Source organism: Vibrio tapetis subsp. quintayensis, assembly GCF_030409945.1.
GTDB lineage: Bacteria > Pseudomonadota > Gammaproteobacteria > Enterobacterales > Vibrionaceae > Vibrio > Vibrio quintayensis.
Genome location: NZ_JAUFQV010000012.1, coordinates 1 through 57671 on the forward strand (window position 1 = coordinate 1; position 57671 = coordinate 57671).

The 57671-nt window shown below is 44.3% G+C and carries 50 protein-coding genes and 1 riboswitch (1 of these 51 running past the window's edge); of the genes, 35 read left to right on the top strand and 15 right to left on the bottom strand.

From position 1 onward, the window contains the following. Window positions 1–252: 252 nt before the first annotated feature. The 3 genes from QWZ04_RS04900 to QWZ04_RS04910 all read right to left on the bottom strand — a co-directional run bounded on the left by QWZ04_RS04900 (window position 253) and on the right by QWZ04_RS04910 (window position 4905). Complete coding sequence (locus QWZ04_RS04900; RefSeq protein WP_290325536.1) at window positions 253–1227, bottom strand: hypothetical protein; 975 nt, start codon at window positions 1225–1227, stop codon at window positions 253–255. A gap of 649 nt (window positions 1228–1876) precedes the next feature. Further along, a complete protein-coding gene (locus QWZ04_RS04905) occupies window positions 1877–3187 on the bottom strand; it encodes a DUF1501 domain-containing protein (RefSeq protein ID WP_290325539.1) in 1311 nt (436 codons plus the stop codon). After that, window positions 3184–4905, bottom strand: coding sequence for a DUF1800 domain-containing protein (locus QWZ04_RS04910; protein WP_290325541.1), 1722 nt, complete (start codon window positions 4903–4905; stop codon window positions 3184–3186). The genes QWZ04_RS04905 and QWZ04_RS04910 overlap by 4 nt, the downstream gene beginning before the upstream one ends. 260 nt (window positions 4906–5165) lie before the next feature. Here QWZ04_RS04910 and glgC point away from each other — a divergent pair, with 260 nt between their 5' ends. The 8 genes from glgC (at window position 5166) to QWZ04_RS04950 (ending at window position 11832) form a co-directional block, all read left to right on the top strand. Further along, window positions 5166–6383 carry a glucose-1-phosphate adenylyltransferase gene (gene glgC, locus QWZ04_RS04915; protein WP_290325542.1) on the top strand — a complete coding sequence of 406 codons (1218 nt, stop codon included), beginning with the start codon at window positions 5166–5168 and terminating at the stop codon, window positions 6381–6383. Window positions 6384–6594: 211 nt separating this feature from the next. Further along, a complete protein-coding gene (locus QWZ04_RS04920; RefSeq protein WP_290325545.1) occupies window positions 6595–7167 on the top strand; it encodes a hypothetical protein in 573 nt (190 codons plus the stop codon). Window positions 7168–7187: 20 nt separating this feature from the next. Continuing rightward, on the top strand, window positions 7188–8075 hold the full coding sequence (locus tag QWZ04_RS04925; protein WP_290325547.1) for a sterol desaturase family protein: 888 nt from the start codon (window positions 7188–7190) through the stop codon (window positions 8073–8075). A gap of 6 nt (window positions 8076–8081) precedes the next feature. Then, window positions 8082–8756 carry a response regulator transcription factor gene (locus tag QWZ04_RS04930; RefSeq protein WP_290325549.1) on the top strand — a complete coding sequence of 225 codons (675 nt, stop codon included), beginning with the start codon at window positions 8082–8084 and terminating at the stop codon, window positions 8754–8756. Beyond that, the gene (locus QWZ04_RS04935) at window positions 8757–10094 is read left to right on the top strand and encodes a sensor histidine kinase (RefSeq protein ID WP_290325551.1); all 1338 of its coding nucleotides are present in this window, start codon (window positions 8757–8759) and stop codon (window positions 10092–10094) included. 80 nt (window positions 10095–10174) lie between these two features. Next, entirely contained in the window at window positions 10175–10327 is a 153-nt protein-coding gene (locus tag QWZ04_RS04940; protein WP_172443102.1) for a hypothetical protein, read from the top strand. A 4-nt stretch (window positions 10328–10331) separates the two neighbouring features. Next, a complete protein-coding gene (locus QWZ04_RS04945; protein ID WP_290325555.1) occupies window positions 10332–10607 on the top strand; it encodes a hypothetical protein in 276 nt (91 codons plus the stop codon). Window positions 10608–10620: 13 nt separating this feature from the next. Next, the gene (locus QWZ04_RS04950) at window positions 10621–11832 is read left to right on the top strand and encodes a B12-binding domain-containing radical SAM protein (protein ID WP_290325558.1); all 1212 of its coding nucleotides are present in this window, start codon (window positions 10621–10623) and stop codon (window positions 11830–11832) included. 111 nt (window positions 11833–11943) lie between these two features. Here QWZ04_RS04950 and QWZ04_RS04955 read toward each other — a convergent pair whose 3' ends face one another. Next, window positions 11944–13035 carry a threonine aldolase family protein gene (locus QWZ04_RS04955; protein ID WP_290325560.1) on the bottom strand — a complete coding sequence of 364 codons (1092 nt, stop codon included), beginning with the start codon at window positions 13033–13035 and terminating at the stop codon, window positions 11944–11946. A gap of 515 nt (window positions 13036–13550) precedes the next feature. Here QWZ04_RS04955 and QWZ04_RS04960 point away from each other — a divergent pair. Continuing rightward, entirely contained in the window at window positions 13551–14456 is a 906-nt protein-coding gene (locus tag QWZ04_RS04960) for a LysR substrate-binding domain-containing protein (RefSeq protein WP_290325562.1), read from the top strand. A gap of 30 nt (window positions 14457–14486) precedes the next feature. Here the strand turns inward: QWZ04_RS04960 and QWZ04_RS04965 are convergent, their stop codons facing one another. The 3 genes from QWZ04_RS04965 to QWZ04_RS04975 form a co-directional block, all read right to left on the bottom strand. Beyond that, a complete protein-coding gene (locus QWZ04_RS04965) occupies window positions 14487–15068 on the bottom strand; it encodes a flavodoxin family protein (RefSeq protein ID WP_290325565.1) in 582 nt (193 codons plus the stop codon). A 142-nt stretch (window positions 15069–15210) separates the two neighbouring features. Then, window positions 15211–16662: a catalase KatE2 gene (gene katE2 / locus QWZ04_RS04970; RefSeq protein WP_290325567.1), complete on the bottom strand. Its 1452-nt coding sequence runs from the start codon at window positions 16660–16662 to the stop codon at window positions 15211–15213. Window positions 16663–16869: 207 nt separating this feature from the next. Next, on the bottom strand, window positions 16870–17742 hold the full coding sequence (locus tag QWZ04_RS04975; protein ID WP_290325569.1) for a patatin-like phospholipase family protein: 873 nt from the start codon (window positions 17740–17742) through the stop codon (window positions 16870–16872). A gap of 490 nt (window positions 17743–18232) precedes the next feature. On the opposite strand from QWZ04_RS04975, the gene QWZ04_RS04980 reads away from it, so the two are divergent. The 11 genes from QWZ04_RS04980 to QWZ04_RS05030 all read left to right on the top strand — a co-directional run bounded on the left by QWZ04_RS04980 (window position 18233) and on the right by QWZ04_RS05030 (window position 29486). After that, window positions 18233–20485, top strand: coding sequence for a ribonucleoside-diphosphate reductase subunit alpha (locus tag QWZ04_RS04980; protein ID WP_290325572.1), 2253 nt, complete (start codon window positions 18233–18235; stop codon window positions 20483–20485). A gap of 27 nt (window positions 20486–20512) precedes the next feature. Next, window positions 20513–21445 carry a ribonucleotide-diphosphate reductase subunit beta gene (locus QWZ04_RS04985; RefSeq protein WP_102522425.1) on the top strand — a complete coding sequence of 311 codons (933 nt, stop codon included), beginning with the start codon at window positions 20513–20515 and terminating at the stop codon, window positions 21443–21445. Window positions 21446–21456: 11 nt separating this feature from the next. Continuing rightward, window positions 21457–21699, top strand: a complete 243-nt coding sequence (locus QWZ04_RS04990; RefSeq protein WP_290325576.1) for a glutaredoxin domain-containing protein — start codon at window positions 21457–21459, stop codon at window positions 21697–21699. Window positions 21700–21872: 173 nt separating this feature from the next. Beyond that, on the top strand, window positions 21873–22265 hold the full coding sequence (locus QWZ04_RS04995) for an iron-sulfur cluster assembly accessory protein (RefSeq protein ID WP_102522424.1): 393 nt from the start codon (window positions 21873–21875) through the stop codon (window positions 22263–22265). Window position 22266: 1 nt separating this feature from the next. Next, window positions 22267–23754 carry a Fe-S cluster assembly protein SufB gene (sufB, locus tag QWZ04_RS05000; RefSeq protein ID WP_290325579.1) on the top strand — a complete coding sequence of 496 codons (1488 nt, stop codon included), beginning with the start codon at window positions 22267–22269 and terminating at the stop codon, window positions 23752–23754. Between the two features lie 5 nt (window positions 23755–23759). Beyond that, on the top strand, window positions 23760–24506 hold the full coding sequence (gene sufC / locus QWZ04_RS05005) for a Fe-S cluster assembly ATPase SufC (RefSeq protein ID WP_290325581.1): 747 nt from the start codon (window positions 23760–23762) through the stop codon (window positions 24504–24506). Then, on the top strand, window positions 24481–25728 hold the full coding sequence (gene sufD, locus QWZ04_RS05010; RefSeq protein ID WP_290325583.1) for a Fe-S cluster assembly protein SufD: 1248 nt from the start codon (window positions 24481–24483) through the stop codon (window positions 25726–25728). The genes sufC and sufD overlap by 26 nt, the downstream gene beginning before the upstream one ends. After that, window positions 25725–26975: a SufS family cysteine desulfurase gene (locus tag QWZ04_RS05015; RefSeq protein ID WP_290325586.1), complete on the top strand. Its 1251-nt coding sequence runs from the start codon at window positions 25725–25727 to the stop codon at window positions 26973–26975. The genes sufD and QWZ04_RS05015 overlap by 4 nt, the downstream gene beginning before the upstream one ends. 3 nt (window positions 26976–26978) lie before the next feature. Beyond that, a complete protein-coding gene (gene sufE / locus QWZ04_RS05020; protein ID WP_290325588.1) occupies window positions 26979–27389 on the top strand; it encodes a cysteine desulfuration protein SufE in 411 nt (136 codons plus the stop codon). 135 nt (window positions 27390–27524) lie between these two features. Then, on the top strand, window positions 27525–28754 hold the full coding sequence (gene gltS / locus QWZ04_RS05025; protein ID WP_290325590.1) for a sodium/glutamate symporter: 1230 nt from the start codon (window positions 27525–27527) through the stop codon (window positions 28752–28754). A 174-nt stretch (window positions 28755–28928) separates the two neighbouring features. Beyond that, window positions 28929–29486 (top strand): GNAT family N-acetyltransferase, encoded by a 558-nt coding sequence (locus QWZ04_RS05030; protein WP_290325591.1) that lies wholly within the window; start codon window positions 28929–28931, stop codon window positions 29484–29486. A gap of 91 nt (window positions 29487–29577) precedes the next feature. On the opposite strand, the gene QWZ04_RS05035 is transcribed toward QWZ04_RS05030, so the two are convergent. Then, on the bottom strand, window positions 29578–31761 hold the full coding sequence (locus QWZ04_RS05035; RefSeq protein WP_290325593.1) for a TonB-dependent receptor domain-containing protein: 2184 nt from the start codon (window positions 31759–31761) through the stop codon (window positions 29578–29580). A 349-nt stretch (window positions 31762–32110) separates the two neighbouring features. Here QWZ04_RS05035 and QWZ04_RS05040 point away from each other — a divergent pair, with 349 nt between their 5' ends. The 3 genes from QWZ04_RS05040 (at window position 32111) to QWZ04_RS05050 (ending at window position 36338) form a co-directional block, all read left to right on the top strand. Beyond that, on the top strand, window positions 32111–34075 hold the full coding sequence (locus QWZ04_RS05040) for a TonB-dependent receptor (RefSeq protein WP_290325594.1): 1965 nt from the start codon (window positions 32111–32113) through the stop codon (window positions 34073–34075). 9 nt (window positions 34076–34084) lie between these two features. Further along, window positions 34085–35320 (top strand): MFS transporter, encoded by a 1236-nt coding sequence (locus QWZ04_RS05045; protein WP_290325595.1) that lies wholly within the window; start codon window positions 34085–34087, stop codon window positions 35318–35320. A 133-nt stretch (window positions 35321–35453) separates the two neighbouring features. Next, window positions 35454–36338 (top strand): helix-turn-helix domain-containing protein, encoded by an 885-nt coding sequence (locus tag QWZ04_RS05050; RefSeq protein WP_290325596.1) that lies wholly within the window; start codon window positions 35454–35456, stop codon window positions 36336–36338. Between the two features lie 34 nt (window positions 36339–36372). Here QWZ04_RS05050 and QWZ04_RS05055 read toward each other — a convergent pair whose 3' ends face one another. Next, window positions 36373–36612, bottom strand: coding sequence for an RNA recognition motif domain-containing protein (locus QWZ04_RS05055; protein ID WP_290325597.1), 240 nt, complete (start codon window positions 36610–36612; stop codon window positions 36373–36375). A gap of 186 nt (window positions 36613–36798) precedes the next feature. Further along, window positions 36799–38409: an ABC-F family ATPase gene (locus tag QWZ04_RS05060; protein WP_290325598.1), complete on the bottom strand. Its 1611-nt coding sequence runs from the start codon at window positions 38407–38409 to the stop codon at window positions 36799–36801. 409 nt (window positions 38410–38818) lie between these two features. Here QWZ04_RS05060 and QWZ04_RS05065 point away from each other — a divergent pair, with 409 nt between their 5' ends. Continuing rightward, window positions 38819–41572: a M16 family metallopeptidase gene (locus QWZ04_RS05065; RefSeq protein WP_290325599.1), complete on the top strand. Its 2754-nt coding sequence runs from the start codon at window positions 38819–38821 to the stop codon at window positions 41570–41572. An 80-nt stretch (window positions 41573–41652) separates the two neighbouring features. On the opposite strand, the gene QWZ04_RS05070 is transcribed toward QWZ04_RS05065, so the two are convergent. Continuing rightward, the gene (locus QWZ04_RS05070; RefSeq protein WP_290325600.1) at window positions 41653–42210 is read right to left on the bottom strand and encodes a TMEM165/GDT1 family protein; all 558 of its coding nucleotides are present in this window, start codon (window positions 42208–42210) and stop codon (window positions 41653–41655) included. A 94-nt stretch (window positions 42211–42304) separates the two neighbouring features. Next, window positions 42305–42422: riboswitch (yybP-ykoY riboswitch) on the bottom strand. Window positions 42423–42570: 148 nt separating this feature from the next. Here QWZ04_RS05070 and QWZ04_RS05075 point away from each other — a divergent pair. The 3 genes from QWZ04_RS05075 to QWZ04_RS05085 all read left to right on the top strand — a co-directional run bounded on the left by QWZ04_RS05075 (window position 42571) and on the right by QWZ04_RS05085 (window position 44813). After that, entirely contained in the window at window positions 42571–42726 is a 156-nt protein-coding gene (locus QWZ04_RS05075; RefSeq protein WP_290325602.1) for a DUF3012 domain-containing protein, read from the top strand. A gap of 123 nt (window positions 42727–42849) precedes the next feature. Further along, on the top strand, window positions 42850–43194 hold the full coding sequence (locus tag QWZ04_RS05080; protein WP_290325605.1) for a YajD family HNH nuclease: 345 nt from the start codon (window positions 42850–42852) through the stop codon (window positions 43192–43194). A gap of 266 nt (window positions 43195–43460) precedes the next feature. Continuing rightward, window positions 43461–44813 carry a sensor domain-containing diguanylate cyclase gene (locus tag QWZ04_RS05085; RefSeq protein WP_290325608.1) on the top strand — a complete coding sequence of 451 codons (1353 nt, stop codon included), beginning with the start codon at window positions 43461–43463 and terminating at the stop codon, window positions 44811–44813. A 50-nt stretch (window positions 44814–44863) separates the two neighbouring features. Here QWZ04_RS05085 and QWZ04_RS05090 read toward each other — a convergent pair whose 3' ends face one another. The 4 genes from QWZ04_RS05090 to QWZ04_RS05105 form a co-directional block, all read right to left on the bottom strand. Continuing rightward, window positions 44864–45742, bottom strand: a complete 879-nt coding sequence (locus tag QWZ04_RS05090; protein ID WP_435433587.1) for an amino acid ABC transporter permease — start codon at window positions 45740–45742, stop codon at window positions 44864–44866. A gap of 187 nt (window positions 45743–45929) precedes the next feature. Further along, window positions 45930–46754 carry a transporter substrate-binding domain-containing protein gene (locus QWZ04_RS05095; protein WP_290325610.1) on the bottom strand — a complete coding sequence of 275 codons (825 nt, stop codon included), beginning with the start codon at window positions 46752–46754 and terminating at the stop codon, window positions 45930–45932. Between the two features lie 14 nt (window positions 46755–46768). Further along, entirely contained in the window at window positions 46769–47566 is a 798-nt protein-coding gene (locus QWZ04_RS05100) for an amino acid ABC transporter permease (RefSeq protein ID WP_290325612.1), read from the bottom strand. Then, the gene (locus QWZ04_RS05105) at window positions 47566–48288 is read right to left on the bottom strand and encodes an amino acid ABC transporter ATP-binding protein (RefSeq protein WP_290325614.1); all 723 of its coding nucleotides are present in this window, start codon (window positions 48286–48288) and stop codon (window positions 47566–47568) included. The genes QWZ04_RS05100 and QWZ04_RS05105 overlap by 1 nt, the downstream gene beginning before the upstream one ends. Before the next feature lie 340 nt (window positions 48289–48628). On the opposite strand from QWZ04_RS05105, the gene glpT reads away from it, so the two are divergent. The 8 genes from glpT to QWZ04_RS05145 all read left to right on the top strand — a co-directional run. Then, window positions 48629–49996, top strand: a complete 1368-nt coding sequence (gene glpT, locus QWZ04_RS05110; protein ID WP_290325616.1) for a glycerol-3-phosphate transporter — start codon at window positions 48629–48631, stop codon at window positions 49994–49996. Window positions 49997–50177: 181 nt separating this feature from the next. Further along, window positions 50178–50855, top strand: a complete 678-nt coding sequence (locus QWZ04_RS05115) for a response regulator transcription factor (protein WP_290325618.1) — start codon at window positions 50178–50180, stop codon at window positions 50853–50855. A 109-nt stretch (window positions 50856–50964) separates the two neighbouring features. After that, the gene (locus tag QWZ04_RS05120) at window positions 50965–52209 is read left to right on the top strand and encodes a sensor histidine kinase (protein ID WP_290325620.1); all 1245 of its coding nucleotides are present in this window, start codon (window positions 50965–50967) and stop codon (window positions 52207–52209) included. Window positions 52210–52410: 201 nt separating this feature from the next. Further along, window positions 52411–54495 carry a TonB-dependent siderophore receptor gene (locus QWZ04_RS05125; protein WP_290325622.1) on the top strand — a complete coding sequence of 695 codons (2085 nt, stop codon included), beginning with the start codon at window positions 52411–52413 and terminating at the stop codon, window positions 54493–54495. A 164-nt stretch (window positions 54496–54659) separates the two neighbouring features. Continuing rightward, entirely contained in the window at window positions 54660–55424 is a 765-nt protein-coding gene (locus tag QWZ04_RS05130; protein WP_290325624.1) for a DUF3450 domain-containing protein, read from the top strand. A 1-nt stretch (window position 55425) separates the two neighbouring features. Continuing rightward, window positions 55426–56760 (top strand): MotA/TolQ/ExbB proton channel family protein, encoded by a 1335-nt coding sequence (locus QWZ04_RS05135; RefSeq protein ID WP_290325626.1) that lies wholly within the window; start codon window positions 55426–55428, stop codon window positions 56758–56760. Beyond that, entirely contained in the window at window positions 56760–57314 is a 555-nt protein-coding gene (locus tag QWZ04_RS05140; RefSeq protein ID WP_290325628.1) for a MotA/TolQ/ExbB proton channel family protein, read from the top strand. The genes QWZ04_RS05135 and QWZ04_RS05140 overlap by 1 nt, the downstream gene beginning before the upstream one ends. Then, window positions 57314–57671, top strand: the 5' portion of a protein-coding gene (locus QWZ04_RS05145) for an ExbD/TolR family protein (protein WP_102522385.1). The gene runs 47 nt beyond the window's last position; the window shows 358 of its 405 coding nt (coding positions 1–358); its start codon is at window positions 57314–57316; its stop codon lies off the right edge, out of view. Before QWZ04_RS05140 ends, QWZ04_RS05145 begins: the two co-directional genes overlap by 1 nt.

Sequence of the window (57671 nt, forward strand, 5' to 3'; positions counted from 1 at the left end):
TTGCAATGACAAAGTCGCTTGGTAATTAAGGTACGACAGAATCGCTCGGTGATCACAGGCGAGTTACGCACTCGCTGAGAAGTCTCTGGACATAAAAGAGTCAGCACTCTTGCTAAATTAGCAGTTGTCAATTTACCTCGGATATATCAAAGTTGCTTGCCTTGAGAAAAACCTCAATGCAGTGTGTCCTTCAAATCTATTTAATAAGGTGGCTTCGGGCGTATTTACATTCGGGATTCAACACCTTAATACTTAGCCCAGTTGAGGCTTAGTATTGAACTTACTGAATACCATTTTTGAAGTCTGAGCAACTGTTCTTTGATTGTAAGCAGATAAAAGTTCTTCATTGTCGACTTCGAGTCTTAAGTTTATTTTTTGAGGCATTGATTTAAACATTTCAATAATCCGCTCGTTATTATGCAGTGGATGCTCCGAGAGAGCAGTTGTCACATCGGTAAAAGCAAAAGCTATATGTGATTTATAGTCCAAATTGAACTCATAATTAATGCAACTTTCCGACGAGTCAAACTTGTTAAACCCTCTATCAGATAATAGAACTGGTTGGCCTCTAGAATATGTGCACACAAATACTTGTATATGATGAATAGGATTTTCATAGAAACTCTTCACTACAGACTCAAGTAAATTAACTCCTTCGTTATCTCGGACATATAGCAGTAAATACAGAATTTTCAACCATGTTAAATACTCGCTTTCTGCGATTTCATAACGTTCACATACAGCCCCCATATGTGGTTTAACTTCAGTATCGATCTTTGAATAGATTTCTTTCAGTTCAACATCGGTAGGGTAATAGTTTGAAAACTGGCTGAAAATTTGAAGGGTTTCTTTTATAGTGAACGGATTTCGTAATGTATTTAAAAATTTCAGCACAAAAATACGTTGAACCTCTTCAGCGATATCAGAGGAACCATTTTCTACTTTTGAAATCAGACTGGTAACCCAACTCTCAATCTCCGATTCATAGCGTCCAAATTCAGATTCAAAGTTAAGACGCGCTTTATCCTCCAAAATACTGAAGCTGTACAGATCAAGAGCGGATAAAGTCGACTCAATCTTCAACAGTTTAGGAAGTCCCAACTTGTCATCGCCATCTACTTCAAAACCATATATCTTTTGCTTCTTTTTTCCCGCAGAGGGATTCATAGCATTCAACCGCTGCTCTGCCTGCGATAAATAGTGTTGATTCTTAGTATAATTCTTCATATTTCCTCTGGTTTACAATAGCTAGTTAATAGGTGTAAGTCCTTGATTAAACATGGTTCCCCCCCCTCTTACCATGCTTTCTGTAGGTGGCACTAGCACCTTTATTAAAATAATCAGTCAGATAATGCGCATACTGCCAATAATACTGAAAGTAGGCCACAACTTGTAGAAAGAATGAATTATTCGTTTTTTTTTCTCTTTTTAATAGCGAATGGGACGAGTCTGTTTTTTAGCTAATTCATAAGATTATCTATAGCAAAAATAGGTCAAAACAAATATTAAAGAATGGGTTCTCAGATAATGGCTAACTCATCTCGGGGCAAAAATGAGTTATAAATTACTTCAAATCAGTGAATGTACCCACTTCGTATTACTTGACTGGCTCATGATCACAAGGAACCCCCTAATTTCTCTTGGCTCCCACTTAGGAAAGCCATCAACTGAAATTGACTGCAATGGTTTCGAACCGCTGTTGAAATTGCGCTGAATTACAATGCAACAAACACTGGAGGAGGGGGAGATTTAAAAGCGAATGAACCTTACGCATTTTATAGTATCAGATCTCCATACTATTTGGTGTGTGTCTGTTTAAAGCCAAAAGAAAAGTCTTGTAAGTAAGTTCGCGGTTCTGATGAACATTTAGTCTCAATTATTTTAAGAACCCTAAATCTTGAACCGAGAAATTAGCTAAGTTTGGAAAGATATAATTCATTGCACTTCCACTCTTTACTCCCATCCATTTTGCGACTGTCGCACCTATTTGCTCTACGGAAGTCGTCGGAATCATTCGCCCTTTATTAAAATCATTGTCGCCATCAAGGATTAACGATGGCCACTGTCCATATAACTGCCCACTGTTTAACGCACCGCCCATTATTAGGTGATTACTTGCCCAGCCATGATCAGTTCCGGTGCCATTGCTCGCTAAGCGTCTACCAAAGTCAGACATGGTCATGGTTGTAACGTTATCACCCAGGCCTGATGCTTCCATTGACTGATTGAACGCCGCAAGCGACTGACTCAACGCGCTCATTAATTCCGCATGCTTATCCAATTGATTGGCGTGTGTATCAAAACCGCCTAAGCCGACAAAATAAACTTGCCTTTGGTGGCCTAACTGATCGCTCGACTTAATCAATCGCGCGACTGTATGTAGCTGATGACTTAAAGATATATCAGGAAAATGACCTTCTTCCGGGATAGAATCAATTGCCGTTGCAAGTGTATCTCGTATGGAAATTGAATCACTCTTTACACGATCGAACTCTCGTCCAAACGCGGCCAAAGGGGATAAGTTTATCACCTGATCAAAGCTCTTTCGGCGCTGAGTGTTGTTGATGGCATTCATTTTAGGGAGTGATGATGCATTAATAAGATTAGCAGTATAGTCGCTACCATTTAGTAACTGGGCATATCCATTGAGGCTAAACGTTGGGCTAATGGCGTTAGCATCGCTACTCAGTACATCCATTAATCGCCCGGCCCAACCTAACGTTGTGCTACTGCCAGACCAACCGCGTTGCCATTCAGTTTGTTGTGAATTGTGAGAGAACAAGAATGGCGGCATCGCGTGCGTTCCATCCTGTAACCCTGCCTTCGTTGAAGGTTCAATTAATACACCGCTGTTTGCAATAGCGACCATTTTGCCGCTATTAAAAAGACTTTGAACTTCCACCATTGATGGGTGTAAACCCAATGTCAGATCTGCCCCTGAATTCAACGATAAAGGCAGTAATGACGCTTGGGGGATAGCGATGTCTGGACGCGCCGTAGCGTATTCATCATAGCGTGCATTATTGTTGGGTATCAACATGTTAAAGCCATCATTCCCGCCAAACAAAAACACACAAACCAGCGCTTTATAATCGTTATTTGGCAGGGCATGTGCAGAGCCGGTGCCCATCACTGATACCACCGGTGTTGAGGCCATAGCCGCTAATAGTTGACGACGTGAAATCATTGGGTCAATTCCTCAATATGAAACTCTTGGCTTGTTACGACAATATAAATTGCATTGCGGACCTTTAAACTTTGCTGAGTATCTCGATGACTTTCTAATGACTCCAATACGATCGCTCTCAGAGGATTACTCATCCTTTGAGAAAGCAAGCGTCTCTCAATTTCAATGATCAATGCGTCGTGATCATTGGCGATCGCTTCTAAAGGCGCTGTATTGATGACAATGCGATTTGGATTATCTTCTCCCTCGTAATTCGTTCTACTCGTTGCAGCCCAAAGCTGATTGTTGGTGAGAATGAAATTATTCCAGCTCAGTATCTCAAACTCGGGCGCAACATCATTTACGGCAGCTATCTCTCCATTTGGGGCGTAATCTGGAGAGAAAAAATTGAACACACTTGGCGAACCAAGTGGAGATTGCCCATAGGATCGAAACGTGTCGATGGAGTTATGAAAGCGGCCCGAAGGATCGGCGGATTTAGCCTCAAATGCGCGGAAAAAATTGGTCATCGCTATTAAAGGTTCTTTCATCTTAACAGGCGAACGATCACCGCCACTAAGTGCCTCGCTGTCTGTTAGAATTCCGCGGATTACTGCTTTAAGATCCCCTCTTACTCCTTCACCATTATCGGCGAATAGTGCACTAGTTCGGGAAACATAAGCTGGAGAAGGGTTCGACGTCACCAATCTTTGTATCAGGTGTTTACTGATCAGCGGAGCGGTATTCGGGTGATTAAGCAACATATCCATTGCCTGGGCCATATCTTGCTCGGCAGTTTGCCCTTGTGCAAATACTTTTCCCATCACCACCTTTTCTTTATCATCATGACGCTCAGGGTAAGCGACCATTGGCAAGAACCAATTCCCATCTTTAGAACCCCACGATGGTTTAGTTTTCTCAGCGATATGCCAACCGGTAAAGACACGAGCAAGGTTTTCTATGTCATCTTGCGAGTAAGTTGGGATCCGTTGATTTTGAGCATCGAGTTTCGCCGTACCATCGGAGTTTAATTCATAAAGCCCGATGCTAAACAACTGCATGACTTCACGTGCATAGTTTTCATCAGGGTAGCGATTATTCTTTGGGTCAGCCTTTTGATTAGCCATCATTGACAAGTAATCACCCATTGCGGCATGAAGCGTCACTGATTCAATTAGATCACGATAATTGCCAAAAGCATGGGTGATGAGCATGTCGTAGTAGTCGGTCATCTCTAGTGGGCGTCCTCCCAAGCTCGCGCCATACCGTGAAATCACGAAAATTTCACTCAATGCAAACGCGACACGCTGTCGTAATTGATCCGGCGCATTTAGGCTGACATCCCACCAAACGGCCACGCGATCCGCTTGGTTGTAGCTGTCTCTGCCTTCTGCCAGTGGGTACGTTTTCAGGCGTGTTGAGTGCAAACTTGGTGCGATAGAAAACTGTTTATCTAGCCAAGCGACGTAGCCTAAGCTTGCCAATTCTTGATAAGAGTCCGGCTTCGGACCAAATGTGGACCGATAGAGAAGGTCATAACGCTGAGCTTGTGTCAGGGAAGCTGGCTCAGGAATATCACCCTGTTCTGAACCACTATCATCTCCTCCGCCACATGCCATGAGCAGTGAGAGGCTAGCGAAGCAGATACTCAATTTGTAGCCATAACGCTTTAATATAGAAAACAACTCAGCAACCTTATACAGCAGGTGATTTTTCCGCACACTAACGAATATCATCATTTACAGCAATCTAACCCGATATAAATTGTGCGACGGGTTCATATTTGACAATGAGTCATCAGTATAACTCACGAAAATGCACTGTTTTGGTGCCCTGATGTAGGCATATGCTCCCAAATTTAGTGCAGGAATTAATTTAATTTGACTAAAAGATATAAAAATCAATGCATTACAAAATGGTCTAATTCTTGATACAGGTATAAGTAGCTACAGGTTTGAGTACCCCCTTAAACATATAATCAAAATCAAGGATGATGACCATGCAAGATGCACTCACGATAATACTTGCTGGAGGTATGGGTTCCCGCCTATCTCCGCTTACCGATAATCGAGCGAAGCCAGCCGTACCATTTGGCGGGAAGTACCGTATCCTTGATTTTACTTTGTCTAACTGCCTCCACTCGGGTTTGAGGCGTGTACTGGTGCTTACTCAGTATAAGTCCCATTCGCTACAAAAACATCTTAGGGATGGCTGGTCTATCTTCAATCCTGAGCTTGGCGAATACATTACCGCTGTGCCACCACAAATGCGTAAAGGTGAAAATTGGTATGAAGGCACGGCAGATGCTATCTACCAAAACTTATGGTTACTTGACCGAAGTGAAGCCGAATATGTCGTTGTGTTGTCCGGCGATCATATCTACCGGATGGACTATGAGCCGATGCTGGCTCAGCATAAAAAAACAGGGGCGGATCTCACCATCGCTTGTATGGAAGTGCCGATTCAAGAAGCGAGCGCTTTTGGCTGCGTTGGCATCGATAGCGAGCGAAAAATCGTAGCGTTCGAAGAAAAGCCAGAAAACCCGCCGGCAACACCGAACGACGAAACCCAAAGCTTAGCGTCAATGGGGATCTACATATTCTCGATGGACACGCTGGTTGAAAGTTTGGAACTCGATGCGAGTAATGACTTGTCTAGCCATGATTTCGGCAAAGACATCATTCCAAAGCTCATCGATAAACAGTCTGTCTACGCGTACCAATTTGGCGACACACAAGGCCGTGTTAGCCGGGATACCTATTGGCGAGATGTAGGGACTATCGATTCATTTTATCAAGCAAACATGGATCTGCTCGAACCTGTTCCGCCCATTGATCTTTATCAGCCAAATTGGCCAGTAAGAACCTATGAGCACCAATATCCACCTGCACGAACCGTGTCTTCAGATACCGGAAATGAGGGGATTTTTATTAACTCGATCATTGCTAATGGAGTCGTCAACTCCGGAGGGTCGGTTCACCATTCCATTCTATCTGCAAATGTGAGAATTAATGACGGGGTAACCATCGCCGATTCAATTCTATTTGACGGCGTTCAGGTAGGGGAGAACACCCAGCTTCAAAACTGCATCGTGGATAAACACGTGGTGATCCCACCCAATACGAGAATTGGCTTCAACCCAATGGTAGATGCACAGCGTTTTCATATTTCTGAAAGTGGGGTTGTGGTTATCCCTGAAAGCTACCATTTCGATTGATTTCAAAGGCCTTAAACGGTCAGTGAAATGAATGTTAAGTATGAACAATTCCGTTCAGCGGCTTGTAAGGCCTGAATTCGATGCACTATCGAAGTCAGGCCTTTTATTTGGTCTGAATTCGCTCTCCCACCATATTGATAACCTTTTAGTTACCCTTCTACTCTTACACTTCTCCTGATAACGACAATAATTAAGTGACATAGGAGAAGAGATGAAACTATTTACATCGCTACTAACCACCATGATCATCGCAGGCGCTATTTGGGGAGCGGTATTGATGCAACCCGTAATGGCCGAAAATTCATCAGATACAGAGGTGTCAAAAAATGCAGAGAAAACGTCGGCTAAACTTCAGGTTACGAAACAGGCACAGAATAAAAGCAAAACGTATATCCGCAGCGTCGTAAGCCAATCCATCTCTTTAGATGCGGTGGCAGGGCTTTGGCTAGAGTTTGAAGATAAGATCATTCAACAAAAAGACTTGCCTGACACTCTTGACCGCTTGATCGTTATCTATCAGAGCATCAATAAAGACTTTAGTCACGCAACGGTGACCATTGGTTTCCCTGTCGAGGCGAGCATTCAGAAAGATGGCTATATTGAACTTATCTCCAGCGAACAGGGGCAGCCGTTATTGGCTCGTGGCAAGCATGGTAAGGCAGAAATAGCCAGCGCATGGGAGGGCATTAATTTTCGAAAACCCGTGGAAGCGATAATAGAAACGCATTACCTCAACGCATTAGGGCAAGAAGAATCTAGCCAGCTAGTGGTTCACTATAAGTAATGATGCATAGGAGGTAAATTATGGATTTTATGTCTCAAACGCTATCTGAAATGTCTATCATCTTCACTGAAGCATGGGTAGATGAGTATTTTATGTTGGTAGCGGCGGCGATATTTTTGATTGAGCTAATTCGCTATGCGTTTAAGAAGCAGCTGAATTGGAACCTCATCGGCGACAGCCTTACAAACTTGGTCACGCTGTGCTTTTTGCTGGTCACGCTTTTTTTAGTTGGTCTGATGTATGTTGGGGTATTTACCTACTCCTATGAACATTTTAGCTTAACTCAGCTACCAATAACGGGCTGGACAGTACTCGGCTGCTTGATCTTAGCTGACCTCGCTTACTATTGGGAGCACCGGTTTCTTCACAGTAACGGCCTAGCGTGGGGGACCCACTCCGTTCACCACAGTTCGCCTTACTTTAACATCTCGGTCGCTTATCGTTTTGGCCCACTTGATTGGTTTTTCCCGTTCTTCTTTCACTTGCCTTTGATCTTGATGGGCTTTAACCCATTTGTTGTTTTGATGTGCGAGACATTGGTTCAACTGTACCAAACCCTATTGCATACCGAGATGGTAAAGAAGTTTCCACGGCCGATTGAGGCGGTGTTTAATACCCCGTCACATCACAGAGTGCATCATGCCACCAATAAGCGATATTTGGATAAGAACTACGCTGGCATACTGATCATTTGGGATAGGATGTTTGGCACCTTTGTGCGAGAAGACGAAAAGGTAAAATATGGTGTTTACCCACGGATTAATTCGGTCAATCCATTTAAAGTGTATTTCGATGGTTACGTGAAACTAGGGCAACAAATTTGGCATGCACCAAACTGGGCTTATCGACTGCGATTACTCGTTAAGCCTCCGATTTGGGCGTGGCAACAAAAACAGAAAAGGAAATAGCAACGAATGAGCATTAGCGTCCTACTTATCGAAGACGACAAAGATCTTGCGGAGGCCATCAGTGATTATATGGAGCTGGATGGCTTCGAATTTGACTTTGCTTACAACGGGCTCGCTGGCCGCGACCTAGCGTTGAGCAATCACTATGACATCATCTTGACCGATCTTAATATGCCGAAGATGGATGGCATTGATGTTTGTCAGTCGTTGCGAGATAAAGGGGTCACTACGCCTATCCTCATGCTGACTGCCAGAGATACCCTAAATGACAAGTTAACGGGTTTTGCGGCGGGTTCGGACGATTACTTGGTCAAACCGTTTGCGATGGAGGAGCTCAAAGTTCGCCTATTAGCCTTATCAAGGCGAGCGAAAGGCGTCGTGACGCGTTTGAGTATCGGCGACTTGACGCTAGATTTGGATAGGCACCAAGCCATGCGATCAGGGCAGTCACTCAAAATGCCGCCTGTATGTTGGAAAATGCTGGTGTGCCTAATGCAAAACAGCCCGAACGTTGTGAGTAAAACAAAGTTAGAAGATGAAGTGTGGGGTGACGCACTTCCTAGTGCTGATAGCTTAAAGGTCCACCTATTCAAGTTACGACAAGCGGTTGATGCCTCTTTTGACACTAAGCTCATTCACACCGTTCACGGAGTCGGCATTGTCATCAGAGAGGGGCAATAAATGAAGCGGGTTAGCATTAAGCGAGATATTTATATTTACCTGTTTGGCTTACTGCTTGGTCTGACGGCTGTTTATGCCTTAATGATTAATCAGAGTTATGAAGTAGGGCTTAATGAATCGGCCAAATACAGTTTTTTATATGAGATAAAGCTGGCCGAAAAGCACTACCTTGCCAATGGAGAACTCAAACCCTCTCATAGTGAGTCTTTCCAAGTGTTTGACGACTTAAAGAAAGTGCCGCAGGTTTATCTTACGCAATTTGATTGGAGTAGCTTTGAGCCAGGTGTGATCTACGATCAGTACGTTGCGGGCAAAGATGGGAGGTTCGGCAAGTATTATTACGCTGCCTATCAGTACGTTGCGAGTAAGCAAGGGTATCTGTACGTTGTCTCGCAATATGATGAGGCTCTGTATTACGAGTTATTTGAACAAAGCCCACCAGAATCCATCAGCCAAGCCAATTCTGCATTTTTGATGATTGGGTTGGTACTTCTACTTATCTTTACTCTCATTCGGTTGCTGATCCATCGACTGACCAAACCCATTCTTCAACTGTCAAAATGGTCTCAAACACTGGATCTTAATGAGGCGAACAAGTTGCAAAATTTTCGCTACACCGAGGTGCAACAACTTGCGAGCCAGCTGGTGGATAGCGTTCAGTCTCAACAACAATCCATTGAACGAGAAGAGTTTTTTCTACGCGCTGCGAGTCATGAATTAAGAACCCCAGTTTCGATCATCTCGGCCAGTAGTGAGATGCTCACTAGGCTATCGGATGCGATACCTAAGAGTGGCTTACGGGCTGTTAAAAGGATTAACCGCTCCGTAGTGACCATGCAAAACTTGATAACCTCCTTGCTTTGGATGAGCCGCAACCAACAGCTGAATGTTGAGATGAGTGACGTTGATATCAAGGAGGTTGTGGAAGAAGCGCTGGGTCAACATCGTTATCTGTCCGATGAAAAAGATCTTAATGTCGAGTTAATCGCTGAGGGAGAGAGTCTTTCAAACCCAATGCCTGCTGTGTTGGTTGAAATTATCATTACTAATTTGGTTCGTAATACGCTTCAACATGCTTCCCAAGGTGACGTTGAGATACGTGTTTCGCCACATAGCATAAGTATATCCAATGCGTTAGATGAATCCGGCCAAGATGGTTTAGATCAAGCTGCGTTAGGTCCGGATGCTATCGGCCAAAGTCGTTCTGAGGTTTCATTTGGTATCGGGTTAATTCTTATTGAACGTTTGTGCCAGCATCAGAATTGGCAATTTTCGCATCAATCTGAGCAAAACCAGTATTTTGCCAAGGTAGATTTTCTCACTCAATCTTCGCTTTAAATTCCTCGTAAACAAGGGTAACCAAAAGTTAACCATTGCCAATTTACAATGACTCCAAGTTAACAAAGAGGAGTCATTACATGGGCACTTGGATTCTAGAAACGTTACTTTGGAGTGTTGTCACCGTTGCTGTTTGCATCGCAATCTGGGGATTTTCGCTCGCCAATATTCTTATCGCACTGGGCGCTTCTGTCGCTATTTCTCTGCTACTTGGCAACAGTTGGAGAAGTTAGGGCTATGGACAAGCGCTACAACCCTCTCAAGTGGAAAACGCTGCTTGCCCTATTTCTGGCCTTTGTCGCTCTTAAATTCAATTGGTTTTTTATTTGGGGTGTTTTCTGCTGGTTCTGGGGCTGGGAGAATTTACGCAGTAAAGAAGCCTTTTTTGTGGAGCGAGTAGAGCGAAGCAAGAATCCCATTTTGTTCACTGTCATTATCATTAGCTGGTTTTTGATGGGGGCTTTGTATTTCTACGTGGACCATAGAATCTACGATTTTTTCTATTCTTTATAGTTAGGTGAAAGCAATGAAGATCTATTTAATTAAAGCATCCGCAGGTAGTGATTACTCTAAATACAAAGCCTCTACTGGTGGACCGCCACAAAATATATTTGCAGCGGCAGCCGCAACACCCAAATGGTATACGCTTGATATGGTTGACGAAACCATTGGCCATCAAGCTAACTTGAAGAGCGATGCTGACGTCATGGTGATTTTTATGTCGACCCCAGACGCGTACCGAGCCTATGAACTGGCATCAGCTTACAAGAAGCAAGGCAAAGCCGTGATATTGGGAGGCCTGCATACTCACTTCAACCCGAAAGAAGCCGCGCTGCATGCCGATAGTATTATCATTGGGGAAGTTGAAAACTACTGGGTGCAGCTGCTTGGGGATGCAGAGCTCGGTTCGTTAAAGCCAAAATACGAAAGTTCAGAGCCGGTGGATTTAAGCGTACTTAATCCATATCCAACAGACATCATTGAACCATCGGTTTACGATTATGTTTGGTCGGTGGTGGTGACAAGAGGTTGCCCGTTTAAGTGTAATTTTTGTTTGGTACCAAGGTTCTTTAATAAGTTTCAGCAACGGCCCATTGCTCATATCGTTAGCGAGTTAGAGCATTTAAAGACACTGGGTGTAGAGTGGGTAGAGCTGCATTCTGACAACCTCACTCATGAGCGAGAGTATGCGATTGCACTGTTTAAAGCGATCGAGCCGCTTAACATGAGCTTTTATGGTGAAACGACCGTTTTGATTGCCCGTGATAAAGAGTTACTGCAAGTGGCGGCCAAGGCTGGGTTTAAAGCTGTCCTTTTAGGCATAGAAACTCCATCAGTGGAAGCATTGAAGGCGCAGAAGAAAGGGTTTGTAAAACCATCTAAAATGAAGGAACACATTGCTGAAATAAAGCGCCATGGCATAGAAGTGTGGGGAGACTTTTTATTCGGTTTTGATGAGCATGACGCGTCAATATTTGAGCAAACCCAAGAGTTTGTTAAAGAGATTAAGGTAGATAAGGTGATCCCGCATTATATGATCCCTTTCCCTGGGTCAGAGACGTTTAATCAACTTGAGCAAGAGGGGCGTATTCTGACGACCGACTGGTCAAAATACGATGGCAGCCACCCTGTGTACCAGCCTAAAAATATGACGGTGAATGAGCTCGAAGACGGGATAGCTTGGATTTGGAGCAAAAACGCCAGTTTGAAAGAGCGAATAGCGGCGTGGCTTGGCTAAAAGGCCTTGATTGGTTGTACTCAGAAGCATGATGATTCAAGGGGGCGCATTCTAAATGTTTGCTCCCCACCTATTGGCTTGGGTTGAATATTGGGACTCGTTTTTTTGAAACTAAACCTGGCTGAGACGGACAGATTTTCTGTTTAACCAATCCAAGAGTTCTATCAAACGTGTATCGTCGAGATTAAGCAGGGTATCGCCAACATACCATTCAATGAGCGATTGATTCGGGTTCCCGGTTACTTGAGGGTTACCCAGCCAAATTTTCTGTTCTTGTGCGAGTTCGTCACGAATTTGAATGGCTGTTTCGTAATCGAATGGCAAAATAAGGTGCAGCATATTGGCTTGCGGCTGTACTGGATTCAAACTGAACCGTGGGTACTGAGCAATTAAAGAATATAGCTGTTTTGTGCGTTCGAAAAGGCTCGGCATTTGCTCCAAGCGTTGGTCAAATTGCATTGCTGCGGAGACGATATATGGCGTTCTATGATAGACATTGCCTCCTTGTCGCTTCATCCATTTACTCGCCAATTCAATAAAAGATTTATCGCCTAGTAAAAGTGAGCCGCCAAGGCCACCTAGCCCTTTATAAAGGGACACATAAGCAGTATCAAAACCCGCCGCAATCTCATCATACGTCTTGTTATAAAATGCCGCCGTTTCCCAAAGCCTAGCCCCATCCATATGCAGATGTATGTTGTTTTGATTACAGTGAGACTTTATTTCTTGGAGTTCTTGCCAGCTCAATAGTTGGCCGCCAATTTCTCGCATAGGCAGTTCATATAACACAGCAGACAGTTCATCAGGGGTCGATATTAGGTCATTCACCTTCCATGGACGATACCGATTACCCAAAGTAGAAACATGAAAACGTTGCTGCAGTTGGTAGTTCTGACTTTCGTGACGAATGATATGGCTAGTTTCATGCATTCCGACAAGTTTGTTGCCTTTGTTTCTGCAGACTAGGTCAAGGACTGTGACTTGAGTGAGTGTCCCTGTCATGACAAACAAACCGGCTTCGTAACCCAAGAGTTTCGCTACTTTATTCTCAAAACTCTGGATGAGTTCGCCTTCACCGTAGACATCGTGTTGAACCTTGTTTTTACTACACCATTCCGCCATCGCCGTGAATAGGTCCGATGGTGTTGGTGCGTGGTGGCCAGAAAGAATTAAGTTACATTGTTCTCGTAGGTTGTCGGTCATTTACGGCTCCTTCGGTATTCATTGATGTTCAAATTGGCAGGATAATCTAAAAGTCAGAATCTGCAGTGATAGCGATTGTTAATGGACTGTACTGAAAAGCTTAGTATTTTGACGTGGGTTAATTTTCTACAGTGTCACTATAGATCAAATCGCCCATTGGCTGTCAATTATTGATTTTCCATTTAAATCGCTCACGTAATGTGGGGGTAACTATAATTTCAAATTATAGGTGTTTGGTGTGTTCTCGGTTGCTTACGTGCTCAATCTCTATTCCCAAATCTTTTTGCATGTGTTTACTTAGCGACTCGTCTAAGTATTTTAGGTTTGGTGTGGTTTTATTTGTTTTATTCTTATTAAACAAATCTTTAATGAAAGTTAGTGTGGCTATTTTTCTAAATTTCAATGCATATTCCATCATTTAACCTTTCGTTTTCCTTTTTCATTTGTCATTATTATGAAAAGACGATGGTTAATAAGCCAACAACGATTACTAACATCAAGTATAAGTAGAGGTTATGGATAATCGATTACGACATCTACCAAGCTTACGGTACTTTGAAGCGGCCGCGCGGTTAAGCAGCTACAGCAAAGCGGCAGAAGAGCTTTTTGTCAGCCAAGCAGCAGTGAGTCAACAAATAAGACAACTTGAAGAGCAATTGGCATGCAAATTGTTTATTCGTAAAGGACGAGAAATGGCCTTGACTCATAAAGGGCAAACACTGCTCACTCATGTGTCTCGTGGCTTTAGCACCATTTTAAGTGGCTTAAATCAAATAAAATCCGAACCTTTGGAGGGCGTGTTGGTTGTTGGAAGCCCACCGTCATTTGCTTCACGTTGGCTCTTACCTAGGTTATGGAAATTCACAGTGAGGCATCCTGAGATTCCAATCAAAGTGATCACCAGGTGCGATGTGCCCAATTTAAAACGTGGGGAGATTGATATCGCGATAGTACAAGGAGAGGATCTGTGCTTAGAAGATGGGCTGACTCATGAGGTGCTGATCAATGAGCCTGTTTATCCTTACTGCTCACCAAACCTTGCTGAGTCCATTAAATTCAGTAGCCCGAAAGATTTATTAAAATGCTGGCTCATTTACTTTGATAGTGGTTGTTTCCCTTGGGAGTCGTGGTTTCATCAAGCGAATGTTTCCATGGAAGCGAGCTCAATTCAATGGGTGGAAGTCGGCACGTTTGATATGGGGCTAAATACGGTGATGGCGGGGCATGGTGTGTGCTTAGCCACCGACAGTTTGGCTGGAGACCTCATTGATAGGGGACTTCTCGTTAAACCATTTGATATCGGTCTGACACCCGGAGTGCAGGTTAACTTGTGCCTTGACCCGAGCTCTCCAAGAAGAGACCGGATTCAAGCCTTTAGTCAATGGCTGCACGAAGAAGTTTCGGCGGACAGTGACCTATAACAGGCATGCGTAAGTGCCTGTTATAGGTGTTTAACTATTATTATGAGCGCAGTGGCCGAGCTGAGCGACAAGTTTAGCCACGCGTTTGCCTAGATATTCCGCGGTCGCTAAGTCTTGAACGTGAACTTTTCCGCCAAATCCTTGTGAAACCACACCAACTTGTGTGCCGAGACGATTGATCCCCTGTTCGCCTGAGCCTGTAATTTTATCCAAACCTAACCAAATCATACCGTGTTGGTTAGCTAATGTTTGCATGTATTGAAGTGTGCTTGACTGATCTCCGTTGAGTGCGCCGCCACTAGTAAAGCCTGCTGCTACTTTATCAGCCCATGCTTGCTCGCACCATGAGTCGCTACTGGCGTCAGCAAACGCTTTGAATTGCGCCGCCACACTGCCCATATAAGTCGGAGAACCAAAAATGATGGCATCGCACTTTGTGAGTTCGCTCATTAGGTTTGAATTGATGAATCGACCCTCAATAATTTCGTGGCCTTGAATTCGATGTGACAAAATATCGAATTGTCCTTGTTTTTCAATGCCAGCCGCAATCGCGCTCGCGATCTGGCCTGTGATGTCTGTTTGGGTAAAGTATATAATGGCGATCTTAGACAAAATATCTTCCTTTCAATGGGTTGTAATGAGCGTTACAACCTAGGATAAAACCTCAACATAGGTTTAGGTCAAGAGGTGATTTGAAAAGAAACCAAAAAAATGGCGGCCGTGTCGGTCGCCATTTGTTATTTAAAGCCAAGGATTAAGAGCGGTACTCACTCACATCAATATTGAGCAGTTTGCCAATGCCTTCTCCGTAGGCTGGGTCTGCTTTGTAGCAGTGCCTTAGGTGACGAAGCTGAATTTCTTTTGGTACGCCATTTAGGTTTCTGGCGGTGTTGTCAAACAAGATGGCTTGTTTTTCTGCGGTCATCAAGCGGAACAAATTGCCCGGCTGGGTGAAGTAATCGTCGTCTTCACGGTGATCCCAGTGCGCGGCAGCGCCGTCTAAACTTAAAGGCGGCTCAGAGAAGTCTGGTTGCTCTGCCCATTCACCTTGATCGTTTGGCTCGTAGCCTAAGGTTCCACCATGATTGCCGTCTACTCGCATTGCGCCGTCACGATGGTAGCTGTGAACAGGGCATCGCGGTGCATTCACAGGAATACTATGATGGTTAACACCTAAGCGATAACGCTGTGCGTCACCATATGAGAATAAGCGACCTTGTAACATCTTATCTGGCGAGAAGCTGATCCCCGGAACCACACTAGCCGGGTTAAAGGCCGACTGCTCCACCTCAGCAAAGAAATTCTCAGGGTTGCGGTTAAGCTCAAGTTCACCCACTTCAATTAATGGGTAATCCTCGTGCGGCCAGATTTTAGTCAGATCAAACGGGTTGTATGAGACTTTTGAAGCGTCATCTTCAGGCATCACCTGAATTTGCATGGTCCACTTAGGGAAGTCTTGGTTATCAATGCTTTCTAGAAGATCACGATGATGGCTTTCACGATCTTTGCCTATTAACGTTTCGGCTTCTGCATCTGAAAGGTTTCGAATGCCTTGCTGAGATTTGAAATGAAATTTGACCCAAAAGCGTTCGTTATCGCTGTTGATTAAACTAAACGTGTGGCTGCCAAACCCATGCATATGGCGGTAAGTCGCAGGGATGCCTCGATCGCTCATGACGATGGTGATTTGGTGCAGAGCTTCTGGAAGTGAAGTCCAAAAATCCCAGTTGTTCTTGGCGCTACGCATATTGGTGCGAGGGTCGCGCTTAACCGCATGGTTCAAGTCAGGGAATTTTAGCGGGTCTCGTAAAAAGAACACAGGCGTGTTGTTGCCGACTAAGTCCCAGTTGCCTTCTTCTGTATAAAATTTCATCGCAAAGCCGCGAATATCGCGTTCAGCATCCGCCGCTCCTCGTTCACCTGCTACGGTGGTAAAGCGAGTAAATAGATCGGTTTTCTTGCCAATTTCTGAGAAGATTTTTGCTTTGGTGTATTGGGTTATGTCATGAGTGACGGTGAATGTGCCATACGCTCCAGACCCTTTTGCGTGCATACGGCGCTCTGGGATCACTTCTCTATCAAAATGGGCAAGTTTTTCAAGAAACCAAACATCTTGTAGTAATTGGGGGCCTCTTTTTCCTGCCGTTTGTACATTTTGGTTATGGGCAACAGGGCAGCCTGCTGCGGTGGTTAATTTCTTACTCATACTCAATCCTTAGTGTAGGGGGCATTGTTGTACCTTTGGACAAGTTAGTCAGACTTCATCTTGCAGGCACGAAACCCAGTGTTTAATTATTGCTCTATTATTACGTGGTTTGTTCAACAGAGAACAAGGTGATTTACATTGCTTTACATAACCATTAAATATGTAAGTGAATGTGATTTTCTACTTTATATACAGCGAGTTATTGCTTTAAAAACAAAAATGACAGTTTTCTTCATGGAGTCCGTACTTGCCGTTTTGGATATCCAAATGTTCACGGCCTGCAGTGAGCCCCATTTGATAGCCTTGATCTAAGATCGGGCGACTCATCGTCAAGCGCTTAACGCCAAAATTCTCCGGTGGAGCGATGACTCGTATCGTCGCGTCCTTAGGAGGATGACGAATGAAGTCTAATGATTGATTATAGTTGCTGGCTCTTACTAGCATCGATTCGGCGATATTTGGGTACTTTGATAACACACGCTTTAGAAGCCAAGGGTGCTTTGCCGGTTTCATTTGATAGCTCAGAGGGTGAGAGAGAATGACGGTAATGTCTCGCGCCCCACGACGATAAGCTTCTCTTACTGGGATCGAATCGGCCACGCCACCGTCTGTATAACACCCACCAGAGAAACACGGGGGTTCCCGATACGCGATAGGAAGCGCTGTGGTCGCTTCGATAATATTCGATAGATTACCGGGTTTGATTTGATAGTAGTCGGCGTGACCTGTTTCAATGTTGGTTAAAGCCGCGTACATCGGAATGCTGTTAAATAGCACATCACAAGCGATGGGGTAGCGTCGGTTAGACTCCTCCCATAACCATTTCACGTCGACTAAATTTCCGCCTTTCGCAAACCGAGTCGGATTAAAGAATGTTTTATCCGTTGCCATAGAAGTGATGACTTGGTGGCTACGCTTAGGCGCTTGAGATAAGTAGCCAACCAAATTCGACGCTCCCGCAGACACACCAATAGCAAAGTCATAGGGGAGGTAATTCTCTTCCATAAAGGCATCGAGCACACCGCTGGCAAATATGCCTCGCATTGCTCCCCCTTCTACGATTAAGGCTTTTTCATTCATAAATCTGAGTCCGTTTGCGTTTTTAGGCTTAAATCAACTAACCCTAGAATAATGCGCATGGTTGATAAGAGATAATGGGTTCTTTGAATAGATTCGATAGGCAAAAACTATCGTTTTTTAAGTGCAAGGCCACTAGGTAACCATTCACCAAACCCAGTTACCAAAATCAGTCACCAAAACCAAGCTCGAAAAGCCTAAAAGGGTTAGAGGTTGAAAGAGAGAATGCATTCACTCAGTTATTCGATTTCTAACTCAGCCTTAGTCTGTTTTTTACAGCTTGAATAGGGGGGAGATTAAAAGGCCTATACCCTGTTTTTTGGGTCGCTTGTAGGTTTGTATTGACCAGTGTATCGGCGACTGGTTTATCGTCTAACAATATATTTTTATCGTGATTATAATGTAAATTAACTTGTAATGATAACTATTATCAATTAGATCTAATGGCTCAACATATGGTGTATTAACCAAGAACTGGCACAAGATATAGATTATGGACGTTATAAAAAGAGATGGTCGAGTAGAGAAAGCAAGCCTTGATAAAGTCACAAGACGCGCAGAAGCCATGGCCGATGGATTGAAGGTAGAACCGATTTCGGTTGCTCAGAAGGTGGTATCGGGTCTGTATGATGGCATTAAGGTGACACAAATTGATGTGTTCCTGTCAGAGACGGCTGCAAGCCTCGCAGCGGAGCATCCTGATTACTCAAAGTTGGCGGCAAGAGTGTTGGTCAGTTCGTTGCAAAAAGAAACGTCGGGTTTCTTGCATGCAACGGAGCGGCTTTCAGCCATTGGCTTGCTTTCCGCTGAATACACGGCGCAAGTGCGTAAGTATGGTGAGATCCTAACCGACCTTATTGACTATCAAAGAGATTATGATTTTGATTACTTTGGATTCAAAACTCTTGAGCGTTCCTACTTACTGAAAATCGATGGTGTGATTGTCGAACGGCCTCAAGACATGTATTTGAGAGTCGCCATCGCGGTCGCAGGCGATGATATTGGTGAGATCAAGCAGCTATACGATATGTTAAGCCTTGGTTTTTATACTCATGCTACCCCAACTCTTTTTAATGCTGGCCTTAAAATGCAGCAGCTTTCTTCCTGTTTCTTACTGGGTATGCAAGAAGACTCCATTTCAGGTATCTACGATACACTCAAGGACTGCGCTTTGATCTCCAAGTCTGCGGGTGGCATTGGCTTACACATTCATAATATTCGCGCATCAGGTGCGCCAATTTTGGGCACCAATGGTATCTCGAATGGCATTATTCCAATGCTAAAAGTGTTTAACGAGACCGCACGGTATGTCGACCAAGGTGGCGGCAAGCGAAAGGGCTCTTTTGCGATTTATCTTGAACCTTGGCATGCAGACATCGAATCGTTTTTGGACTTAAGAAAGAATCACGGTAAAGAAGAGTTTCGAGCGCGTGATCTGTTCTTGTCACTTTGGGTGCCTGACTTGTTTATGGAAAGGGTTGAGCAAGACGGTGAATGGACACTCTTTAGCGAACATAATGCCAAAGGTTTGTCGGACGTTTATGGTAAAGAGTTTGTGGAACTTTACCAACAATACGAACAACAAGGCTTGGGCATTAAAACGATTAAGGCGCGCCAGTTGATGACTCAAATCATTGAGTCTCAGGCTGAAACTGGCACGCCTTACATGCTCTACAAAGACGCATGTAATACCAAATCTAACCAGCAGAACATTGGCACCATTAAGTCCAGTAACTTGTGCGCGGAGATCATGGAAGTATCCAGTGGCAAAGAGACCGCGGCCTGTAATCTGGCGTCGATAGCGTTGCCTAAATTTGTTCGGCGCGGCGCGTTTAATTTTGAAGAACTGCATCGCGTCACCAAAGTTGCCATTAAGAACTTAGATCGGGTGATTGAGGTTAACTATCATCCAACCGATAAAATTGAAGCGGCAAATCACGCTCACAGGCCAGTGGGTTTGGGTATTCAAGGCTTAGCGGATGTGTTCTTCATGCTCAATTTGCCTTATACCAGCGACAGTGCCAAAGCGTTGAATCGTGATATTGCCGAAACCATGTATCACGCCGCCTTACAAGCATCGAGTGAAAGGGCAGAGCAATTAGGTGCTTACAGCAGTTTTGATGGTAGCCCGGCAAGCCAAGGTGTTTTTCAGTTTGATATGTGGGACACCACACCGTCGGAGCGTTGGGATTGGAAAGCGCTCAAGCAGCAAGTAGTGACTCACGGTTTAAGGAATTCATTGCTAATAGCGCAAATGCCAACTGCGTCTACTGCGCAGATATTGGGTAATACAGAAGCGTTTGAGGCGCAAACGAACAACATCTATAAGCGACAAACACTTTCTGGTGAGTTCATTCTCATTAACAAACATCTGGTGTCGGCGTTAGAGGCCAAAGGGCTTTGGACGCCAGAGATCCGCGACAGCATCATTGCCAATAATGGCTCAGTTCAAGATCTTGCGAGCATCCCCGATGAGATGAAAGAGGTCTACCGTTCCGTGTGGGAGATTTCGCAAAAAGACATCATTGAAATGTCGGCAGACAGAGGGCCGTACGTTTGTCAGTCCCAAAGTTTGAACCTCTGGTTGGCCTCACCGACCTTCGCTCAAATTAACGCCATGCATTTCTATGCTTGGAAATCGGGCTTGAAGACAGGGATGTATTACCTACGGACTAAACCTTCGACTAACGCGGTCAAAATGACGGTGAACGTAGAAGATGAAGACTGCCTAAACTGCGGCGCATAGTGTCCGGCTTACCTTAAAGGAACCCCCATGATTGTTAAGAATAAATTCAGCCTTTTTCCTATTCAATATGAAGAAATCTGGCAGGCGTATAAAACCCATGAAGCGGCATTTTGGACCACAGAAGAGCTCGATTTTGCCCAAGACATTCCCGACTTAGCCAAACTGACCGATGGCGAGCTGCACTTTATCCGTCACGTTCTGGCCTTCTTTGCTCAAAGTGAGGGCATGATTAACGAAAACTTGTTAACCCGATTTTATGGCGAAATCGAGATAGCCGAAGCTCGGTGTTTTCTCGCTTTGCAAGCGTTTAACGAAGTGATTCATGCTGAGACTTATGCATTGCAGCTAGAAACCTACATCCCGGATATTGAAGAGCGCGAAAGGCTATTTAACGCCATAGACAACGTGCCAACAGTAAAGCGTAAGGCCGATTGGGTGATGCGGTGGATATCATCCGATAAACCGCTGGCGATGAGGTTGATTGCTTTTGGTTTGGTTGAAGGGCTGTTTTTCGCAGGCAGTTTTTGTGCCATTTACTACTTTAGGAAACGGGGTTTGTTGGCAGGGTTAGCAGCGAGTAATGACTTGATTGCTCGCGACGAGGGCCTGCATTTTAGCTTTTCTGCTTTGTTGTTCAAAACCCTCGGACAAGGGCAAGTCAGCCAAGCTGAATTTGAAGAAATTTGCCGTGAAGCCGTCTCGATTGAAAAAGAGTTTGTGACCGAAGCCTTGCCCGTCGGATTGATTGGTATGAATGCCGAATTGATGTGTCAGTACATTGAGTATACGGCGGATGTGATCGCAGGGCTATTCCGTTTCGAGAAGATATACGGAGCCGAAAACCCGTTTGATTATATGAGGTTACTCGATATGGAAGGAAAAACTAATTTCTTCGAGAAACGGGTCACGGAGTACAAACGCCCACAAGATCGCCAACTGGCGTTCGATGCGGACTTTTAAGGGAATACATCATGAACATTGATATGTTTAGCAAGGAAAATTGTTCGCAATGTACGATGGCCGCCAACTGGTTGCAGCAGCAGGGGTACGACATTCGTCACTTAAAACTTAACGTCGATTTTGACAGGGAAACCTTGTTGTCGTTATTTCCAAGCGCAAGAACTTATCCGCAGTTTCGCCTTGATGGCCGCCTGATCGGGGATCTTAACGCCTTAAAGCAGCAGCTTTCTTTTGCTTGTGAAGCGCAATTTTAGCCTTTCTAAAGTAAGGCATGTTTATTCATTGGGACGCAATGATTGACCCAAAGATAAGCATGCCTAAAACATCGATCACGTAATTCTGTATTACCCTCTGAATACTTGTGGTTGATATGATAATAATTATCATTATCATATCGGTCTGGTTATTTATGATTAAGGCAGTTGTTATGACTTCTTCAAAGACAGATATTGCCAGCTTTTCTCTTCAGGATGAAGAATGGCAGGGGATTTCACTGACCCCATCCGCCGCAAAACGAATTTCTCAACTTTCTATGGACGACATTTTCATCATGCTTTCGGTTAAACCTTCTGGTTGTACTGGGTATGCCTATGTATTGGATCAAGTTTCGGTTTGTGAATCGAAAACGACCGCCACGTCGGATAAAGATAAATTACGATTCGAATCTCATGGCTGTTCTTTTTATGTCGCATTAGAGGCGATGCCATTTGTGGATGGCACTGAAATTGATTACGTACGTGAAGGGCTTAATCAGACTTTTGTTTATCACAACCCCAACGTGACAGCCGAGTGTGGCTGTGGCGAGAGTTTTGGTGTTTAACATGACTGCAATAGATATTCAGCCGGAAGTAAAAAAAGCCTTAAATAGTGAAAGCTACAAAGAAGGCTTTTTCACTCATTTGAATAACGACACCCTTGAGAAAGGGATTAATGAAAACGTCGTGCGCGCTATTTCCCAAAAGCGCAATGAACCTGAATGGATGCTCGAATTTCGACTGGCCGCTTTCAAAACGTGGCTTGAAATGGAGGAGCCTCATTGGCTTAAAGCGCAGTACGAAGGGCTCGATTACCAAAATTACAGTTATTATTCTGCGCCAAAATGTGGTGGTTGCTCAGACGATGATACAGAGACGTCGCTGGATGAAAGCCCACAAGATGGCTCCAATGCGTTTCTGACAAAAGAAGTTGAAGCGGCATTTGAGCAGCTCGGCGTGCCAGTGAGAGAAGGCAAAGAGGTGGCTGTTGATGCCATTTTTGATTCTGTATCCGTTACCACAACGTATCGTGAAGAGTTAAGTGAGCTTGGTATTATCTTCTGCTCATTTAGTGAAGCCATTCAAGAGTATCCGAAACTCGTTCAGCGTTACTTGGGGTCGGTTGTGCCGCCCAAAGACAACTTCTTTGCCGCGTTAAATGCGGCGGTAGCCTCTGATGGTTCGTTTATTTATATTCCTCCTGGGGTGCATTGCCCGCGAGAACTCTCTACCTACTTTAGGATCAATCAAGCTAAAACCGGCCAATTTGAACGCACCATTTTGGTGGCTGATGAAGGTTCTTATGTCAGTTATATCGAAGGCTGTTCAGCTCCGGTCAGAGACACTTATCAATTACACGCGGCCGTTGTAGAGGTGGTGATTTTAAAAGACGCCGAAGTCAAATATTCCACGGTTCAAAATTGGTTCTCGGGTTCGGAAGAAAACGACGGCGGTATTTTGAATTTTGTCACCAAGCGAGCGGTGTGCGAAGGGACGAATAGCAAGATGTCTTGGACACAATCGGAAACGGGATCGGCGATCACTTGGAAATACCCCAGTGTCATTTTAAAAGGTGACAATTCCGTTGGTGAATTCTTTTCTGTTGCTTTAACAAATGGTAACCAACAGGCCGACACAGGCACCAAGATGATCCACATTGGTAAGAACACAAAATCGACCATCATTTCTAAAGGTATCTCGGCGGGTAAAAGCGAAAATAGCTATCGCGGTTTAGTGAAGGTGCTGCCAACCGCAGAGGGAGCGCGTAATTTTACTCAGTGTGATTCCATGCTCATTGGAGCCGATTGTGGTGCTCATACCTTCCCTTACGTGGAAGTAAAAAACAGTTCCGCTCAAATAGAACACGAAGCCACCACCTCTCGCATCGGTGAAGACCAACTCTTCTATTGTGTGCAACGAGGCATCAGCGAAGACGATGCAATCTCTATGATTGTGAATGGCTTCTGCAAAGATGTTTTTTCCGAACTTCCTCTCGAATTTGCTATAGAAGCGCAAAAACTGCTGTCTATTAGCTTAGAACACAGCGTGGGTTAACGATTATGTTAGAGATTACAAACCTAGAAGCCAGTGTCGATGGCACTCCTATTCTTAACGGCATCAATTTGTCGGTCAAAGCGGGCGAAGTTCACGCCATTATGGGCCCTAACGGTTCGGGAAAAAGCACGCTTTCAGCAACATTAGCGGGCAAGGAAGACTACGAAGTCACCGCAGGTGAGATGCTGTTTAAGCAAAAAGAGTTAGCGGATCTCGACCCTGATGAAAGAGCCGGCGAGGGCATTTTTCTTGCTTTTCAGTACCCAGTAGAAATTCCTGGAGTGAGTAATCGGTTGTTCTTAAAAACCGCTCTGAACGGTATTCGTGCTTATCAACAAAAAACCAAGTTGGACCAATTCGACTTTGAAGACTTGTTAGAAGAAAAAGCCAAACTCTTGAAAATGCCGTTTGATCTGCTGAATCGCTCGGTCAACGAGGGCTTTTCTGGGGGCGAGAAAAAACGTAATGATATTTTGCAAATGGCGGTTTTAGAACCCGAGTTATGCATATTGGATGAAACCGATTCCGGGTTGGATATTGATGCGTTAAAAGCGGTGTCTGATGGCGTGAATGCGCTTAGGGATGGCCATCGTTCGTTTATAGTCGTGACTCACTATCAGAGAATTCTCGACTACATTAAACCGGATTTCGTGCACGTGTTATACCAAGGAAAAATCGTCAAATCAGGTGATCATACTTTAGCAAAAGAACTGGAGGATAAAGGCTATGGTTGGATTATCGGAGAAGAATAGAGACGTCGCTTTAACTCGACTGTCTGGCTTGGTAGGGCAGAGTTCATGGCAGCAGAGTCATTGGCAATCTTTATTGAAATTAGGGCTGCCCGACGAACGCCACGAAGACTGGAAGTACACCTCGCTTGCTGATTTTGTCCAGTTGCCGTATTGCAAACCTTCTCATGGAAATGTGCACGGTATTTCGTTTGAAAGCTTAAGCATGGTGTTTGACTGTTATCGTTTGGTGTTCTTTGATGGTGAATTTCAACATGATCTCTCTGACGAAATTCCCAACGTAGATTACGAGTTAATGACGGCGGAGACTTTTGATTACGGAGCGGCCATTGCGCCTGACATGGTATCGCTATTGGCAGAAGCAAGTGCGACCACCGGAGTGCATGTACGAGTGCGAAATAACACTCAAGTGAAAAAGCCGATTTACTTGTTCCATCTAAATTCTGGTGGGTTAGGGGAATGGTGCAGCTATCGTCACCACATTGAACTTGGGCAAGGGGCTCAGTGTGAGGTATACGAGCACCATACTTCGCTTGCGCTAGGTGGCGGCGTCACGTGTTCAAGGTTATCGTGTGAGGTCGGTAATGGCGCCAATTATCGTCATTTTAAGTTGGTTGAAGAGAGCCAACAGCAGCACCACTTTGCTCACAATGATGTGATGGCGCAAAGAGATAGCCAAGTGCGTAGCGACGTATTTATGCTTGAAGGACAATTGACTCGGCACTCGACCAGTGCGACGTTGCAAGGCGCTGGGGGTTATGCCCAGCTCAATAGCTTGGCGCTACCAAAGCAAGAACAAGTCTTTGATACTCGAACTTACATTCAGCACGCCTCGCCACATTGCGACAGCGATCAAACCCATAAAATCATAGGCAAAGACAACGGTATTGGTGTGTTCAATGGCTCGATATTGGTTGATAAACATGCGATTAAAACCAATGGTCAAATGGACAATCACAATTTGTTGCTCAGCGATTTGGCTCAAGTAAACAGCAAGCCACAACTAGAAATCTATGCCGATGACGTGAAATGCAGCCACGGTGCAACTACGGGCCAAATCGATCCGAGTCAAGTTTTCTACTTAAGAGCAAGAGGAATTCCTTTGGCTCAAGCTGAGAAAATGATCACCTTTGCTTTTGCCGGAGAGCTAACCGATGCTATCGAGAATGACGACGTCAGGCAGCATATCATTCGTAGAATTGAGCAGAAGTTGGACATGGCATGAGTAAGCTTAAAGCTGCGATGTTATCCGAATGTCGAGAGCAGTTCCCCACGTTAAAGCAATGCGTTAATGATAAACCTCTGGTGTATTTAGACAGCGCGGCAAGTGCACAAACGCCACAAAGCGTTATAGACAGAATGACGCATTTTTATCAGCATGAATATGCGACCGTGCATCGTGGGGTTCACCAACTGAGTGCCGTTGCGACCGAAAATATGGAAAACGTGCGCGACCAAGTTCAACAGTTTTTGGGGGCTGAAAGACGCGAAGAAATTGTGTTTACCAAAGGCACAACCGAAGCGATTAACTTAATCGCCAACTCGTTCGTTAAACCGCGTTTGAAGCGCTCATTAACGACACATCAACACCAGATCATTGTGACTGAAATGGAACACCACGCCAATTTGGTTCCTTGGCAAATGTTGGCTGAAGAGTTTGATGTTGAGATCAAAGTCTGGCCAATGACAGAGACTGGCGAATTGAATATCGATGACCTACTGCCTTTGCTCTGTGAAAGCACTATTTTGTTGGCCTGCACTCACGTATCCAATGTCTTGGGGTGTGTGAACGATATTGCCTCCATTACTCAAACTGCGCATCGTTATGGTGTGCCTGTGCTGGTCGACGGGGCGCAAGCGGTGATGCACCAAAAGGTGGATGTTTCGGCATTGGGTTGCGATTTTTACGTGTTTTCAGCACACAAACTCTACGGGCCTACGGGAATCGGAGCCTTGTTTGCAAAGCACGAACACCTCGTGAATATGTCACCGTGGGAAGGGGGCGGCGCCATGATAAGCCAAGTCTCTTTACCTCGTGGAACTCGCTATAACAGTGCGCCTTGGTGCTTTGAAGCGGGGACGCCCAACATTGCCGCAATTTTGGGGTTAGGAGCGGCGATTGATTTTATGGAATCCATCGCTCTGGATGCCATTCAAGAACACGAAACTGAGCTTATGGATTACGCGTTGGCGCAACTGGCACGTGTTGAAGGTGTTGTCATTTATGGGAAACCTAAATTCCGTACTGGGGTTATCGCTTTTAATCTCACGCCACACCACGCTTACGATGTTGGGCTCTTTCTGGATAAATACGGCATCGCGATTAGAACGGGGCACCACTGCGCGATGCCCTTGCTACAACGGTTAGATCAAACGGCGGTTTGTCGTGCTTCTTTGGGCTGTTACTCCAATAAGGCCGACGTAGATAGCTTGGTTACCGGGTTGAAACGCATCACCACTTTACTAGGATAAATCATGACGCCAGAAAAACTTGTTCGAAACTTTGCCCGTTGTGTGGATTGGGAACAGCGTTATCTGTATTTGATTGAATTAGGCGAAAACTTACCTAGCCTTGATGTTGCAAAGCGAACCAAGGAGTACGAGTTACAGGGTTGCCAGAGCCAAGTTTGGTTGCAACAAGTCTTGATTCATGACGGTGGTGTTTTTCGATTGTTTGCTCACAGTGATGCGGCCATTGTTAAAGGGCTCATTGCGCTAACGATTATTGCATACGATGGCAGAACGCCAGTACAGATTGTCGAATTCGATATAAAAGGCTGGTTTGAAGAGCTGGAGTTGCATCAGCACATTACGCCAACACGAAGTCAGGGATTATCCGCCATCGTTGCGCAGATCATTAATACAGCCAAACAGGCTATACAGTAAGCCGTTCTCAACACTTGGCAGGGCTTACTATTTAAACAAGATAGATCGGATTCGTACTTGAGCACGGATTAGGTGTACAGAATCAAGATATTAAATTAGTCTCTTATTTAAATGTCGATTACTTAAGGATAGAAAATGGAATTCTCGGATGGAGCGCTTCAGCTCAATTCATTCTTTACGGTTACCATAGGCATTATTGTTTTGTTCATCGGCCGACGCCTAAATCAGGTGGTTGGCTTTCTGAAGGAATTCAGTATTCCGGAGCCAGTTTCCGGTGGCATCGTGTTTTCTCTGCTTTTCACGCTCATTTATGTCGTGACGTCGGTGGAAGTGAACTTTGATCTTACGGCGCGCGATGTCTTATTGGTCTATTTCTTTACGACCATAGGGATCAACGCGAGTTTATCCGATTTGTTTAAAGGCGGTCGGCCTCTTATTGTCCTGCTTGCGGTGACCATTTCCTATATGATTTTGCAGAATTTGACCGGCATTGGCGTGGCAAGTTTGTTTGGTCAAGAGCAAGTAGTTGGTATGCTTGGTGGTAGTGTGTCACTCATTGGAGGACACGGAACGGCGATTGCTTGGGCTCCTAAGATTCAAGAGCAATTTGGGCTCAGTAATGCCATGGAAATTGGTATCGCCAGTGCGACATTTGGGTTGATTCTTGCGAGTTTGATGGGTGGGCCGATTGCCAAATATTTGATTAACAAACATCAACTTAAACCTGCAGCTAACAGCCCAAAAGAGAAAACTCAGGGTAAAGAAAGCGTTATCCCTGTCAAAATGACGTCGTTTGATTTTCTAGAAGCCCTTCTCGCGATTCATATTTGTGTGATTGCCGGTTTCTTTCTCAATAAAGGTGTCAGCGAATTGGGGTTAGATTTACCTTTGTTTGTGACATGTCTTTTTGCCGGTATTGTGCTGACCAATTTGAACCCGAGAAATTATAAGCGAATCACTGGCACCGCGTGGCCAACACGAACGGCGGCCATCGACTTAATCGCGGAAATCTCTCTTGGCACCTTCTTAGCGATGTCTTTAATGAGCATGCAGCTTTGGACCTTAGTTGATTTAGCTGGGCCGATATTCGCCATTTTAGGGATGCAGTTTGTCATTGCGATTTTGGTGAATTTGTTTGTGGTGTTTCCTGCCATGGGCAAAAACTATGACGCTGCGGTTATTTGTTCGGGGTTCGGAGGGATTTCTTTAGGGTCCACTCCAACGGCAATGGCGAATATGTCTGCGGTGTCCCAGCGTTATGGTCATTCCGCACAAGCCTTTATCATTGTGCCTCTGGTGTGTGCCTTCTTTATCGACTTGGCAAATGCGTTGATCATCCCGTATTTCTTGGGTGTGTTGTCGTAACTTGATGGCTCGCTAAGGGAAATCGTGCATCATCTAATACAGCCTTGTAGCAATATGAGGCTGTTTTTTTGTCAGTAGATTATTTCGTTTTTATAGGATATAGCATAGGAATGGAATCGAGTTTTCGATTTATATGTAGCCTATTCGAGTTCAAAATGACATTAAGGACAGTGTTTGTTTAAGTTAGAAACGCAGCGTCTTATCATTCGTGATATGAAAGCAGAAGACGAAGCAGGCTTTGTGGCGATATCTCAAGATGCAAAATATCAACGCTTTTACGATGAGGCAGATTGCGAGCCTCAGAAGTATCGCGATTTAACCCAATTGTTTATTGAGCAAGCGGCTCAGGTGCCACGGGAATCCTATCAGCTTGCGGTTGAGTTAAAAGAAAGCGGCGAGTTTATTGGCACTGTGTGTCTTCGTTTAGAGGGAGACAGACAAGCCTCTATGGGGGCAGGGTTAGCGCGCCACGTGCAAGGGAATAATCTCATGCCAGAAGCAGCACGCGCACTGGCCGAGTTTGGTTTTAATGAACTGAACGTACACCGAATTTATGCAGAGACCATTAAGGAAAACCGAGCCGCTATTCGGCTGTGTAAAAGCCTAGGTATGCGGCAAGAAGCCGAATTTGTTGAGCACCGTTATTTCAAAGATCGCTGGTGGAATACGATCGTGCTAGCGGTGTTGAAAAGCGAATGGTGTAGAGCGGATCTGGTATCGAAAGGGAAATGATAAGAAAATAGAGATTCTGTGCCGCCCACCTTGGCTGCACAGAATCACAGGTTAAAGTGATTTGCTCGTCGTGTTGTTGTAGAGCGTTTTGTTATAAATCGTAGGTTAGGCTAACTCGTATTTCACGGCCCGGCCCAGAGACCCCGTTGGATAGGTAAGGCTTGTAATCTACATCTTTGAGGTTTTTGATTGTGGCTCTTAACATCAAATCTTTCACCGCTTGAGGCTGCCAGCTCAGGTAAATATCTTGCAGTATGTATTCCTCACTTGCCGCAGGGAAGTAAATAGAATCCTCAACTTTTTCCTGAGAGTGATACCAACGTGCTTTATAGCCGGTGATCAATCCATCAATCCATTCATAGCCAACGCCAAGCTTCATGCTTACTGGCGGGATGCCATACATATAAGTGTCTTGGCCACTTGCGTCGGTCAGGGATCCGTTATGTTTTCCTTCAATGTAGCTGGCATAAGCGTCCACATATAGGCGTTCGATACGATATTGTGCTTGGAAGTCGACACCATAGTTTTTATAGCCATCTAAATTGACCTTCCAGCTCTGGATCTCACCAGAGTCTCTGTCAAGATTAACGCCAGTACGGTTCATGACATTATTGGTTACGCCATTGTAGAACGTGGTGATTTCGGTCGTTAAAGTGTCCTCATTCGTCGCAAGCCCAGATAGATGATTAATGACAGAGGCGCGATACGCATGAATACGCTGAGCTTCTAGTTGTCTTGCTGTGGCCGATGCTTTAGCTCGTGCGTATTGCACTGCATAGATGTCATCTACCGACGGCGCTTTCATCTGGTAAGCATAAGAAAAATTCAGCAAGGTATTGTCGGTAAGATCATAATCAAGTTGAATTCTAGGGCTGAGTCCTGAATGGGATACGCTGCTATAGTCGTGTCCAGCTGCAGGGTCGTTGTAATCTGGGGCAGGGTTCTCCTTGCCTTTCGATTGAACGTAGTCATAACGAATCGACGGGGTTATTCTAAAGCGATCTGTTATATCTATCTCATCCGCAAGATATGCTGAATAAGAAGTTTGAACGCCTGACGGGTCAAAATATGGAATGAAAACACCAAAATTCTTGGCTGGTTTATTTACGTACAGTTTAGATACGTTATGAGCCAGTGTATCTCGCGTGTTTTTCTCGTATTGCACACCGGTTGTAATTCTATGGCGACCTATTTCCATTTCATTATTGATGTCAAGGTAGTCTCTTTTGTAGGATGCCCAAGATTCATGACCATACGAACCTATTGATACAAACATTTTTTGCCATGCTATGTCTGGTCGGCGCCAATGACGTTCGTTGTTTGTATGGGCCGCAACAACTTTAAGATTCACTAACGGTGAAACGGGGTCATAGGCATATTGCAGGGAGGTGGTACTGTCTTTATATTCGTTTTGAACGGTATAGGCGTATTTCGCGGCCTCTAATGAACCATATTTTTTGATGTTATATTTGCTGATGTTTGCAAATGCCCCGCGCCTTGCAGCCCAAGGTTGTCGGCCTTCATCTTTGTACATTGAATGGCTGATTTCAAATAAATGATCCGCATTTTGATAGCCGACTTTAACTAGGCCATTATTTTGCGTATAAGCGGAATATTCAAGCGCGTCTCCCCCACCAATTTTAATGTCGTTTGAGTCTTTCCACGTGCCAGACGCAAGGAAGTATAGACCCGCATCAGTTTGACCAAATACGGATACACCTGTGTGCTTTTGGGCATCGTTGTCGTTATAACCGAGGTGCACTCGTGCGCCAAAACTGCGGCCAGGCTTTAGTAGTTCGTCGACGGTTTTTGTTCGGATTCGGATGGTGCCGCCAAATTTACCGTTAGATTTATAATCGTGTGAGCCCTTAATGACTTCTGCCTCACTGATAAGGTAAGGGTCAAAGAAAAAGGTGCCATAACGATATTGTTCGAAACCAATAGGAGCCCCATCAACATAAAGGCCAATATCACTTGGATCTGAGAACCCCCAAATACTGATTTTTTCGCCGCCTGAACGTGCTCCACCATCAATGGATACGCCAGGAATATCTTCAAACAATTCCGCTATATTGGTTGGTTGTTCAGTTTCAATTTGTTGTCTTGAAATGAGTGTTTCCCCAGGTTTATCAATGGTAATGGGCTGGCTGTAGCGATTACCATAAACGTCCATAACTTCAGCCGTGTCGTTAGAAGATGATGGAGAAGCGATTGCGAAAGAAGCAATTACCAAGGGGAAGGCAAATAAAATTACGTTTCTAATTGTAAGTTTCATAGTGTTTCTGTGTCATTTTATAGAAGTGCGAATAGTACATTTACTCCGGGTGTAGATGCAAATGATAATTAATGCTATTATCATTTGTGGTGTTCGAGAGATAAGATATATCTTGAGTTACGCCTATGCTTCCCAATTTTGTTCTTCAAATTCCCGATATTGATATCCCCTAAACCCACGCTAGATGAGAATAGTTCCTAATAAGTGCGGTCGCCCCATTTTGCTTTGAACGCAGCCGTTGCTGCATATAAGTCGATTGCGAATTAAGCGACTGTCGTAGTGGTTCGGTTGATTAGTGACTGGAAAACGGAATGTTTGCTAGTTGATATAGGGATAAAGGAATTTAGATATGAATAAGTCATGCGTTGAGAAAACAGTGTTAGCCAGCGCGATCTTTCTCGCGATGAGTAGCTTTCAGGTATTTGCAGCCGAAGCATTGGATGTGATGGTAATAGAATCAACGAAGTTTGAGACTCCTTTGTCTCAAGTGAACAATTCGGTGTTAATCAAAACGGGCGATGAGCTGGAAAAGGCCGGTATTTATGCCGTAAAAGATTTAGAAAAGGTTTTTCCGGGCTTATTAATTCAAGCGCGTGGAAATCAAACTTACAGCAACACCACCATTCGTGGAATCAGCTCCCCTGACTATTATTCACCGACGGTTAGCGTGTATGTCGATGGGATCCTTCAAGATAATTCATTTATATCCCAACAGCTTATTAATGTTAAGCGAGTGGAATTGCTTCGTGGCCCGCAAGGCACTTTGTATGGCGGAAATGCACAAGGTGGGGTAATAAACATCATTACCCAAAAAGCGTCACCTGATCGTCAATTAAGAACTTCTGCTCTTTATTCCAACCTGAGTAAACAAATTGATGCTGTTGGTTCAGTTCCTGTTTCTGATGCGTTGTACGCGGATGTATCAGCTCGATATGTCTATGACGAAGGCAACATCGACCATACACCGAGTGGCAAGAAAAACGCCAATAATGCCAATGATAAATCGCTTAAAACCCGTTTGCATTACATGCCAGAAGACTCGGCGTTGTCGGCTACGCTGTCTGTCATGGCCGACAAGCTCGACAGCCACGAAGAGTGGTATTTGAGTGAAAAGGAACATGAAGCTGGTGCGACTAATACCGATGTTCCGAATCTTACCCGTGATGTGTATACCTATTCTCTTAACCTTGGGTACGACTTTGGTCACGCTAAATTGAACAGCATTACGGCGTTTCAAGATAGAAAGATTGACCGAGAGTACGCGTTTGGGCGTTGGGAAGAAGACCAAAATAAATTTACTCAAGAACTGCGCCTGAATACTCGCTTTAACGAATCTCTTTTAGCTTTAATAGGCGGTTACTTTGAAGATCGTGATCTGAAAGTAGACACGGGAACGGGTATCAATAAATTGGATTACCAGACATATGCGTTGTTTGGTCAAGGTAACTATCAATTAACCGAGACCGTTGACCTCACCTTGGGAGCAAGAGCATCGCATTCAAAAGTTAAGTCGGAGTTTGGTGGTAATACTGCGTGGCATATTAACCCAAGCGAGGGTGAACTGACGGAAAATATGATTTCGCCTAAAGCGGCATTGGGCTGGCAAGCACTGGACGACACGCGGGTTTACCTATCATTGACCAGTGGTTATCGACCTGGTGGGTACAATGTGATTCCTTTAAGCAATAAAGACTCAAAAGGTTATAAAGCAGAAACCTCATTAAATGCCGAGTTGGGCTGGCGCACGAGTCTGTTGGATGACATGTTGGATTTCAGCGGCGCGCTTTACTGGATAAAAACAAACGACGTACAAATTTATACTGGTGTTGTTGGTAGTCAATCGCTAGAAAATATGGGGGTTGCTTTAAGTCAGGGTCTTGAAGCTGAACTGGCTTTTTATGCGACCGATGACCTGACCATTTCGTTGGGTGGTACACATGGCAGCTCGACATTCCGTTCAAATAACGCGGGTTTATCTGGCAACAAACTTCCTTACGCCCCTGATACAACCGTGACTTTGGGGGGGGACTACTATTTACCACAATCGTGGGTTGAAGGAGACATCTTTGTTGCGTCACAGGCTCGCTATACCTCGACTATCTATTTCGATGAGAAGAATACGCTCTCACAAGGTGGATATACCCTTGTCGACCTATCGCTTAATTATGACTACAACAAGGATTTTTCTGTTTCTTTGTTTGCCAACAACCTAACGGATAAAAACTATGTCACTTATGCCTTCTCATACGGTGGAACATACAGCAACTATGGAACAGGCAGAGAGGTGGGCGTTAAAGCTCGCTACGACTGGTAGATGACATTAATGGCTAGTTCATTTTCCAATAAAATAAAACCCTTGCTCGCCATTTTGGCGAGCGTTTATACCATTCAAAGTTTGATTGGTATGTTTACCTTACAAGGGTTGCCTGCGGTAATGAGAAGTGAAGGGATCTCCACCTCTCAGATCGGTCTGTTCTATTTGGCAATGTTGCCTTGGGGCTTGAAGTTTTTATGGTCGCCTTACATTGAACGCCAGCGGAAACAAGGAAGTGTGTTTGTCCGGCATGCAGTAATCATCATCCTTGCTCAGTTTTGTATGGTTGCCATGTTAGTGCTGCTATCGTTGACCTCTGCGGTTAGCCACCTGAATGCGGTTTTTGCTTGCGTGCTTGTGCTTACTTTGGCGTCTACGTTTGCAGATATCACCGCAGATGGATTGGCCGTTGATCAATTGCCAGTGAAAAAGAGATACCTTGGTAACATTATGCAGGTTGGCGGTGCATATTGTGGCGCTGTGTTTGGTGGAGGCTTGTTTATTTATGTCATGGGTTTTGTCTCGTGGCAGTACGCTCTTCTTATTTTGGCTGCTTTAGTCCTGATAATGAGCTTATCGACGTGGAGCCTGTTTCGAATGAAAGAAGTGAGCTTGTCGGCGAATGTTGAAGACGCGAAGCCATCATTAAGCAAGTCACTACAAAACCCTTTGGTGCGGACTGGGCTCGTATTGGTGATCGTCAGCCAATTAGGGACTCGTGGGGCGCTGTCTATGATGATGCCATTTTTATACGATCAGGGGTTAAGTCTTGCCAACTTAGGTTTGTTGGTTGCCGGAGGCGGTGTTCTGACAGGGCTTGTTGGTGTTGCGTTTGGTGGCTGGCTGGTTAAGCAAGTGTTTGCGATTAAGGCCATCTATTTACTGTTAGTTGCTGAGGCCATTACGTTTTCATTATTGGCTTTGTATAGCGCGCAAGTATTCACTCTTGATTGGGGGTTGGAGGCGCTGTTTATTCTCAATAGTGTGGTTTCGGCGGCCAAATTCGTCGCTTTGTATACCTTGATGATGGACTATGCCTACGGAACGCAATCCGGTGTGGATTTCTCAATGTTCCAATCAATGGATATGCTGGTGGCCATCGCGACGGCCATGATTTGTGGCGTGATCATTGAGCGGTTTGGCTATCTGTACCATTACGGTTTCTTGGTCACATTTACTTGTATTGCGATGGCTTGCATTAACAAGTTAATCGGCTCAACTCAAGATACTGTGGAAGCTCAATAGGATTATCGGATAAACGTCGGCTCTCGATTCAGTGAAATAATGATACTCACACATCTATCAATATCAATGATAACTATTATCATTTACCATAGTGTGGTGCAGAGTACCCGTTTAACTGATTTGGGAGAGCGAAGTGGGGAATATCGTGAAGAGCTTGAGCCAAGTAAGAGGGCTGGAAGGAAAGTATGATGTTGTTGCGATGGGCGAAGGTGTCAGTGCTTATGTGGTTAACTGTAAGGCATTAGACTCTGTACGTTTTAATGATCCCGCAGACGCCGGGTTTTACGTTAGCTTTACTGGAACGAATCATGCGGAAAGCCCCGAATACCCAGATTACCCAGCATCATCTTTCGCGTTTCGTTGTATTGCCTCACTTATCCCTGAGCCTGATCTACACAATTCTATTGCGCTACCTAGAAATGGGAAAATAGAAAATATCCGTATTTATTTTCCATTGCACCATAGCTTGACTAAGAGCCTACTTCCGGAGGGCAATGGGTCATCATTTCGGCCATTCGAGTTATATGAAACGGGCTGGCAAATGGCGTTAACAGGGGATATTCGAAAAATTGCGATGTCTATCTGGAACAATGATTATCAGGGGGCGTCACGAGCGTTATGGTTAAAAGGAAAGCTCTTTGAGTTGCTTGCATTGCTAATGGTTCATCGAGAGCCAAGAACATTGGCAGAGCGTGCTTGTGAAAGAATTGCTCAACAGCCATATCTAAATTGGAATATACCTTGCTTGGCAAAAGAATTGGCAACCAATGAGTGCTATTTGAAACAGGCATTTAGGCAGCAGTTTGATATGGGAGTAGCAAGTTGGATTCAATCGTTGCGCATAGGGTTAGCGAAAGAGCAGCTTTCTGAACCAAACGAATCCATTACTCAAATCGCATTGGCACTTGGTTACCAGAGTGGCAGTTATTTTTCTAAGGTGTTTAAGCAACATACAGGCCAAACGCCTAGAGAATTTAGAAACAATCTACCTTGTAAACCAAAAAAGCCAACGACTTAGATCGTTGGCCTCATACTCTTAGTGGTAATGTCGCTTACAAGTCAGCGATTTTCACTCGAATTTTGCTTTTTGCAACAGAACTTGAGTTCAGAGCAATGATTGCCGTTTGTGCTTCGTCTTCATTTGGCATTTCTACAAATGCGAAGCCTTTTGATTTACCGGTTTCTTGGTCTAGTACTAGGGTGCACTCTGCTACCGAGCCGTGCTCAGAAAATAGAACACGAAGTTCTTGTTCTGTCGTAGAACGAGAAAGGTTACGAACTAAAAGTTTCATGATAAACCGTTTGGTTTGAAATTGTGGCGCCGATTGTCTCAAGGAAAGACAAGAACACCAAGAACTTCTTCAAAAGACATGCATGATAAGCGTATTTTTAAGTCGTGGCTCCCTGCAGATAATAGGTACAAAAAAGGGAGAAAGCGCATGCTTTCTCCCTTTCTAATCTTTTACTCTTCTATGAAACTAAGAGATTTCGACTTGCAGTAAACGCTTTTGGTGATCAAGGTATTCGTTGTACGTACCTTGGAAGTTTACTAACTTTTTATCTTTGATATCGATAATACGCGTAGCGAGTGACGAAACAAATTCACGGTCATGGCTGACAAAAATCAGCGTACCTTCGTAAACTTTAAGCGCTTCGTTTAGTGCTTCAATCGCTTCCATATCCATGTGGTTCGTTGGTTCGTCCATGATCAGCACGTTGATGTCTTGCATCATTAGCTTGCCAAACAACAGACGGTTTTTCTCACCACCAGAACAGTTACGTGCTTTTTTGTTTGAATCATCAGCGGTAAACAATAGGCGGCCCAAAATACCACGTACCATAAGGTCGTCGTGTTTCGCGGTACGCCACTGAGAAATCCAATCGAAGATGCTTAAATCGTTGTCGAAATCTTCTGTGCTGTCTTGTGGACAGTAGCCTACAGAAGCATTTTCAGACCACTTAATCATGCCTTCTTTTTGCTCAAGATCTTTCACCAAGCAGCGAAGGAAAGTGGTTTTACCTACGCCATTTTCACCGATAACCGCCAGTCTTGTGCCGGCTTCAAGCAGCATTTCACCGCCTTCAAACAGCAACTCATCATCAAACGAGTGACCAAGATCTTTAATTTCTAGCGCTAGGCGATGAAGTTTTTTGCCTTCACCGAAGTTAATAGAAGGGCTCATTCTGCTTGAAGATTTAACTTCGTCTAGCGTGATTTTATCCATTTTTTTAGCACGAGACGCGGCTTGCTTAGCTTTTGATGCGTTGGCACCAAAACGGTTCACAAAGTCTTGAAGTTCAGAAATCTCTGCACTTTTCTTCGCATTGCTTGATAGCAACTGCTCGCGGATAAGGCCTGAAGCTTCAAGGAAGTACTCGTAGTTACCTGGGTAAATGCGCAGTTCACCGTAATCGATGTCTGCCATGTGAGTACAAACAGAGTTTAGGAAGTGACGGTCATGCGAGATGATGATCATCGTACATTTACGTTGGTTCAACTCTTCTGCTAACCAGTTAATGGTGTGGATGTCCAAGTTGTTCGTTGGTTCATCAAGAAGCAAAATGTCTGGGTTAGCGAATAGAGCTTGCGCCAGTAGAACACGAAGTTTCCAACCAGGAGCTACTTGCTGCATTAGGCCAAAGTGAAATTCTTCTTCAATACCTGCTTGCAATAAGATATCACCAGCACGGCTTTCTGCACTGTAGCCATCCATTTCAGCAAACTCACTTTCAAGTTCCGCGACTTTCATGCCATCTTCTTCACTCATTTCTGGTAAAGAATAGATGCGCTCGCGCTCTTGCTTGATTTCCCAAAGCTTAGTGTCACCCATGATAACAACGTCAATTACGCTGTATTGCTCAAAGGCGAATTGGTCTTGGCTCAGTACGCCCAGCTTTTGGCCCGGAGTAATAGAGACGTTGCCAGAGCTTGGTGTTAAAGCGCCACTTAGGATCTTCATGAATGTTGATTTACCACAACCATTTGCACCGATTAAACCGTATCGGTTACCGTTGCCAAATTTTGCAGAGATGTTTTCAAACAACGGCTCAGCGCCAAATTGCATTGTAATGTTTGCTGTAGATATCAAAGAAGTAGTCCTAGCTATGTACTGTTCGACCAAAGATTCGGCCAGTCAGCCAAAATGGGAAGCAAGTAAAGGTAAATAGGCGGCGAATTATACAGACTTGTGTCACAAAATGTAGAAATTCTGAGTTTTATTTTGTTTGTGCTAACCAGCCTAGCGCGGCTTTAACCTCAATAGAGCACGAGTGACGAGCACTTCGAACGGTACTGAAACGCGGTGAGTAAAGCGGCATGATGTGGCACTCGAAAAGGAGCAGATTGCGCATTCAACTTGTGATGTCACTGTAATTTATAAAACAATCACTTACATGAAAGGTAAATTTCTCTCGCAAATAAGTGTAACAAATATGGCACTACTTACTGATTGGTTATCAAAGATATATATTCGATATCAATGATTGATTGGAGTGATTATGAAAGCGTATAGCCTTGTTTTATTAGCCAGTTTTACTTTGGCTGGTTGTGTAACAACACCGGAAGTTCCTTTGAAGTCTGACCCGTATTGGGTGAGCGCCGAGCTTGAAAATGGAATGAAGTATCATATTTATCCTGACCGAGAAGAGCCAGTATCTGTTCGCCTAGTGATGCATGTCGGCTCACTGCAAGAAAACAATCAACAGCTTGGCTATGCGCACTTTGTCGAGCATATGGCTTTTAACGGCAGTAAGAATTTTAGCCAAAATGATGTCATTAAATTATTCGAAAAAGGTGGTGCGAGCTTTGGCGCCGATATTAACGCTTATACAAGTTACGAAGAAACAGTCTATAAGCTTGACTTGGTCGATAATAGTCAACTTAAAGAAGCGCTTCTTTGGATGAGAGATATCGGTGATGGTATGGCGATGGACGCCAAGGAGGTCAGCAAAGAAGCAGAAGTCATTCAGGGAGAATTCCGTTTAACAAGGCTTCAAGAGAAGCCCATCGGCTTTCAGTTTTACGATCATATGATTCAAGGCACACCGTACGAAGCACGAGACCCACTTGGCACACGAGAAATTGTTAATGCCGCAAGCAATACTGATCTTCGTGAATTTTATCAAAAGTGGTACCACCCTCAGTATGCTGAAGTGATCGTCGCGGGTGACGTGACATTGCAAGAAGCAACAGAAATCATTAAATCAACTTTTGGTGATTGGCAACCGGGAGACATTCCGGAAAAAGAAAAACTCGCTATGTTAGAGCTGAGTAAAGCCGATTTTGTCGGTCATGTAACGAAAGCTGAGTCACCAAGTATTGGTATTATGATCGATAGAGGTCAACGCCGTTGGGATACTCGGGAAGATATGTACCGCTATTGGTTGGACGATGTGTCTCAGCGACTTATCTATGAGCGTTTGACTAATGATTTTACTAACGCAGCGTTGCCTCAAAATGGCACATTGTCGATGCCCTTTGATTTTGACAGGCGACGTTATTCATATTCGCAAGTTGCTTTTCCTGAAAAGTATCGAGAAAGCAGTCAAAAACAGTTTTTTGATTCTTTGGCGTCACTGCGTGATCACGGTGTCGATGAACAGGCTTTCGCTAATGTCATGAAAGAATATCAGAAGCGATTAAATAATGTGCAGTTCGATCGTGAAAAGCTAACCGGATTGGAGCATGCGAATGGAAAAGTATTGGCGATTTCGTTAGGGCAGGTGGTGCAATCTGAACTGGATCATAAAGCGAGTTTGGCTGAGTTCACTGCCAAAATAGATTTGGCATACATGAACCGACATATTAAGGAGTTGTTATCCAGTACTTACCTGATTGCGGCTGGGGTAAGTAAAGATATTCCTCTGCAAGACGTTGAGAGTCAATTTCCCGCGTTGAAAACACAATTCGATAAAACTGGGGTTAAGCCGTTAGCAAAACTTGCGTCTGGTGCATTTGTAACACCGAACCTTGTGGGCCAGGTAATAGAACAAAGCCAGTACCAGGAAGATCCACCCATGACCCAATGGGTATTAAGTAACGGAGTTGAAGTGTTGTACTTAAACGATGTTTATGCCGGTGATGACGTGAGGCTCGTTTATTCTAGTAAGGGGGGTAAAGAGTCGTTAAGCCGTGAATTGTTCGCAGCGTCTGAAATTGCTGTACCTGTGGTAACACGCAGTGGGATTGGTGAGTTCAGTGGATCCCAACTATTCGAACACCTAAATAAGCACAGTATTCAGCTCTTTCCGTTCATTAACTTTACTCAACATGGGGTTGAAATTCATACCGATAAAGAGGGTTTAACGGAAAGCCTTGCGGCGTTACATACTTTGTCTACGGATATTAATGTTGATGAAGCTCAACTCAAAGCCGTTAAGGATGAGTTTATTAGAAACCGAGATGCTTATATCGAATCTCCGTTTGGTCAATTTATTAGTCAATTTAATCATGCATCATATGAGGAAGACAGTTCGCATTGGCTGATAGACGGTCAAGGGGTTATAGGGGTTACGAAGGCTCAGATAAATGACGTTCATCAGCAATTGTTTTCCAATAACATCAATTTCAAACTGGTAATTGTTGGCAATCTACCTACCGCACAATTGACGCCATTATTAAAAACATACGTCGCATCAATACCACTCACCAAGGTTGAACCAGTAAAATTTGATGCTAAATATAGGGCGAGCCCTAAAAAGCGAATCAACGTAGCGTTAAATACCGAGAATAGTACGGAATACATCTACCGTACGATCGCCGTCCACTCTGAGCCGAAAACGGCGAAGACTGTGTTTATGGATGATATGTTACGCCGGGTGATTCAGGCTCGTTTGGAAAAATACGTTCGAGAAGCATTGAGCTTGGATTACGCCCCGTACAGCTATGCGGTAGAACAAGACGGCGAACCAACGACCGATTGGTTTATTGGCGGGAAAGTGGCACCTAAAAATGCGACGAAGATAGAGCAAGCAATTGACGAAGTGGTTCAACAATTAAGACAAGGCATTAGCGAAGAAGAAACTCAAACGGTCGCTAAGCAATTCATAGCGGATATGAAGCCGATAGCAAAAGATCAGGGGCAGCATGCATGGTTCTTATCTCGATACAGCGTACATGAATATGGAACGGAAGCTATTTTCGATATAGAAGGGACGACAGCCAGCATTACAGCCGAAGATCTTTCACTAAGGGCGAAGCAGGTATTCTCAGACAACAATCGAGTTATCAGAAGCATCTTTTCACCCAAATAGTCATTGAATCTACTAGAACTATTGTTCGTGTTCGATGAGCCCCTGCTGGTTAGTAGGGGCTATTTTATTTCAAATGAAGCCTATAAGCCCAGCGCCGAACCCACTGCGAGCAGCAAGAATAATACGGCCGTTACCTTGCGAATTAAATTGAGCGGTAGCTTGTCTGCAGAGAACTGGCCTGCCAAAACAACAGGTACGTTAGCCAGCAACATGCCGATGGTTGTACCAAGAATTACCCAAAGAAGAGCATCATGATATTGAGCGCCAAGTACGGTGGTCGCGACTTGAGTTTTGTCGCCAATTTCTGCGATGAAAAAGGCGATGAAGCTCGCAACGAAAGGGCCTCTGTTGGAGACTTTTTCATTCTCGTCTAATTTATCGGGGATCAGTATCCATCCGGCCATGGCGACAAAGCTCACCACTAAGGTCCACTTTAATATTTCAGGGGAGAGGTAGTCGGCCACCATGACACCAAACCAAGCCGCGAGTGCATGATTGAGTATGGTTGCAAAAAATATAGCGGCAATAATGGGAACTGGCTTACGATACCGACTTGCCAATAGAAAGGACAACAGTTGGGTTTTGTCACCAATTTCGGCTAAAGCCACCGAAGTAATGGAGATGAATAATACGCTCACAGTTTTGCTCTTTGGGGCGAGAGTTATTATTAGAACCATAGACAAGCCTACATGTCCCACCCCGGTTCATGCTGGTTTGCCAATGGTCTCGCCAAACTTACACCAGTGTATGTAAGTCATGATCGCCACGAAGATTTTGCTTCAATTATGTTGACGACCATCTTCATCGTATTGTTATGTGATAGAAGAGGCTACTCCCCAAAGGGATGGGGAGTATAGCGGTAAGTGATTTGAAAATTCAAGCGTTACGGCTCAAAGGATTGTTAAATAAGATTTCAGTCTCCATTTTTCTAAGTGGATTTGTTTTTGATTTAGATATCAAATATCGTGAATGAATCACCTAAATATGGAGTAACAGCGATGAAACGGATAGCTTTAATGATGGTTATTGCCTTTGGCCTCTCGGCGTGTGCGGAAGTGGGTAGTGAAGCGTGGTGTAAAGACATGAAAGACACGCCAAAAGGAGATTGGACAGCTAACGAAGCCACGGATTATGCAAAGCATTGCGTCTTCTAGTCTTTTTTTTGCTCATCGTCTACTTCTCCCGTCTTAATGCGTTCGGTAGAGTGGCTTTATAGCAAAGTGATCTATGTTAATATCGACAACAGGTAAAAGATAAATATAAAGAAGGTTGAAGTAATGTCGTCAGATCGCAATGGCACCAGTGCCAGTTATGCTCGTAATGAGAGTGGCTACCGTGATAAAGCACTTAAATTGTACCCTTGGGTTTGTGGTAACTGTGCTCGTGAATTTGTGTACTCGAATCTCAGAGAGCTGACGGTTCACCATAAAGATCATGATCATACTAATAATCCGTCAGATGGTAGTAACTGGGAACTGCTTTGTTTGTATTGTCATGATCATGAGCATTCAAAATATACTGACCATGATCGCTATGGCGCAGACATCCAGCCGGGCCAAGATGACCATGTGCAAGCGACAAACAATCCATTTGCTAACCTAAAAGCCATGATGAAAAAATAATCATGAATAAAGGGCATGAATCTTCGTGCCCTTTATTCAATCTCTTTTCCCACACACCAAGCCTCTTCTCAGTATTGCGATATATAAGTACTGTTTTCGAATCGCTTCGGCCCACATAACACTTTGCTCTCTTCGTATTTTGTGACCGCTACCCGTCAATTAAAAAATGATACTATCAATGGTGAACTAGACTTATTCAGAAGGTTACGATAACGCTCGTTTCTAGTGAATGATGGATCACGTTTGGTAGCGAGGTAATTTACCAGATGAAAAATTGCGGTATTTTCATTGTTTTTTTGCTCTGCTCAGCCCTTTATTCTGCCAACATACCTGCCACCGAAAGAACACTGGTTGTCACCAACTCTGCCACATGGCCTCCGTTCTCTTTTATCAATGAGGAAGGCGAACCTGATGGGATTTTAATTGATCTTTGGAGTCAATTTGGCATAGAAAATGATGTCACCATTGAATTCAAATTAACTCGATGGCAAACCAGCCTTGACCTAATTAGAGAAGGGAAAGCCGATGTACACGCGGGCCTATTTGAGTCCGAGCAAAGGCGAGAATATATGGATTTCTCTTCTACTATTAACGTGCCTTTGGCAACGCGTTTGTTTGTGTCCCATAAGCTAAAGGTGAGCAGCGTAGCAGAGCTTGCTGGAGTTCCGGTTGCAATAACGGACGGTGGGTTTGAGCAAAATCACATGGCAAAGCACTACCCAAGTATTGAGTTGGTACCATATTCAAACAGCACCGATGCCATTCAAGCCGCTGTTGATGGTGAGGTACTGGCCTTTATTAGTGATTACCCCGCTGCAATGTACTATTTACATCAGTGGAGTACACCTGAAGATTTTTATGTTGTAGAAACCCTTTATCGTGAAAACTTAAAGGCCGCCGTTCCCCTTGGAAATAAAGCGACACTAGAATTTGTCAATCAAGGCTTAGATTCGATGCCCACTGGAGATTTTAACCGCATCGTTAATAAGTGGATGCTACCGGAATCTCGGATTCCAACTTGGCTGATGCCATCGTTAATTTTAGGTATGACAGCCTTCATTTTAGTCTCGTCTCTAGTGTACATCGCCGTCTTAAAACGGCAGGTGAAATCTCGTACTGAAGCGCTAGAGCTTATATCGATTACCGACAGCCTCACAGGGCTTTTCAATCGTAAAAAAATTGAAGATCAGGTTGAACATGCCAAATTAGAGACGTTAAGCTCTGGCGTGCCATTTGCCCTTATTTTGATCGACATAGACCATTTCAAGTTGGTGAACGACAGTTTAGGGCATCTCATGGGGGATAAGGTACTCAAGCTACTTGCGGATCTGTTTAAAGATAACTTAGCCGTGAACGATAGTATTGGCCGTTGGGGTGGAGAAGAGTTTCTATTTGTTTGTTCTGACTGCACGTTAGAGGCTGCATTACTTAAAGCTGAAAGCTTACGAAAAGCGATAGAACAGTATGATTTTGGTATCGGCCCTAATGGATGTACAGCAAGCTTTGGTGTTACTGAAATTTCAAAACAAGAAGCCGTAGATGACGCATTTCGTCGAGCTGATGAAGCTTTGTATCAGGCGAAGCGAAATGGTCGTAATCGGGTTGAAAGCGTATTCTAGAATTAACGTTGTTCGCGCGAATGCTCGCCGATTAAGTGATTGCATCACCGCTAATTATGGTTGTGTTGGCTGGTGCGATTTTCCAACCAACCAAACCCTAGTGACAAGCTAAGACAAAGTAACAAATAACAGAGGCCCACAAACAACCAAATTTCAAAAATCAGGCCAGATGAATTAGCCATCTCTGTACCTACAAAGGTTAATTCTTGAATGGATATTAAGGCGACGATAGAAGAGTCTTTAACCAGTGAAATAGTTTGCCCTGCCAATGTTGGCGTAATAGCTGAAAGTACTTGTGGCGCAACGACATAGCGATACTTAGACCAAGTAGATAGGCCGAGCGCATCTGCAGCTTCCCATTGTCCTTTAGGGACACCGGCCAACCCAGCACGCACAACTTCTGCGATATAAGCAGAGGAGAGCAGGCCGATACAAAGCACCCCAGATACCAAGTTTTCCCATATGTTAGCAGGACCAAACAAGGCTGACTGAATGGGGTTAATCTCACCGTTGTGATCGCGAAGCAGTGCATCTAATCCAAGTAAAGGAATGAGCTGATTTGAGATGAAAAAATAGAAAATGAACACGAACACTAAGGGCGGAATATTGCGTATTAGTTGAATAAACGCGTTGGCTGGAATTTTAAACAGTGAAATGCCAGAAAAACGAGCCACACCTAGCGCTGTACCTAGAACGAGAGCGAGCAGCATGCCCCAAGCACTCAATCTCAGTGTTGATAGCAAGCCTTGAAAGAAGTATGGCAAGCTTCCATCGGAGCGCGGGGTAAAAATGAGGTCAATAGCATCAGACCATCGCCATTGATATTGGATCCCTATTGACCAGCGTTGGTATAGCCATACTGAACCGATAGCGAGGGCGACGATCAGTACCAAATCAAGCCATGTCGGCTTCCAGTTTATGAGCGACAATCGACTAACGGTAGTATTTAATGGCTTTGTGTTGTGCTTGCTGGTGGTTAGATCGTCCAAAATTTTCCTATTTGCGGTACTGATGATGGCTATATGTTTTCTGTTAAACAGGTATATCGAAGCGCTTATTTAAGTGATCACTTATACAAACAACGACAAGTGTAAATAAACGCTTCAATTCACGAGTTTATTGGCCTGCGGCTATCTGCTGTTGCCAGTCTAGCGTTGAGAACCAATACTCGTATCGTTCTGCTAACCATCCGTCTGCGGTTCTGGCTTCAATCCAGTTGTTGAAAAACTCGGTTTTGTCGTCTTCACCCAGTCTCACTGCAAAGGCTTCATTACCTTTTGATAAACGTTCAGTAAACGGAATAAACAATTTATCTGAGTTCTTCACCGCTTCGTGTTCTGGCTTTGGGCTAGAGGCAATGACGGCATGAGCATTGCCATTCAATACTTCTTGGAACGCTTGAGCATCGTCATCAAATTGAAGGATCTTGGCTTTAGGAAATGTTTCTCTTGCAACTTGAACAGTGAATGCACCGCGGCGGGCAGCAATTTTTATGCGGCGAGAGTTGAAGTCACTTGGAGAGCTAAAACCCTCGGCGAGTGTTTTGTTAGCCGCGACTTGAACACCAGAATGTGAGTAAGGGGAAGTGAACAAGACGCTTTTAGCACGCTCAGGTGTAATTGACATTCCGCCAATGATAACGTCAAATTTCTTCGCCAGAAGCGCAGGAATAATGCCGTCCCATGCAGTTGGAACAAACTCTACTTTCCAGCCTGAATCTTGCGCCAGACGTTTAGCAACATCAATTTCGAAACCGATTAAATCACCTTGCTTATCACGCATGGCCCAAGGAACGAACGTGGACATGCCAACTCGTAGTGTGCCGCGGTCAGTGATTTTATCAAGGTTAGGTGTTTCGCTCGCAAACGTGGGTAGTGCCATCGTAGCGCTTAAGATTACCCCAACGGCGGCTTTAAATGCCGATTTTGGTATTAGCTTCATGCTGATTTACTCCATTATTGTGTGCGCCATTGAGCGCCGAGTTTGTGTTCCATCCAAGCCGAAAGCCCAGATAGGGTTAGCGTTAGTAGCAAATAAATTGCGGCGACGGTAAACCAAATTTCGAAAGGCATCGCGGTTTCTGAAACAATATTTCGCCCCTCAGTGGTCAGGTCGAAAATGGCCATTACGCTGACAATAGACGAGTTTTTGATCAACGATACCACTTCGTTAGTCAGGGGCGGCAGCGTTCTTTGTAGCATTTGAGGTAAAATGACGTCTCGATAAGTTGAAAACGAAGATAGCCCCAACGATTTAGCCGCTTCAAATTGACCTTTTGGAATACTGTTAAGTCCGGCACGAAAAACTTCAGCGGTATAAGCACCTTGAAATAACGCTAGTGCCAAAATGGCCGTAGCGAATCGATCTAACCCAATCATTGGTCCAAAAACAAAATACAGCAAGTAGATCTGAACTAATAAAGGCGTGTTCCGAATCAATTCAATGTAGAGACGAGCGAGCGCTCGGCCAACAATAGAGTTTGATAAGCGTAACAGAGCCGTCGCTAATCCTATGATTAAGGTAGCGATTAAACTGAGAAATGAAATATGAAGCGTAACCAACAGCCCCTCTAATAATTCAGCAGGCCACCATTCATCATCTTCAAAGAACGCGATAAAATCGGGCACTCGATCCCATTGCCACTGATATTGCATGGCTTCGGCGCCCGATTGCAGTAGCCAGGCTATCCCGATAACTAACAGAATAATTTGCAGTAAGGCAGATAAAACAGGCTTAAGAATTTTCATCGGCATCAGTAGCTTAAAATCTGCTGTAAAAAGGCTTGTGTACGTTGGTGCTTCGGTTTTTCGAATAACGTTTGTGGTGTCGCACTTTCAATGATTTCACCCTCATCCATAAATATGACTTTGTCGGCGACCTTTTTCGCAAACCCCATTTCATGAGTGACGCACATCATGGTCATACCATCCGAGGCGAGCTCGGTCATCACATCAAGAACTTCATTGATCATCTCCGGGTCTAAAGCGGATGTTGGCTCATCAAACAATAAGATTTGAGGCTGCATACAAAGTGAACGCGCAATCGCGACTCGTTGCTGTTGGCCACCAGACAGTTGAACGGGGTATTTATTTGCTTGTTCGATAATTTGAACACGGTCGAGGTAGTGCAACGCTTGCTTTTCGGCTTCTGCCTGTGAAAGGCCAAGAGTACGTCTTGGCGCAAGAGTAAGGTTGTCTAGCACCGATAAGTGTGGAAAGAGATGAAAGTGCTGGAATACCATGCCAATGGTCCCAGGCTTCAGCTGTTTGGAATTTGGCCTATGGCCGAATACGTCCAATTCACCGGAATTCAAGCTTTCTAGGTCATTAACACAGCGTATCAGGGTTGATTTTCCAGAACCCGATGGGCCACAAACCACCACAATTTCACCTTTGGAAACCGTTAAGTTGATGCCTTTCAGCGCTTGAAAATTGCCATACCATTTGTCGACGTTACGAAACTCTATTGCATTCATAGAGATAGGCGAGCCATCTTTGTAATTTTTATTACTAATACCATAGCAACATCGTGACTTTATTGCATCTTATTCTCCTGATATTCATGCTCTTCACAGGCGATGAGGAGTGGATGTTTCGAATGATGAATATTTTGATTGAAATCGAACATTTATATTTCAACATAATTGGTAACTAACAGACTAATTTTTGTAATAAAAAATTAATAATTTAACGATTGTGTCACGGAATTATTCAATAAAACGAGCAAAAATACTCTCGAAATGCATTCGTTCGAAATAATAATCTATTCATTCGAACTCATTCTATAATAATTAAGATAATAACAAGAGGTCTGTTATGTTTGGTATCTTCAAACCCAAACCGCACCTTGATCGGCTGCCTGCTGATCAAATTGGCGCTACCTACACTCGACTCCGTTGGCAATTGTTTCTCGGCATTTTTGTTGGTTATGCTGGTTACTACCTAGTTCGAAAAAACTTCAGTTTAGCGATGCCATATCTCATTGAACAAGGATTTAGCCGAGGTGAGTTAGGCGTGGCTTTGGCGGCCGTTTCTATCGCGTATGGGTTGTCCAAGTTTTTAATGGGCAGTGTCTCTGATCGCTCCAACCCTCGGTATTTCCTCAGTGCTGGCCTATTAATGTCGGCTGCGGTTATGTTCTGTTTTGGCTTTATGCCATGGGCAACGGGCAGTGTAGCAGCAATGTTCGTTCTACTATTCCTAAACGGTTGGTTTCAGGGAATGGGGTGGCCTGCGTGTGGACGAACTATGGTTCACTGGTGGTCTCGTAAAGAACGGGGAGAGGTAGTCTCGGTATGGAACGTTGCCCACAACGTGGGCGGTGGCTTAATTGGGCCAATGTTCCTACTTGGTCTTTGGGCGTTCAACGATGACTGGCGTGCTGCTTTTTATGTGCCTGCATTTTTCGCTACGTTAGTCGCCATTTTCGTTTGGTTTACGGTGCGTGATACTCCGCAATCATGCGGTCTTCCTTCAATTGAAGAGCACAAAGACGATTACCCTGATGACTATAAAGAAGAACACGAACAAGAGATGACCGCGAAGGAAATTTTCTTTAAGTACGTATTCTCCAATAAACTTCTTTGGTCGATAGCGATTGCAAACGCCTTTGTTTACTTGATCCGTTATGGCGTGCTGGATTGGGCTCCGGTTTATCTAAATGAAGCAAAACAATTCACGGTAGACAAATCTTCTTGGGCTTACTTCTTGTATGAGTGGGCCGGTATTCCAGGAACGCTATTGTGTGGTTGGATATCTGACCGATTATTCAAAGGACGCCGAGCTCCTGCGGGTATCTTGTTTATGGTACTGGTGACTGTCGCGGTACTTGTGTACTGGTTTAACCCTGCAGGTAACCCTATGGTTGATATGGCAGCGTTAGTTGCGATTGGCTTCTTGATCTACGGGCCGGTTATGTTGATAGGCCTTTATGCACTTGAGCTTGCACCGAAAAAAGCGGCAGGTACTGCGGCAGGTCTGACTGGGTTATTTGGTTACTTGGGTGGCGCTGTTGCAGCAAATGCGATCTTGGGTTACACCGTAGATCACTTTGGTTGGGATGGGGGCTTTATGGTCTTAACCGCTTCTTGTGTTTTGTCTGTCGTGTGTCTGATTTATGCGCATTTTGGTGAGAAAAAACATCATGAAGACAAACAGAAAAAGGCGGAGGAAGCACTGGCTTAGTCTTGATCTGAGCGAGAATGAAATTGCTGATTTTTCGGCAAATTGAAATCAAATAAAGCCAGAGGTGAGATCGGCAAGATCGAATACCTCTGGCTTTTTTGTTTATAGTCATTGAAGCATCACTTAAAACTAGAATAGAATGCGAATAATTTGTATTAATCATTAGATTTAGAAGTTAAACATGTCCCGTATTCTGGTTATAGATGATGATGTACCCCTGTGTGAATTATTGAATGATGTGCTGCTTGAGGAAGGCTATGACGTCCATTGCTGCCATTGCGGTGAATCTGGGTTGGCCTATATGCAGTCTTACCCGGTTGACTTAGTACTCCTTGATGTCATGTTGCCTAACATAGATGGCATGCAAATGGCCCGTAGGATTTGCCAGCGATTCGCTACCCCAATACTCATGCTGACGGCGCTTAATGATGAAAATACAATGATGGATAGCCTTCAAGCAGGGGCTGATCATTACATGCCAAAACCTTTTCAAGTGCCGGAGTTGCTAACAAGAATGACCGCCATGCTACGCAGGGTCGGGTTAGAGAAACAGCGCCAAATGGTGGTGAATGAATCCCCTAAGCATACAGCCCATCGTGGGTTTGCGGATCAGCTCACTGGTTTGCCCTTAACCGGAACGGAAGTTGACTTACTAGAGTACCTTCTTAACCGAAAAGATATTGTCGTTTCTAAAGCTGAGTTACAGCTAAAAGTGTTGAAAAAAGATCTTAGCCCGTTTGATCGTAATTTAGATATGCATATCAGCAATATTCGTCGGAAATTGGTGCAAGCAGGGTTGCCAAAACAGGTTATAAAAACGATTCGTGGTAAAGGGTACAGTTTTGTTGAGTCGGTTTAAGCGCCTTTTATGGCCGAGAACAGAATCGTTAGCAGCGCGGCTCTTTTCCTATTTCGCCATTATCTTGCTGTTGATCTTAGGTGCGCAGAACTTAGCAGAAAGAGCGTTGATGAAAGCACTGCTTCAAGTGCCAGATAATGTCCAAATTGATATGCGGGCTTTGGCCGTAGAAGCCGAAGAGCGGTTACAACAAGGGGATATGCAGAAATTAGCCGATTGGGAGCGAGCTCAAAGCTATTATCTGTTTGTGTTGGATGAGAAGCACAATGCGCTCAGCGGCCGTGAAATGCATCCGCACTTTAAATTTAAGCTGCGGTTCATTCGTCGGCTAGATACCACATTGCAAGATCGGGTCAATCAACCGATCATTTCAATGCCGCTCAGTGATAAGCGTCAGTTGGTAATTCAGTTTCCTCACGCAAAGCATCCGGCGCACTTTTATCGCTATTACTTTGGTGCAAGCCAAGTCGTGATCGCTATTTTGATACTCAGTGTGTTTTCATTGTTACTGGCCCGCTATCTGCAAAAACCGTTGTCTCAATTGCAAGTGGCTAGCCGTCAACTTGCAGACGGCGATTATCATGTACGAGTCGAAGATGTCGTAGGCAAAGATGTGGCTGAATTTGCCGAGCTTGCAAAAGACTTCGATAATATGGCTTTTCGGATTGAAGAAATGGCCGAAAAACAACGCCGCTTAATACGTGATGTGTCTCATGAATTAAGAACGCCATTAGCTCGCCAGAATCTAGCATTGCATTTGGTGCGAAAGAGGATTCCCGTTGAACTGCACCCTCTAGCGGATCGATTAGGCCGTGAATCTGACGTGATGAACGAGCTTATTGACGAGATCATGGAATATAGCAAATTGGAAATGGCGACTTATGTGCCTAGGCTAATGCCGTTGCAGTTAGATGCTTTGGTGTCTCAGTCTGTGTTGGACGTGTCATTATTAAAACACGGTTCGCAAACCATCATCAATGACATACCAAATGACCTACCGATTATTCTCGCCGATGAGCGACTGATGCTGCGAGTATTGGATAATTTATTAGCCAACGCCGTGAAATATGCTGGTGAAAACGCGAAAGTGGTGATCTCTGGGGACGTTATCGGTGAACAGGTGATCATGCGAGTGGAAGATGATGGGCCCGGCATACCCAATACACACTTAACTAACATTTTTGACCCATTTACTCGGTTAGAACAAGCACGAGATAAGCAGTCCGGAGGATATGGATTAGGGCTTTCAATTGTAAAGGAGTCTATGAGGGTGATGAAAGGTGAAGTGTGCGCGGAAAACAGGGAACCATCAGGGCTTAGTGTAACTCTATCTTTTTATTCGCAAAAATCTTAATTTTTTGAGTAGTTAAAGGTATTTACAGTCGCGTTCAAGTGCAAAGAATGTAAATTTAACTGCAAGTGATAACTATTATCAATACTATTCGCAGCATAAATCGAGGTGGCTTAGCAAAGTTACCCTTAATGTTGCTTTCTCTTCTTAGCTAGCCCGAAAGGCGCTGGTAATTTGGAAGAGGTTTATTGGAGATAAAGGATTATGACTTCTAAAAGTCAATTAGCGGTACTTATCGGTGCCATTTTGTCAGCGCCTGTTGCGTACGCAGAAACGAACACTGCAGATGAGCACATGGTCGTTACAGGTCGTGATCACGGCTACAAAGCGGATACCAACACCACCGCAATGAAAATTGAGGCCTCTCAGTTAGAAACCCCAGGACAAGTTGCCGTTATCGATGAGCAAATCATTGATGAGCAGCGTGCAAGCACGCTAGGCCAAGTTCTTGCAAACGATGCAAGTATCGGTGCTGGTGGTAATAGCCGTAACCGTGAGCGCTTCAATTTACGTGGTTTTGATTTGCAAGTATTGCGTGACGGTCGTAAGCACTGGTCTCACTACAAGCAACCCATTGAACTTTTAGAACGTGTTGAAGTATTAAAAGGCCCATCAGGTCTGTTATACGGAACTTCAGCTCCAGGCGGCATGGTAAACATGGTGTCTAAAAAGCCAACTTACGAAACTCAAGTGAATGTTAGCCAAGACCTAGGTTCTAATAACCACTCACGTTCCGTTGCTGATGTAAGCGGTGCGTTAAATGACGAGCAAACGTTACGTGCTCGCGCTGTATTATCAAAAATGACTGAAGATTCGTGGCGCACATACGGTGACGGCAGCACACACTCAACAGAGCGTGTTGTTGGTGGCCTATTTGTAGACTACGACATCAATGATGATGTTACTTTGTCGCTACACTACGACAACACATACGACAAAGGCAACGTAGATTCAGGCGCTTTCGTGGTTGATGGCAAAGCGGTTAACGGTCGTGAGCACATTTGGGATGCGCAATGGTCTACCATTGAAAACCGTTCTGAGAACATTGGTTTTGATGTGAATGCACAGCTTAACGATACTTGGGCGCTAACGACTGGCTTTAACTACCAAGACTTCAATCGTCAAGATATCGAGAGTTTCCCTAGCTTATCGAACGTTAACCCAGATGGTACCGGTACGGTGACTCACGGTGGTTCAGATCGTAAGGACCATTGGGTACATCAAACAGGTTATGTTGACTTCGTCGGTAATTTTGATGCGCTAGGCGTATCTCACCAGATGCTTGTTGGTGCCAACTGGTTGGGTTATACCTATGACAGAAACCAAACTAGCTTCAATAAATCTATTGTCGGAGCGAATGATCCAGTACCAACACCTACGCCAAAAGCTGGTGCACCTAGAATTTCACATAGCCACTCAGATTCTTATGGTGTTTACGTTCAAGACATGGTGACGTTTAACGACCAATGGCAAGTGTTAGCGGGTGCTCGTTTTGACGAAACGCGCAGTAAAGGTCGTAAAGATAACGCGGTATCACCTAAGCTCGCTGCGATTTATCATCCTGCAGAGAACGGTTCTTTATACTTAACTTATGCTGAAAGTTTTGAGCATCAGGGTGAAGTATCGGGCAGTGAGTATGTGAACGATGGCCAACAGCTTGATCCTCGCCGTGGCAAACTCTACGAGCTTGGTACTAAGTGGAATTTGCTTGAAGATAAGTTGTATTTAACCGGTGCGTTATTTGATATTACAGAAGAAGGTCGTACGTTCAAAGAAGACGCTGGTAATAACATGTACAACCTAACGCAAGCAGGTGAGCAAAATCACCGTGGTGCGGAAGTGTCTGCACAAGGTTTTGTGACTGATAAGTTCTCTGTTAGCGCTTCTGCTATGTACATCAATGCGGAATATGTGAAGTATCAAGATTATCGTGGTAATGACTTATCCGGCAACCGCCCAGCAGACGTACCAGAGTACACTGCAAGTGTTTGGACTCGTTATAACTTCGACAATAATACAGACGCCAACTTAGGTGCGGTGTATGTTGGCGAACGTTATGGTGATGCTGCAAATACCTTTAAGAAAGACGGTTACACACGATTCGATTTAGGTGTTGCACACACTCACAACTATGATGAAAATCTAGATATCATTGCTCGCTTCAATGTTGAGAACCTATTTGATACCGAATACTTCGGTGGTGGCGGCTCGAAAGATGGCGCGGGTTATAAAAATGTCGTAGTCGGTGAAGGCCGTAACTTCATGGCATCAGTTCAATTGCGCTATTAATCGGCAGTTGAGTTAAAAATAAGGAGAAAGCGAGAGCTTTCTCCTTATTGTGGTTTTAATGATATTGATTTTCATTTAAAGTAAGTGTGTTTAATGGCGAACACTCATCCGTTCCCCATATTTTTGTTTCTTATTATTCTAATTTTTTGTTTAAGAGTCTAACCATGAAAGGATTTAAGCCTTGGTCTGCGTTGCTTGCAATGCTGTTTATCACCTCAGCTCACGCCGATAAATTGGATGATGCGCGAGCGGTTGAAAATAAAATCAACCGTGAAGCGGCAACAAGCCAAAAGAACATCAATGCCAGTGCAGACAATACCTTGTCTATGAAGGCCGAGATTGAGCAGCTGCAAGAAGAGGTAAAAAATCTAACGGTTTATCGTGATCACTTAGCCCGATTGGTTGCCAATCAAGAACAAGAAAGTGACAGCTTGTCTATGCAAATAGACGGCATCAAGCAAACAAGACAAGGCCTAGTGCCGTTAATGTACGGCATGATCGATGGCTTAAAACAATCCGTCTCTCAAGATAAACCTATTCGATTGGCACAGCGATTAGAGCGTGTAGAAAAGCTAGAAAATATGATGTCACAAGCCGATATCAGTGATGCAGAAAAGTATCGCCGTATTTTAGAGTCTTACCAAATCGAATTAGACTATGGCATTAAGCTAGGGACTTATTCCGCTGTGTTGACCTCATCGGATTCAACAGAGCTTGAAGCAGACATGCTGTACCTAGGTCGTCTCTCTTTGGTGGCTCGCAGCCTCGATGGTAAACGATACTGGGTGTGGAAAGACAACACCAAGCAATGGCAGGAGTTAGATAAAAGCTTCGGTTCAGACATAGATAAAGCCTACGCCATTGCCAATAAACAAATTGCACCAAGCCTGTTGACCTTACCGCTGTCTGTTATGACGGAGGGCAAATAATATGACTCTTTCTAAATTTACCATCTCACTGTGTTTACTGGCTTTCTCATTTAATGGTTTCGCAAGTAATGACTTATTGCAAAAAACGCAACAAGCCCATAAAGAGCAGAAAACCCATAACAAGCAACGTGAAGCGGGTTTCTCTCTGACGGAAGCGCAGTTTAACGAGCAGCGTCAAAAGTTACTGGCATTACGTGAAAACCTGCAAACGGAAACCAATCAGCTGAGCGAACAATTTTCTCAGAATGAACAGACTCTTGCTGAACTTGAGCAAAAGCTGAGATTGGAAACAGGCAGCTTAGGTGAGTTGTTTGGCGTTGTTCGCCAAAGTGCTAAAGAGCTTTCGGTAGAACTTGGTCATTCAGTAACGGCCATTGACCGCCAACAATATACCCCGCTAATTGATGATATCGTGGCTGCTAAAGCGCTTCCGTCGTTAGATCAGCTAACCGGTTTATGGCGTGCGATTGAAGAGCAAGTCAGCGCGAGCAAAGAGTTAACTCAAGTCGATGTGACATACGTTAACGGTGAAGGCTATACCTCTAGCGAACAAGCTTACCGTTTAGGCAGTTTGGGTCTTGTTGATTCAACAGGCTACATTAATTGGGACGGTGCGCGAGGCGTAGCAAAACCTTATCTTAAGCAACCGAACAACGGCCCTACAGCGGCTACCTTAGTCGGTGACAATACGGGAGCCATAGTACTTGACCCTTCTCGTGGCATCATGTTGGAACAAGTTGCCAATGCTCCAGAATTAAAAGACCGTTTAGAACACGGCGGTGTGGTAGGCAAAATCATCCTTGGCTTATTGGCATTAGGTATTGTGATTGCTCTCTATCGTGGTGCGGTTCTATTGTATGTTCGTCAGCAAATTCGCTCACAGCTTAAATCACCGTTTACGCCAAAAAATAACCCATTGGGCCGCGTGTTAGCGGTATACGATCAAGAGCAGAAGCGCAGCGTAGAAGCGTTAGAGCTTCGTTTACTTGAAACCATTGTCGATGAGCAGCAAGGCTTAGAAAAAGGCCTGTCGATGCTGAAACTATTGGCCGCATTAGCACCTATGCTGGGTCTGTTAGGAACCGTGACGGGTATGATTGAAACCTTCCAAGTGATCACTCAGTTTGGTAATGGTGACCCTAAAGTCATGGCTGGTGGTATTTCGATGGCGTTGGTAACAACCGTGTTAGGTTTGGTTTCAGCCATGCCAATGCTATTAGCTCATAATATCTTGAGCACTCAAGCCGAGAATATTCGTAACATCCTCGAGAAGCAAAGCATCAGCTTAGTGGCCGAGCAAGCCGAAAAAGCTGACCAAGTTGAAAAGGCCGCGTAATGGATTGGATGTTGTCAAACTTGACCTCATCAGAGCTGGTAGCCACATGGTTGGACTCCTTAAGCCATTTTATGGATCAAGGTGGGCCAATCTTGTGGTGGCTATCATGTGTGGTTGGCGTGTGCTGGTTGTTAATCGTCGAGCGAGTGTTGTTTTTGACGGTGAGCTTCCCAAAACAAAAATCGACATGGATTACGTCTTGGAACGTACGTGACGATAAAAGCTCTTGGTACGCGATGTCTATTCGTGAGGGGTGGTTAAGTGAAGCTCATATAGCCCTAAACCAAAACTTAAATTTGATCAAAGTTTTGGTGGCCATTTGCCCAATGATGGGGTTACTTGGCACCGTGACAGGCATGATTTCAGTGTTTGATGTAATGGCGACTCTGGGTAGCAGCCAGCCTCGCTTAATGGCTGCGGGTATATCCCTTGCGACCTTGCCGACCATGGCCGGCATGGTGGCAGCACTTGCGGGAATGTTTGCTCACGCTCGGTTATCAAAAGCCTGTAAATGGCGTGAAATTAAATTAGAAAAACAGTTAAGGAGCCGATGATGAGACTAAATCGCCCATCTTCTGCTAAAGAAGAAGCACAAATTGACATGACTTCGATGCTGGATATCGTTTTTATCATGTTGATCTTTTTCATTGTAACCAGTTCGTTTGTGCGAGAATCCGGCGTTGAAGTTAACCGACCTCAAGCGAGTAATGTTGTCAGCCAAAAAGACGCCGGTATTTTTATTGCCATCACTTCTAGCAATGAAATTTACATTGATAAACGAGTCGTTGATGTTGAGCGAGTACAAGCAACGCTAGAGCACCTATTATTAGAGCAACCCGATGCTTCTTTGGTTATTCAAGCCGATGAACATGCTTATAACGGCACGGTCGTTAAAGTGATGGATGGGGCTA

Coding starts and splice junctions, on each gene's coding strand:
- QWZ04_RS04900 (WP_290325536.1), bottom strand. CDS start 1,227: ATGAAGAATTATACTAAGAATCAACACTATTTATCGCAGGCAGAGCAG.
- QWZ04_RS04905 (WP_290325539.1), bottom strand. CDS start 3,187: ATGATTTCACGTCGTCAACTATTAGCGGCTATGGCCTCAACACCGGTG.
- QWZ04_RS04910 (WP_290325541.1), bottom strand. CDS start 4,905: ATGATGATATTCGTTAGTGTGCGGAAAAATCACCTGCTGTATAAGGTT.
- glgC (WP_290325542.1), top strand. CDS start 5,166: ATGCAAGATGCACTCACGATAATACTTGCTGGAGGTATGGGTTCCCGC.
- QWZ04_RS04920 (WP_290325545.1), top strand. CDS start 6,595: ATGAAACTATTTACATCGCTACTAACCACCATGATCATCGCAGGCGCT.
- QWZ04_RS04925 (WP_290325547.1), top strand. CDS start 7,188: ATGGATTTTATGTCTCAAACGCTATCTGAAATGTCTATCATCTTCACT.
- QWZ04_RS04930 (WP_290325549.1), top strand. CDS start 8,082: ATGAGCATTAGCGTCCTACTTATCGAAGACGACAAAGATCTTGCGGAG.
- QWZ04_RS04935 (WP_290325551.1), top strand. CDS start 8,757: ATGAAGCGGGTTAGCATTAAGCGAGATATTTATATTTACCTGTTTGGC.
- QWZ04_RS04940 (WP_172443102.1), top strand. CDS start 10,175: ATGGGCACTTGGATTCTAGAAACGTTACTTTGGAGTGTTGTCACCGTT.
- QWZ04_RS04945 (WP_290325555.1), top strand. CDS start 10,332: ATGGACAAGCGCTACAACCCTCTCAAGTGGAAAACGCTGCTTGCCCTA.
- QWZ04_RS04950 (WP_290325558.1), top strand. CDS start 10,621: ATGAAGATCTATTTAATTAAAGCATCCGCAGGTAGTGATTACTCTAAA.
- QWZ04_RS04955 (WP_290325560.1), bottom strand. CDS start 13,035: ATGACCGACAACCTACGAGAACAATGTAACTTAATTCTTTCTGGCCAC.
- QWZ04_RS04960 (WP_290325562.1), top strand. CDS start 13,551: ATGGATAATCGATTACGACATCTACCAAGCTTACGGTACTTTGAAGCG.
- katE2 (WP_290325567.1), bottom strand. CDS start 16,662: ATGAGTAAGAAATTAACCACCGCAGCAGGCTGCCCTGTTGCCCATAAC.
- QWZ04_RS04975 (WP_290325569.1), bottom strand. CDS start 17,742: ATGAATGAAAAAGCCTTAATCGTAGAAGGGGGAGCAATGCGAGGCATA.
- QWZ04_RS04980 (WP_290325572.1), top strand. CDS start 18,233: ATGGACGTTATAAAAAGAGATGGTCGAGTAGAGAAAGCAAGCCTTGAT.
- QWZ04_RS04985 (WP_102522425.1), top strand. CDS start 20,513: ATGATTGTTAAGAATAAATTCAGCCTTTTTCCTATTCAATATGAAGAA.
- QWZ04_RS04990 (WP_290325576.1), top strand. CDS start 21,457: ATGAACATTGATATGTTTAGCAAGGAAAATTGTTCGCAATGTACGATG.
- QWZ04_RS04995 (WP_102522424.1), top strand. CDS start 21,873: ATGACTTCTTCAAAGACAGATATTGCCAGCTTTTCTCTTCAGGATGAA.
- sufB (WP_290325579.1), top strand. CDS start 22,267: ATGACTGCAATAGATATTCAGCCGGAAGTAAAAAAAGCCTTAAATAGT.
- sufC (WP_290325581.1), top strand. CDS start 23,760: ATGTTAGAGATTACAAACCTAGAAGCCAGTGTCGATGGCACTCCTATT.
- sufD (WP_290325583.1), top strand. CDS start 24,481: ATGGTTGGATTATCGGAGAAGAATAGAGACGTCGCTTTAACTCGACTG.
- QWZ04_RS05015 (WP_290325586.1), top strand. CDS start 25,725: ATGAGTAAGCTTAAAGCTGCGATGTTATCCGAATGTCGAGAGCAGTTC.
- sufE (WP_290325588.1), top strand. CDS start 26,979: ATGACGCCAGAAAAACTTGTTCGAAACTTTGCCCGTTGTGTGGATTGG.
- gltS (WP_290325590.1), top strand. CDS start 27,525: ATGGAATTCTCGGATGGAGCGCTTCAGCTCAATTCATTCTTTACGGTT.
- QWZ04_RS05035 (WP_290325593.1), bottom strand. CDS start 31,761: ATGAAACTTACAATTAGAAACGTAATTTTATTTGCCTTCCCCTTGGTA.
- QWZ04_RS05040 (WP_290325594.1), top strand. CDS start 32,111: ATGAATAAGTCATGCGTTGAGAAAACAGTGTTAGCCAGCGCGATCTTT.
- QWZ04_RS05045 (WP_290325595.1), top strand. CDS start 34,085: ATGGCTAGTTCATTTTCCAATAAAATAAAACCCTTGCTCGCCATTTTG.
- QWZ04_RS05055 (WP_290325597.1), bottom strand. CDS start 36,612: ATGAAACTTTTAGTTCGTAACCTTTCTCGTTCTACGACAGAACAAGAA.
- QWZ04_RS05065 (WP_290325599.1), top strand. CDS start 38,819: ATGAAAGCGTATAGCCTTGTTTTATTAGCCAGTTTTACTTTGGCTGGT.
- QWZ04_RS05075 (WP_290325602.1), top strand. CDS start 42,571: ATGAAACGGATAGCTTTAATGATGGTTATTGCCTTTGGCCTCTCGGCG.
- QWZ04_RS05080 (WP_290325605.1), top strand. CDS start 42,850: ATGTCGTCAGATCGCAATGGCACCAGTGCCAGTTATGCTCGTAATGAG.
- QWZ04_RS05085 (WP_290325608.1), top strand. CDS start 43,461: ATGAAAAATTGCGGTATTTTCATTGTTTTTTTGCTCTGCTCAGCCCTT.
- QWZ04_RS05095 (WP_290325610.1), bottom strand. CDS start 46,754: ATGAAGCTAATACCAAAATCGGCATTTAAAGCCGCCGTTGGGGTAATC.
- QWZ04_RS05100 (WP_290325612.1), bottom strand. CDS start 47,566: ATGCCGATGAAAATTCTTAAGCCTGTTTTATCTGCCTTACTGCAAATT.
- QWZ04_RS05105 (WP_290325614.1), bottom strand. CDS start 48,288: ATGAATGCAATAGAGTTTCGTAACGTCGACAAATGGTATGGCAATTTT.
- glpT (WP_290325616.1), top strand. CDS start 48,629: ATGTTTGGTATCTTCAAACCCAAACCGCACCTTGATCGGCTGCCTGCT.
- QWZ04_RS05115 (WP_290325618.1), top strand. CDS start 50,178: ATGTCCCGTATTCTGGTTATAGATGATGATGTACCCCTGTGTGAATTA.
- QWZ04_RS05120 (WP_290325620.1), top strand. CDS start 50,965: ATGAAAGCACTGCTTCAAGTGCCAGATAATGTCCAAATTGATATGCGG.
- QWZ04_RS05125 (WP_290325622.1), top strand. CDS start 52,411: ATGACTTCTAAAAGTCAATTAGCGGTACTTATCGGTGCCATTTTGTCA.
- QWZ04_RS05130 (WP_290325624.1), top strand. CDS start 54,660: ATGAAAGGATTTAAGCCTTGGTCTGCGTTGCTTGCAATGCTGTTTATC.
- QWZ04_RS05135 (WP_290325626.1), top strand. CDS start 55,426: ATGACTCTTTCTAAATTTACCATCTCACTGTGTTTACTGGCTTTCTCA.
- QWZ04_RS05140 (WP_290325628.1), top strand. CDS start 56,760: ATGGATTGGATGTTGTCAAACTTGACCTCATCAGAGCTGGTAGCCACA.